Genomic DNA, 54868 nt, shown 5'->3' with positions numbered 1-54868 from the left:
TACCAAGAACACCGCGCCGATAATCCCGCCGCCTCGACCGCAAAGATGGTGACACACCATAGTGACGAGCTGTCGCCGAGCTCTGACGAAAGCCGCGCAGGCTTTACTCGACGGTCCGGATCTTCTCCTCGTACGTCCATTACAGCCGACGACCAACGTCACCCGCAGGTAGCGCCTCAATGGCCGAAATGACTGTAGCGCTTGATATAAGGCATGGGCTTACGATCATTTACAAAATCAGCACAGACGCCCTTCACCGGAGGAATACACCTTCCCCGCTCACGGCCAGCCGCGATCCGATGACGGATGTTCGTGCAAATCTCCTCGGAACCAGAGGCATTGTCTAGGCGATGCTGGAGCAAGGCGGTTCAATGATGTCGGCTCTGGCAGTTTATTCAGATATCCGGCTGGCGCAGGGACACCTGCGGTCCTCAACTGCTGACCGCTAAAAGGCTAGCTTCATCCCGAGCCGACCGGACGCCGCCATGGAATCGTCGCTGTAGAGAGTACCGTCGATTCCCGCGTAGACGGAAGCCCGCTTGGAGATCATCGCGTCAAGGCCAACGCCGAGGCTCGCGCCGATAACATTTCTATCGGCCGAACTCGACACGGTGAACTCGTTGTTCAGAAGACTGGCGTGGACTTTATCTGAGCCCAGATACTGTGTGTCGCTGAGCGATGTGGTAGCGGTGACTGCCATCGGCAGGCCGGACGGCAGAGTGGTCTTGTACTTCAGCTCGAACTGCAGGCGCCCGTCCAGCGAATGGCTCTGTTGCGCATCATAGCTGACATTCTGCGACGATCCGCTCTCAGTATAGCCATCGTAGAAGGCCCCCGTGTAACGGGCCTTGACGCTCGACGTCAGCTCCCATTGCGGTGCGATCTGGTAGGTACTGCTCACCGACATTTCGGGAGAAACATACCAGCCCATGAAGTCGCCGGATGCCTCATTGCTCCCATTGTTGATCAGGCGGCTAGCGTCATTGTCGATGCCGCCGCCGGTGATCGAGGCGTTCCATTGCAGGCCATTGAGTTTCATCGCCCCATAGAGGCCGAGGAAACCTGTTACGCCGGTCATCGTCGACGAACTGTCACCGGCGACACTGCGCACACTGCCGGCGCCACCGAAGAAGCCCAAACGATAGTTTTCGAACTGGTGATCGACGCCCGAAATCAGGCCGTAGTGCGAGGTGTGGCTGGAAGGGTCGCCATCGCCCGATGGCTGGTAGCGAAGCCCGCCAAAGGCACGCGCCCAGAATAGATTGCCATATCCGTCCACCGCGACGCCGTTGTCGAGCATCCGCAACGCCTTGGCTTCGGTGCTTTCCGGCTTCTCCTCGCCATATCGCAGGGCCGAAATGGTGGAGTCACCCACCACCACTTGGTCGGGCCTTGCCACATCGAGCGCGAGGATGCTGCCGACCACGTCCGACACCGACGCGGTGTATTGCGTCGCAGCATGGCTCGCCGCCGGAATGGCCACCACGTTGATGGTGCCGGTGCTATTGGCATCGTCGAGAACGACCATCTGCCTGGCATTGTTCAGCGTGATTGAGTTGAGAGCGTCGTTGTAATTCGCAGCGTCGATGCTGTAGCTGCCAGCGCCGAAGGTGGTCGTGTTGCCCGTCTGGTGGTTGTAGTTGACAACGCCGTCAAAGACGGCCGTCGGCAGGATGTTCAGCGTGTTGCCGCCATTGGCAAAGAACACTGAGGTCGTGCCACCCTTGATGGTGCCGCTGTTGGTCAGAGTCCCCCCATCGAGTATGACCGCCGTCGCCCCGCCGCCGAGCGAGCCGGTTATATTGAGCGCTCCGTCGGAAGCGATGGTCGTCGATCCAGTGAAAGCCGAGCTGTCGCCCGAGAATGTCGTCACGCCGGACAGAACCTTGATCGTGCCGGTCCCCGAGATGTCCGAGGCGAAGTCGTAGTCGGTGTCGGTATGGTTGAACACCAGGGTTCCCGTGCCGGCACCGAACACGACGGAAGCAGCCTCGATCCGGCCCGCAGCCGCGGCGCTAGCGGCCTCCGCGGCACCGATGTTCAGCGTACCCGTCGATCCGGCGTTTGAAGCAATGCTGACGGTACCACCATAGGCACCGTTCGTTGCCGCTCCTACCGTCACTACGCCACTATTCGAAACCGTCAGGTTGCCGTTACCCGATAGGCCGACCTCAAGGGTGTCGCTATTATTCCATGTCGAGCCCGGGCCGGAAACGGTCACGGTGCCAATACCGGTGCCTCTGCGTCCGATCGTGCCAATCGTGTTGCTGACGGACGCGCCATCCAAGATGGTCAGTGTGCCTGTGCCGTAGTTGCCCACCCGCAGAACGCCGTCGTTCGCCCAGGTCGAACCGACGCCGGTGACGCTCACCGTGCTCGTCGACCCAGTACTATAGGCGATGAAGCCATCGGTATCGCTGACCCGTCCGCCATTATTGATGGTCAGGTTGCCCGTGCTCCCCGTGTCGTTGGGGTCATAGCCGAGAAGAAGTTGCTCGCTGTTCGTCCAGGTGGATCCGGAGCCGCTAACGGTCACCGAACCGTTCCCGCCGGTGCGGGCGCCGATAAAGCCATTGGTGTTGCTGACCGATCCGCCGCCCGTGATCGTCAGCACGCCCGTGCCGCGCCAGCCGATGGCAAGCTCGCGGCCATTGGTCCATGACGATCCGGGACCGGAGACCGTCACCGCGCCATTGCCTGTGGCCTCGAACCCGACAGTCCCTTCGTCGACATTGGTGACCGTCCCGCCATTCTGGATGATCAGTGTGCCGGCGCCGCTTGAGCCGACAATGAGTTCGCCAGGATAGGTCGTCGGGGCGGTAATGGTGCGAGTTCCGCTGTCGACGACCTCGTCGGGCGGGTCCGCCATGGCCCCCTGTGAAAGCGTGACCATCAATGCCGTTGAGGCGAGCAAAAGGTGCTTGCGGGCGAAAAGTTGAACGGAACGCGAACAGGGAAAATAGGTTCGCGGAACAACGGCAGTCATCGACCGTGCCTTCTCGAAAGCGTTACTCACCGGCCGCATGTGCGCCGTTCAAAGGGTTCGACTCATGCGGAACCGATTGATATTGCTAATTAGAGCTCAGGCAAAAATGCGGTGTCAAGTACAACTAACGATATGGCCGCAAAGTCTTGTTCATTTCAAAACTTGCATCTGACGTTGGCGATATCTCAGCCAGATGGAGCTCGAACGAATGGTCGAAATAGCTTAGGACCGTGTCCATGAAACCGGCAGCAGCTCATTCCGTCTGACGTTTGCCTGTTGAGGGTGAGACTGCACCTCAGTTTCCGACATTTTGTTTATGTGCTGCACCACATGCAGCAAAAGTTTCGTGGACGTCCGAGTGCAACTCTCGGGATCGCGCTGGCACGCATGGGCATCCCGAGTGCTCGCAAATAGGCATATGTTCGAGCGAAAATTGATGCTTTTCCGTTCCGGCATCTTTCCCTAGCTCTTGAAAGGATCTTAAACCGACGGAGATGTGCCATGGCGAAGCGGTTTTACTGGAACGAATTGACCAGTCTCGAATTCGCCACGCTCGACCCCGAAAGCACGGTTGCGATCCTGCCGCTGGCCTCCACCGAACAGCATGGGCCGCATCTGCCGGTCGCCACGGATGTCGCCATAGCCAACGGCATGTTGGGTCTGGTGCGCGCATTGCTGCCGGCGGACCACAACGTCTTCGTGCTGCCAACGCAGGAAATCGGCAAGGCCAACGAGCATGTGTTCGGGCCGGGGACATTGTCGCTGCCGGCTGAACTGTTGATTCAGATGTGGACGGCCATCGGCCAGAAGGTTGCCGAGGCCGGTGTTCGCAAGCTGATCATGGTCAACTCCCACGGCGGCAATCTCGACCTGATGAGTATCGTCGCCCGCGAGATGCGCGTGCGCTTCGGAATGGCCGCTGTCGCCACCCAGTGGAGCCGGTTCGGCAGCCCGGAGGGCCTGTTCAGCGCTCATGAAATGGCATTCGGCATCCACGGCGGCGACGTCGAGACGTCGATGATGCTCTATTTCCGGCCGGATCTCGTTCATATGGATAAGGCGCAGAATTTTGCGTCCAGGGCCGAATGGATGAAGACGCAGAGCAAGTATCTGCAACCGCTACCCCCGCATGCGCTGGCCTGGGTCGCCCACGATCTCAACCCTCACGGCGTGGTTGGCAATGCCGCCAACGCCGATGCGAGCAAGGGTGAGGCCTATTGCCGGCACGTGGCGCAAGGCTTCATCGAACTGATCGGCGACGTCATCAGCTATCCGCTGGCCAATCTCTATACCGGCTGACCGACCGATCCCGCGGAAACCTCACGGATCATCTCGACGAGTTCGGCGATCAGAAATTCAACGAATATGCTGGTGGCCGCATCAAGCGTGGCTCTGGCGCGCGCCAGTAATTTCATCGGCTGCGGCCTTATGTGGGCGTCTGACAGGGGACGATAGACGAGGTCGCCGTTTCGGCAGTCGATGAGCACGTCCAGTGGATTGAGGATGCTGACGAAGGGGCCCTGCCGCAGCAGTGTCCGGATCATTTCCGTCGAATTGGTTTCCAGCAACGGCTCCACTGTCACGGTGAGCGGCGACAATGCGAGATTGATCGCATCGCGCAGGGAGGTGCCGGGTAGGGCGAGTACCAGTTTTTCCTCGACCAGATCGGCCAGACTCACTTCGCTTTTGCTAGCCAGCGGGTGCTCGGGTGAAAAGACGGCTCCCAAAGGCACGTCGAAATGGGCGAGGCTGCGAATGCCAGGCAGGGCGGGAATGTTGAAGCCCAGGCCAAGATCCACCTCGCCGGAAACCACCGGCATGGACGTGGTGATGCCGCCATCACCGCGCAGCAGAACGCGGATGCGCGGATATTGGGCGAAGAACTTGCCCATCAGGTGCGGTAGCGGACCGGCGGCGAGCCCGATGGTAGTCACGATGGACACCTTGCCCATCTGCGGCGTCTTGAGGTTCCGAATGCGGGCCTGCAGTTTCTCGTAATCCTTGAGAACCTCGCGTACGTGTTCGATGCAAAGCTCGCCGACCGCCGTCAGCCTCAGACCACGTGGCAATCGCTCGAAAATCTGCGCGCCCAATTCCTCTTCCAGCGCCAGTATCTGCCTGTTGATGGCCGAGGAGGCCACATTCATCCGCTCGGACGCTTTGCGGATCGAACCGCAGCGAGCGATTTCATTGATGTAAAGCAGCTTGCGTGAGTGCAACATGTTCACCTCCTGCGCAATGCTTAGGCAGGATGCCTATTGCAGCAACAGAAAACCGAACTGTGCAAAAAAGGCATCAAAGCGTGCGCAATTAGATGCTTTTCACGGCTCATTGCAAGTGGTGCAGTATCGTTCAATCCCCCTGATTTCCGGGGAGGAGCGATAAAGGGGACGACTCCGAATGCGCTGCAACACCAGCTTCATCACGCTATGTACCGTCGGCTTGATCGCCTCCGCATCCGGGGCGCTTGCCGCCGACAAGGTGAGTTTCGGCACCAACTGGCTGGCTGAGGCCGAGCATGGTGGGTTCTACCAGGCGGTTGCCGATGGCACATATGCCAAGCACGGCCTCGATGTAACCATCGTTCAGGGCGGGCCGAATGCTGCCAACAGCGCGTTGTTGGTCGCCGGCAAGATCGACTTCTACATGGGCAGCAGCATGGGTGAGCTATCCGCTGTCGAGCAGGGCATTCCCATCGTGGATGTGGCCTCCATGTTCCAGAAGGACCCCCAGATCCTCATGGCCCACCCTGGCGTCGGCATGGATACCTTCGCCGACCTTGCCAAGGCCGACACCATTTTCCTCGGCAAGGAGGGCTACACGACCTTCTTCGAGTGGATGAAGGCCAACTTCACCGGCTTCAAGGACGAGCAATACAAGCCCTATACCTTCAGCTCCGCCCCGTTCATCGCTGACCCGAAATCGGTTCAGCAAGGCTATCTCACGTCCGAGCCTTATGCGGTCGAAAGTCAGGCGGGCTTCAAACCCCAGGTCTACCTGCTGGCTGACCAGGGTTTCGCGCCCTATTCCACCACCATCGCCACGCAATCGAAGCTGGTGGAGACCAATCCCGATCTGGTGCAGCGCTTCGTCGATGCTTCGATCGAGGGCTGGTACAGCTATCTGTATGGCGACAACAGCGCCGCCAATGCGCTGATCAAAAAAGACAACCCCGAGATGACCGATGGTCAGATCGCCTATTCCATCGCCAAGATGAAGGAATACGGCATTGTGGAATCGGGCGAGGCGCTCGACAAGGGTATCGGCTGCATGACCGATGCCAAGTACAAGACGTTCTTCGACACCTTGGTGTCGATCAAGGTGTTCAAGTCCGACACCGACTACGCCAAGGCCTTCACGACCAAGTTCGTCTGCAAGGGCGTTGGCATGTCACTGAAGAAGTGAGCCAACAGCGGAAGATCCTGCACGGTCAGGCAGTCGTCAGCGTATGCGGATTATTGAACCGTGTCACTTCTGTTCCTCATGTCGTCTTGAAAGGTCCCGTATGTTCGCAACGCAGCGATTTCGGGCAGATGCACCCACCGAGAGAGCAACATTGACGCCTCCCCAACCGACACGGCCACTGATGACCATGGCCTCGGTCTCCAAGACCTTCTCGAACGGCACAGCGGCACTCGCGGACGTGTCGCTGACCGTTCGAGCCGGGGAGTTCGTCAGTCTGCTCGGACCATCCGGGTGCGGCAAATCGACCGCCTTGCGCCTCATGGCCGGGCTGGGTGGTATATCCTCGGGCAACATCGACTGGCCGGCGTCGCGCATTACAAGTCGCGGCCGGCCGGACGGCGACATTTCCTTCGTTTTCCAGGAGCCGACGCTGTTGCCCTGGCGCACCGTGGCCGAGAATGTCTATCTGCCGCTTCAGTTGCAGGGCATCTCGCGCAAGGAGGCGCAGTCCCGGATCGAGGAGGCTCTGTCTACCGTTTTCCTGGCCGACTTCGCCAAGTCCTATCCGCGTGAATTGTCCGGCGGCATGAAGATGCGCGTGTCGATCGCCCGCGCGCTGGTGACCCGCCCCAAGCTGCTTTTGATGGACGAACCCTTTGCGGCGCTCGATGAGATCACCCGGCAGAAGCTCAACGATGAAGTCCTGGAGCTCTGGAAGTCGAATGGCTTGGCGGTGGTCTTCGTCACCCATTCCGTCTTTGAGTCTGCCTACCTTTCCTCGCGCATCGTCGTGATGAAAGCCCGGCCTGGGCGTATCCACGAGGATTTCCCGGTCAACGTCGGCATAGAACGTGACGCCGATTTTCGAACCTCGGAATCCTATCGTCTCGCCTGCGAGAGAGTTTCTCATTCATTGGCAGCCGCCATGGGCAACGAAGGGGCGCACTGATGGAAAACGGCGAACGCAGCGCGCAGATGGATCGGCTGATCCGCATATGCATTCCGCTCGGTGTCATCCTGGCGCTGCTGCTGGTCTGGTATCTGATCGTCCACGTCGAGAATATTCCGCCTTACATACTGCCCGATCCGATTACCGTCGCCATCGCGCTCGTCAAGGACTGGCCAACCCTTTGGCCGGCCTTTCTGGTCACCACCAAGATCACTTTCATGTCGCTGGGGTTGGCGCTGCTTGGCGGAACGGTATTTGCCGTTCTCCTGGTACAGGCCCGCTGGCTCGAGCTGATCTTCTACCCGATTGCCGTCGTTTTGCAGGTAACGCCTATCGTCGCCATCGCGCCGCTGATCATCATCTACGCCCCAACGACACAAGCGGCGCTGTTGATCTGTGCCTACCTGGTGGCCTTCTTCCCGATCCTCTCGAACCTGGTGCAGGGACTGAAGAGCGTCGACCATAACCATCTCAATCTGTTCGAGCTTTATGGCGCCAATCGCTTTCAGACGCTCTGGCATCTGAAGCTGCCGACGGCGCTGCCCTATTTCATGACCGGTCTCAAGATCGGCGGTGGCCTGTCGCTGATCGCCGCCGTCGTCGCCGAGTTCTCCGCCGGTTCGAGCGGCGCGGGATCGGGGCTCGCCTTCCGTATTCTCGAAGCGCAATTCCGACTGAACATTCCCAGGCTTTTTGCGGCGCTCATCATGTTGTCGGTGCTTGGGATCGCGATCTTCGCGCTCACGTCCTTCCTGTCATGGCTTTTGCTTCACCGCTGGCACGAAAGCAGTTTGAAAAGAGAAAACTGATGTCCGCCGATTTTGTTGCACTGCCAGATGTTTCCCGGTTCGCCCTGACCAACGCGACGCTGCCGACGGCGCTGCTTTCCAAGCCGCTGTCCGGGCCGATGCGGGAAGGATTGATCTCGGCGCATGTCATCATCGACGCCGAGCGCATCGCCGCCATTCTGCCCGCCGAGACAGCGCTCCCCTACGACATCGAGAAAGTCGACCTCGACGGCGGGCTCGTCTGGCCCTGTTTCACCGACATGCACACCCATCTCGACAAGGGGCACATCTGGGAACGCCGGCCCAATCCGGACGGCAGCTTCGCCGGCGCGCTGGAAGCCGTGGGCTCCGACCGCATCGCCAACTGGTCGGCCGAGGATGTGACGGCACGCATGGATTTCTCGCTGCGCACCGCCTACGCCCACGGCACGCAGTTGATCCGCACCCATCTCGACAGCCTGGCACCCCAGCATCGCATTTCCTTCGACGTGTTCAAGGCCATGCGCGAGCGCTGGCGTGGCCGCATCGAACTGCAGGCCGTAGCGCTCTTTCCGCTGGAACTGATGGAGGACGCCACCTACCTGGCCGACCTCGTGCAGGTAGTTGGCGAAGCCGGGGGTGTTCTGGGTGGAGTCACCTTTCTGCACCCCAAGATCGAGACGCAACTCGATCTGCTGTTCGAGACCGCCGCCAAGGCAGGCTTGGACATCGACCTGCATGTCGACGAGACCGAAGACCGGCAGGTCCTGACGCTGGCCTCGATTGCCAGCGCCAAGTTGCACCATGGCTTCAAGGGGGCGGTGAACGTCGGCCATTGCTGCTCGCTCGCCCGTCAGGACGAAGACACAGTGAGCCGCGTGATCGATCTGGTCGCCAAGGCCGATCTGTCCGTCGTCTCGCTGCCCATGTGCAACATGTACCTTCAGGACCGCCATGCTGGCCGCACGCCCCGCTGGCGCGGTGTGACATTGCTGAAGGAGCTGACTGCTGCTGGCGTTCGCACGGCAGTGTCATCTGACAACACCCGCGATCCGTTCTATGCCTATGGCGATCTCGATCCGGTGGAGGTGTTCCGCGAAGCGGTGCGCATCCTGCATCTCGACCATCCGCTGGGCGATGCTCCAGCTGTGATCACCCGTTCCCCCGCAGAGATACTCGGCCGGCCGGAGCTGGGCTGCCTAGCCGAAGGCGGCCGCGCCGATCTCGTGCTGTTTTCCGCCCGGCGCTGGAGCGAATTCCTGTCGCGGCCGCAGTCCGACCGGGTGGTGCTGCGCAGCGGCCGGGCCATCGACCGCCACATGCCCGACTATCGTGAACTCGACAGCCTTCTGGGGGCCGATCATGCCTGATTATGATGCGATCAAGACCGCGCTCGAAGGGATCGCCATCGAGGACAATCCGCGTCTCGTGCAGATGAAGAGCCGGGATTTCTATTGGTACTCCCCCGTGCTGAAGAGCCAGCTCGACGGCGTCACTGGCGATCTCGTCGTCTCGCCGAAAAGCGAGGAAGAGGTCATCCGCGTTCTGAAGGTCGCCTATGCCCATGGCGTTCCGGTGACCGCGCGCGGTACCGGCACGGGCAACTATGGCCAGGCCATGCCGCTCTCCGGCGGCATCGTGCTCAGCATGGCCAACATGAACCGGGTCAAGGAAATTCACGTCGGCCGGGTCGTCTGCGAATCCGGCATCGTGATGGCCAAGCTCGATGAGGAATGCCGGGCTCAATCCGGGCAGGAACTGCGCTTTCACCCGTCCACCCACAAGACGGCGACCGTCGGCGGCTTCGTCGCCGGCGGCTCCGGTGGTGTCGGCTCCATCACCTGGGGCGGCCTGCGCGATTTCGGTAATATCCTGCGGCTGCGCATCGTCACCATGGAAGCCGAGCCAAGGGTGCTGGAACTGACCGGGCTCGACCTGCACAAGGTCGCCCATGCCTACGGCACCAACGGCATCATCACCGAGGTGGAGATGCCGCTCGCCCCTGCCTATGACTGGGTCGACGCCCTCGTCGGCTTCGATGACTTCCTCGAAGCCGCGAAATTCGCCGACCTCTTGGCGCGGCAGAACGGCATCCTGCTGAAGGAGCTGGCGGTCATTGCCGCACCGACGCCGCATCTCTATTTCAGCCGCCACAAGAAATGGCTGCGTGAGGGACAGTCGGTGGTCGCCTTGATGGTCGCGCCGATGTCGGTCGCCGCCTTCGCCGCCTTCTGCGCTATGCGCAAGGCCGAAGTGATGTTCCGCGCCGATCTCGAAGCCGACCTCAAGGGCGTGCCGGAAATCTACGAGCTCTGCTGGAACCACACGACGCTCCGGGCAATCAAGGTCGAACCGAGCTTCACCTACCTTCAGGTCCAGTACGCCAGTCCGGATCATCTCGCCAAGGTGGCGCGCACCGTGGAACTGTTCGGTGACGAGGTCATCGGACATCTCGAATTCATCAAGTTCGACGGTGAGATCCAGTGCGCCGGCTTGCCGCTGGTGCGCTACACGACCGAGGAAAGGCTCGAGGAAATCATCCGGCTCCACGAGGACAACGGCTGCCCGATCTTCAATCCGCATCGCTACACGCTGGAAGAAGGCGGCATGAAGCGGACGGACACGGTGCAGCTCGCCTTCAAGCACGAGACCGACCCCAAGGGGTTGCTCAATCCGGGCAAGATGATCGCCTGGGAAAACCCCGACTTCGACTTCAATTCCGGGCGCCCCTTCCTCTTTCCCGGTCTTGCCGAACTGGAAGCGGGCCAATGAAAGTCCTGCTCCTGTTCTCCCATCCGGTGGAGTCGAGCTTTGGCGCCGCCGTGCATGAGACGGCCCGCGCGGCGCTGATCGCTGCCGGCCACGACGTCGATGACTGCGATCTCTATGCCGAGGGGTTCGATCCGGTGATGTCGCGCCAGGACCGGCTGACCTATCACAACCACCCTGAGAACATGGAACTGGTCGCCGATTATTGCCGTCGGCTCGACAGGGCCGAGGCGCTGGTCATCGTCACGCCGATCTGGAACTACGGCTTTCCGGCCATCCTGAAAGGCTATTTCGATCGGGTCTGGCTGCCGGGCGTCTCCTTCGACCTCATCGACGGCAAGCTGAAGTCGAGGTTGCACCACATCCGAAAGGTGGCGGCCTGCCTCACTTACGGCGGCACGGCGCTACGCACCTTTCTCGCCGGCGATCCGCCGGGGAAGATCGTCAAGCGGGTCATCCGGGCGCAGATCCATCCACGCGGCAGCTGCCGTCTGCTGCCGCTTTACGACATGAACAATAACACGCAGGAGACCCGCGCCCGCTACCTCGAAACCGTGGCGCGAGCGATGGCAGCGCTTTGACCGCAATCCGGTCAATCCCAAGGGAGGGGAGCATCCGATGAAGACAGCGCACAACCCTCCGAGCGTGGCCCGGCCGTTCGGCGCCTACAGCCACGGTTTGTCGTTGCCCGCAACCGGGCGGTTGCTCGTGACGTCCGGTCAGCTCGCAATCACGCCCGATGGCGCCATTCCCGACGACATCGAAGGACAGGCGGTTCTCTGTTTCGAGGCAATCAAGGCCATCCTGGCCGACGCCGGCATGGATTTTGGCGATGTCATCCGCATCAACGGCTTCGTCACCCGGCGTGAAGATTTCCCGGCCTATATGGCGGTGCGCGACCGCTACACACGCGCGCCTTTCCCCGTGTCGACGCTGGTGATCGTCTCTGGCTTCACTCGCCCGGATTTTCGGGTCGAAGTCGAGGTGACGGCGCTCAAGTGTATCTAGCAGAAGAGTTTGCATGGGAGGAGATGCGCGGGTGAGCTAGGTCGGGTTCCTCTCTTTATGAAAATACGACATAGGGCAATTTGGGCTGATCCGGGGGGGCGCCACCAACGGATTGCTGCGCTAGCAGCGTTTCACTATTGTGCCGGACGCTCGAGCGTGGCCAGATGCTGCGCAAGGCGGGTTGAAGACCATCGCAAAGACGCGGAAAGGAGCCGGGGCAGTCTTGGTGCTGATCCCGGCTTTTCAGTACGCGGTTCGCCGTCACTTTCGGATCTGACTAAGCGAAAGAGTGGCAGAAGGGCAGGCCTACCTGCAATGCAGCCCCAGCGAGACGCATGAAAAGATGTCCGATCGACATGAGGTTTCCTTCCATTAAGAAAATTTTAGTGTGAAGCGGGTGTGGCCGATTCAGACGGGAAGGCCGTGAAGGCGATTACCACCGCCACGACGCCGCATCCTGCGATGACGAAAGCAAGTGGCAACGCTGTTCCGTTGGCCAGCGATCCGACCACGCCACTTGCAGCGGCGGCTCCCAAGAACTGGATAGCGCCAATCATGGCTGCTGCGGTGCCTGCGATAGCGCCGAACGAAGCCATGGCCCGCACGCTCAGCACGGGCATAACCATACCGGCCGGCGCCACCACGAAGAACAGTAGAATACTGTGCGACAGGAGGCTGGACTGCCCTTCCAGCTCCATCATCACCAGCGCGATGCCACTGATCATGAGAACGAGGGTTGCGGCGCGGGCAACAGTGTAGGGTCCAAACCGCCGTGTTGCCGGAGCGCTTAGTTGGTTTGCGATCACGAGACCGACAGCATTCAAGGCGAACAGGAGGCTGTATTGCGTCGGCGACAGACCGTCGATGGAGATGAAAACGAAAGCCGAACCGGAGATGTAGGCGAAGAATCCAGCCTGCGCGACAGCGGAGACCATGACGAATGGCACAAACTGGCGGCTACCGAGCAAGTTGACATAGTGGCGGACGGCGTGGCCGGGACGACTGGCCTTTCGAAGCTCGACCATTCGGGTCTCAGGCAGCGCAAATGCTACAAAAAGGATCAAGGCGAGGCCGATGACCGCAAGCACCATGAAGATCGCTCTCCAGCCCGCAATAGCGAGAATCGCACTCCCAGCAAGCGGTGCCAAGACGGGCGACACACCAAGCACCATCAGCACGAGGGCCATCATCCGCCCCGCTACGTGCCCAGTATAGAGATCCCTGATGACGGCCATTGCGATGACCATGCCGATTGACCCGCCGAGACCTTCCATCGCGCGAAACAGGATTAGGGTCTCGACAGAACCTGCGAGCGCGCAGCCCAAAGATCCCAAGGCAAAAAGACCAAGACCGACATAGGTCAAGGGCTTTCGTCCGAAGCGATCCGACAACGGACCATAGAAGAGTTGCCCGAATGTGAGGCCGGCGAAGAAAGCCATGAGGCTGTACTGAATGGTCCCTTCGCTTGTCCCGAGATGGGTAACCATTTCCGGCAATCCGGGGAGGTACATGTCGATAGCCAGCGGGCCGAGTGCGCTCAAGCAGCCCAGAGCCAGCGCGATGATCGGAGACGGTTTTTCAATTGTCATTGTTTGGATCTTGCCTTCGTCATGAAGCCGATGGATAAGGAACCATCGGGTTCCCTAATATTAGGAAACCCATTGGTTCCATTTTGTCAAGTTGCGAGACGGTGATGACGGTATGACCGAGGTGAAGCGGACGCCGGGAAGGCCAAAGACACTTTCTGATGACGAGCGGCGCAAGCGCATCCTGGATGCTGCCGGCGACCTGTTCATCGAAGAGGGCTATGAGGCGACCGACATGAAGCGCATCGCGGAACGCTGTGGCATGTCAAAAAAGACGCTGTATCTGGTCTTCCAGAACAAGGAGGATCTCTTTGCCACGCTGGTGTGTGATCCGCAGGCCAATTTCTACGCGCCCGTCGTCGATCAGACAGGAGAGTCGGAGGAAGCTAAGCTTGTGGAAATCCTTGTCCGCCTGGCCGCATGGGTGCTGGCTCCCCGCCAGATCGGTCTTACTAGGCTGATCATCGCGGAGGCGTTCAAGACCCCGGAATTGGCGGCACGCTTTCGAGAGCAGGCTATCGAAATTGGCCGGCGCTCGATAATCACCGGGCTAAAGTCTCTGAGCGATGCGACCCGGAATCAGGAACAGTTGGAGCGGCTTGCCTCAATTTTCTTCGGCGCCGCCGTTGCTGACTTGCAGCTACGGGCATTGGCAGGTGAAAACATCGACAACGCCCGGCAGGAGGATCGGCTCCGCCAGAATATCAAGCTTGTGGTCGAAAGAGTCTTGCGTCCAGAAAGCGCAAGTTAAGATCGCACCAAGTAAAAAGTGCAGCTCAACGACTGACGCCCTCTTCTGCACTGGTCACGCCACCGCCATCGGCCGGAAGCCCTGGGTGTACGGCTTGAAGCTGCCCGGCTGAAGCACAGGAACATAAAGCTCGTAGGTCGCAAGGCTCGTCCCGAAGCCGACGCGCATGCCAACCTCCGGATCGATCTCGAACGAGACCGTGGCGTTGCCGGTCAGACTGAGCCCGCCGACAGCCTTGACAGAGGATGTGATGTCTTTTCCGTCGGCACCCTTCCAGATGTTCGACTGCTTGCCTCGCTTCCTGATGTCCAGAACGTCGATCATCCGCTGCTCTGCGACCTCCATGGGCTTGGCGATCTCGGCGTCGGTGAAAGAGGGGCGCTTATTCCGCTCTTCGGCAACCAGGTCGATCTTTGGAATGTCCGATGCTTTGAGGTAGCCCAGCCGAACTGCGTGTTTGAACACCGACCGCATCGTGACGGCTTCTCGGCGCAGCGTGCTCAGCGTCGCTTCGATATGCTGGGCAGGGCGGATCACCCGGCGTCCCTTACGCTCGTAGGCGATATGCGCCTATTTTGCCCCAGGACCGCTCGTCCAGTAGCTTCTTCGCCATTCCATGTAGCTGTGAAGCGTCGGAACGCTGATGGCGGTTATGGGGCTTCTACCGAAGAAGGGGACCATATAGCGATCAAGCACGCCTCGATCGGCTGCGACCTTGGAAAGCTTTGACGGATTGCTCCCGGCTTCCAGTTGGGCGCTTTCGAGATATTGACGCGCGACCTTGTCGAAGGATGTCCTTCCCGGAAGCTCTCCTCGTTCCGCGCTCCAGAGGGCTCGTTGGTATTCGTACTCGGCGTTCCGCTTGGCTTCTTCCTCGTTGGAGGTCTTGAGGCAAATGCGTTTCTGCCCTTGTCCCGGTATGGAGAATCGAACCCAGAGGCTCGGGCTATCCACTCGGGAAAATACGACATAGGGCAGTTTGGGCTGATCCATGGGTCGCCACCAGCGAGTTACTGTGCTGCGTCGGTGTGCTAGGTCCGTGCTAATAGCACGCTGCACGCTACCGCTAACTTATTGAAAAATAATAAGCAGGAGAACCTCGTGCTAACAACGTGCTAGCCCGTTTTGACCGGGAAAGCCTTGGTTTTCTCTGGGAAACGTCAGCTATTTCAAGGGGATAATGGTGCTGTGAGAGAGGATTGAACTCTCGACCTCTCCCTTACCAATTACGGCGTCCCTAAAAAATCATCAGCAAAATCAGTGCATCAGACAGCCTGTGCTAGCCGCGTGCTAGTCTGGATTCCCATCGAAGGCAAAAGTATTGTTTGAGTAGATTGCGTTGTGCGTTCGACGGAAATATTCCGAAGTCGTGGCGAAATACGTTGCGGTAGGAAAGTTGTCGGCGTTGAAGTTGGCGTTGTTGGCGGTTTAGGTTGCGAGTTTGGAAAACGGCTGTAGATGGGACGGGAGTTGTCCACATGGAGGTCCCGACAAATGAGCATCCTGAAGAGCCTGAAGCTGACCAATGCCAAGCCCGTCCGCACGAGCGACAATCCCGTCGAACGTGCCCGTGACAAGGTGATTTCGGCACTCGTCGAGCAGAAGGCCATGGCTGAAGCCAAGATCGCCGGTCAGCATTTCGCACCGACGCATAAGGTCTGGCGAAAAGGAACCGATGGTCAGCGGGTTCAGGTCGAAGCGCCCAAGCGTCTGCGTGCTGGTTGGTTCACGGATGCCAGTGGTCAGTTCTTTTTCGGTCTCCGCTATGCGGGCAAGACCATCGAGTTCGCCAAGGACAAGAATGCGGTGACGATCGGCGAATTCGCGAACCTTCCCGGCATCATCGACAAGCTGATCGAGGCTGTTCGAACTGGTGAACTCGACGACCAACTCGCCCTTGCCTCGGCTGAACGTGGCCTGATGCTTCGCAAGGCTGGCTGAGCCCAAGCGTAGCCTCCTATGTAAAGAGCAGGGACAGCTTCTGTGCTGCTCCCAACTCTTTCCGGGCTCATCTCATTACATTGGTGCTAATCCGAGCTGCACGCTGAGTAGCGAATACAAGCACTCTACGCAGGCGTAGCCAAACTTCCCTCGAACGGTGTTTCTTCTGTAGACACCCCTATAATTTGCGCAAGTCGTTCGTGCCGAAGTCGTCGTTGCCGCAAATTATTAACTGCTTCCCGAGCCGCCAAAGCGTAGTCACCAGGAAGGTTGCGCCCGAAATCTTCCAATTTTTCACGAACAATATCAACGCCTAATCTCTCCAGAGCGTCAATATTCCAAACTATGACCACCATGAGTGTAAATGAATTTGATTTGCTCCACCAAGGAACATCAGAAAGATTCAGAGATTGAAAAAATCTTGCAGCTCTCTGAAGAACGATAAGCAGCCGATCTCGCGTGGGGACAATATCCTCAGACAAGTCGAGAAGTTCCTTTGTTTTGTCATTCCTTGCAAAATATCCAAATCGGATTGTAGACACCAGATTCAAAACCCACATCAAATGGACCATGCGAGAATTTTCGTAGCCGGTGAATATTCGTCCGCCTGAGACAAGTTCTGTAATCGCGGAGACATCATACGTTTTTGCCCAAGACAAAAATTCTGGTGGTAAGTTGGGGTCTTGTGAAAGGTTAGTGTCATCATCATCTGTGTCGACGGAGAAAAATCCGCAAATATATTTCGATATTAACATAAGATCGACGCTAGAATATTCGGTCGCCATTTTCTCAATAGTTGACAAAGAATAGAATGTCCTGTTCAGACGCTTGAATACGTCTATGACAGATGGGTCTGTAGCCTTCATTTCTAAATCGATGACTGGAATTTGGTATTTCAAGAATTCTTCTTTATCAACAAGGTCCATTTCCGAGAATTTTCGTCCTGATGCGGAAAATAAATCCGTCACGAATTCCATGATTGCATTCATGCGTTGCTGACCATCTACAACACACGACTGTGATGTCATGCTCTCAACGTCAATATCGCCGCGGGCAATGAAAATTTGAGGGAATGGGTATCCCTTTAGGATGGTATCTATAAAATCTCTCTTGTGGAGGTCTCTCCAGACAAGATTCCTCTGAAAATATGGACTTAGAATGAGCCTGCCTGAACGGACATCATTGACAAGATCAATTAGATCCCTCGATCGAACCTGGTATTTTATCATACCTTGCCTCCATTAAACTTCTCGGTCGGAGCGATCTGTTTAACGGTAAACGACGCTTCCGTATCATAGATAGCAAAGGTAATTTTGGAGAAATGGTCTCGAAACTGGTATGAAAGCGAATGAGAAAGAGAACTAAGTAAGGTTTTCAGTCTAGTTCTCGGCATCAGGTCTGGCCTGATGATGCCTTTCTTGTAAGCGTAATCCCGAAACGTTTCGTATGCGTTATGAGGAGAACTCGGAAATAGTGTGCGGTTATAAAAATTATGCGTCATCTGTCGAGCTTCAGATATAGCCCTAACGTACATTAATTGATCAATTAACGCCACGTCGAGGTCAGAATCCCCAGGTAAAAAATCCCGGTCGGCAGTGTAACTGCGTCCCCAATAGGCTGATCCACAGACGCGTATCATTGATAGGGGGAGACCAAGACTTTCTGCAATGCGATCCTTAACTTCCAAATACAATTCTTTTTTGTCCGAGAAATACTTCGCTTTATCCGTAAGGAATTCCTGTCTCGCGAGAAGATGGATGTCTTGGGGCATATGGCGATTACCAGACTGACGAATCGCGTCACGCGAAACGTTCGCGGGATACGGCGAGCGGTAGAGTGGCACGCCTCTCGTAGGTTGTGAAGTTTATTGCTCTCTTTTGCCCTAGCGTATCGAAATTTAGTGGCGTTAACCCGTAGTACCTTGAAATACGTAAAAACTCGGGGTTTGTTCGAGTGCATGAGTTTAAGGGCGTGCTTCGATCGCGGATTGGACTCATGTGTGATGCCTGGACAGCGGCGATTGTAATAGGTCGTGCTAACGGACGGAAAGCGACAGGCTACTTTCGCACGAGTAAGCCAAAGCGTCCCAATAGGCTGTCAGCCAGAAGGTTCCGTGTAGAGCCATTCCGATGGTTGCATTGATGACTAGCACCGTCGCCAAGGCCATGATGGCCTTCCAGAATAGGCCAGGGCTGAGCGCGTTATTTGCTGCTGCCGAGCGATCCTGATCGCCTGCTGACTCCGTTTGCACATGGTCGATCTTTCGTTCTCCAGCCATCCTTTGCGGCATGGCTGCTGTCACGCGCTGAGGTTTCGAAAGCGAAATGCTGGACATGCAATCCCTCCCCAAAAAGCTGCTGACCGGCTCTTCACGGGAATCAATCAGAGGCGTATAATCACCATATTAACGAGCTGTTAAGTGTGTGTATAGGCCTATGATTGACGAGGGCATGGAGCAGCAGCCCAGGAAGCTGAGCGGCGTAGCTGAGGTAGCGAGGGGGATTGCCCTATGGCGAGAGTGCAGAGGATTGACCATCGAGCAGTTGGCCCAGGAATCCGGTCTGCCATCTACCTTGATATCGGCCATCGAAGCGGGGCAACACGATCCGGACATTGACCTTCTAGATCGATTGGCGCGAGTCCTTCGAATCCGGTTGATCGATCTGTTGATACTGCCTAGTCAAAAATAATAGGTCCAGAGTCCGTGGATAAAAGCGCCGACCTATGATGCTTATACGCTCATGAATGGTCGTGAGCTCGTTGCCTGGAATATGCGCCGCCTGAGGGTCGCAAAAGATATCTCTCAAGAACGCCTAGCCAATGAAGCCGGCGTTGACCGAACTTATGTCAGCCGGCTTGAGCGCATGTTGGAAAACCCGTCGATCGGCATCCTTGAAAAGATCGCCAATGCTCTCGCCGCTCACGTATCAGAACTGCTGCGCGAGCCGGTTGCCGGTGAAAAGCTGACGCAGTTGAAGGCAGGCCGAAAACCGAAAGTTTAGGCCGGACATCCGATTGATCCCCTTAGGGGGAAACAAGAGTTCGTTCGTGAGAAAATACTGTATCGAAGCCTAGCCAACAGTACCTTGAGCTACGAGAGGCCCATCATAGTACTTAGGCGTACAGCTGCCTCGTCAGACGGGACGTGGGCAAGAATTTCTACCGAGCGAACTCCGCAGGCTCCTAAAATCTCGTAAAGATAATAACCACTTGGGTCAAAGTCGTCCTCGGTAACAAATTCCAACATCTTGTCGCTCAAAACAGATAGGCATAAGGATCGATCGGAATCTAGCTTCGCGCTGAAGTAGAGATGAGCCATAGTGCGACCTCGTTGCGGAGAGAATCATGGCTTCCGATAAGACGCATCGGTTGGTTAACACACCGAAAATGAATCTAGGCCAACTCGCTGAGTACATGTGCGCTTCAGATCGCAAGCGTCGAACGATAATTCGCGACTGTAAATATCGACCTTTGGCGCGTATCGTACAGCATAGCGACGCAAAAATAAGTATATCAAGTGCCTATGCAAATGGAATTGCTAACAAAGAGCACCTTCTTCAAGAGGCGTCGCGCATACGAGCAAAAATTGCGGATACAGATTTCGAAGCGGATGAAAATGAACATAACGCCGATTATATAGAGCGCTTTTCATCAGTGGTGGCATCTGTGGTTCTTCCCCCTGGAGAGCTGTTGGCTGCTGGACCCGCGTTAAAGCTCGGGACGCACGGCGTAGATATAACAGCTGATCTTGCGTTTCGGCTCCGGAGGGTAACCAGGACGAATAAGATTAAAGTTGGCGCTTCAATGCTTCGATATGCAAAGGGCAAGCCAACAAAGCCAGATGTTTGTATAATGCAAGCTTCTCTTTTGTTTGGAATCCTCAACCTGCCCGGATTCTTGCCGGAAAGCGCTGCCGAGTCAGATCGGGGCCTTTGCTTGGTGATCGACGCATTCGCTGGAATCGCCCACGTTGGCGCAGGCGATGCAGTCCGCAAATTCGCGAATGCTGAGGCCGCTTGCGAAATGATATCGAACGCTTGGGAATCGATCCAACCACCAACGGGTGCTGTTTTTTAGCGCGTACGAGTGAAGTCTGGGTCTCACAATTATCAAGAAATCTTTGCTTTTGCGCTCGTCCCGCTGGATGGAGTCCCGACAGGTCCTATCGAGTCGACTGCTGGATAAGAGCGGAGAAACGTATCTATCTCCGACAGAGCGCGGCGTAATGTGATCCTGTCTACAACCTCTTGGTCTTTTGGACGTGCGCGGATTTCCGCTCTTAGTGCGCCGTCTAGGGTCAAGAGGACGTCGCTTGAAACGTGCCGCTTCCTCGCCCGCATCGAGGTGAGATAGCTGCGGGATTTACCCATTAGCCGTTCGGAGAATTCCGCTTTCGTGCCGATCAAGCCAGCACCGTGTAGCTGTTGGTAGATTTGTTCGAGAAGGTCGAGGCCTGACATGATGCTGCTCCCGTTGCCGCAATGGTATTTAGCGCGGCAGGGCCGATTTCTGCCTAGGCAGCGAAACGTCACAAAATTCAGATTCTCTGACGTTTCCGGCTTTTCCAACTCTAACCCATTGGCCCTGCATAGCAATTCGGGACGGGCAGTTTTCGGTAGCGATGCCGAGCATATGGAAACATCATAAAAGCTGAGCAATTGCAGCATTTTATGAGGTTTCTATGCGCCAAGCTCGAGTGTTGACCGAACCCGAACTCAAGCGGCTCTTGGCCGTCGTTGCGCAGTCCCGACATGCCGAGCGCAACCGGTTGGCCTTCATGCTGTCCCATCTCGTCGGACTCCGCGTCGGTGAGATCGCCGGTCTATTGATCGGCGACATCCTGGAGGCCGATGGCACGATCAGGGAACGACTGGTTGTTCGATCCGATATCGCCAAGGGCGGTCACGAACGGGTGGTCTTCCTGAGCGATCGGCTGCGACATGAGATCGAGCGGTTTCGCCGATCAGGGGATGAAGCCAAGAAGCGGAAAACTAACTCGCCGCTGCTGGTGACGCAGAAGAAGACGGCGTTTTCGCCGAACACGCTCTGCCAGCTGATGAACCGGATGTATGTGGCTGCTGGCCTGGATGGCGCGACTTCTCACAGCGGCCGACGCTGGTTCATTACCAAGCTCGCCAACTCGGGTGTCGGCACGAAGGTCATCATGACCTTGGCCGGTCACAAGCACATGACCACGACACAGCGGTACATCGACGTGAGGGACGACATGCTGAAAGCGGCAGTCGAGCTTCTTTAGTGACGGCTGCTGGGACGCGAAAAGGCGATGGTCGCGCTATGCAACCACCGCCATTTTGGAACGTCTAGCCCTTGCCAGGGATCACTCTGCAGCAGTCTTGACCAGCTCTGAGAGCTCCTGTGCCATCTCTCCAGCCTTCTCGGTCATCTTGTCCAAGAAGGCGTTGTCCGTCGAGATGTAGGCGAGTACCACGCGAAGAGGATCGGCCGTCGGCTCGATTCCAACCTCTGGTGAAGCCATCATAGCAGCCGCTTGTGGCGACCAGAGCTGCAGGCGATGGTATCCCAGGATGATCAGGAAGTACTGGTCCGTCTCCAGACTCTGAAGAGGCTGACTGCCGAACTTTTCCGCGAGCTCAGCGCCAAGCGAATATAGAACGTCCAAGCAGTGATCGATTTCGTTAAAGAAATCTTCGAAATTATTCATTTTTAAAATCCATTCTCAATGCGAAGCGAAATTACTTCTGAAAACAAAAGCTCGCCCCCGTCGAATCGACGGCCAAGCAAAACGGCTATGTGGGGGTGGAATCTTTCGGGGTTGCTTTCGTTATCCCGACAATAGGTGCGGGCATTCTCTGGCGTCCATATCTTTTTGACTCGATCTGCATTTTTATTGAAATTTGTTCTTGGAACAGACCGGCTCTTGGACTGTTAACTGTAAAACGGTTGGTTTCGCCGGATTTCTTGCCGTTCTAAACTGGCGCGAACGTCGGGCTAAGCCATCAATCGAGACGCGACCGCTCATGTGGCAGGAGCATCGATCTTGTTAACTGGGTCCGTGACATGCTGGCCTGAAGGCAACCCAATGGGTAATTCTGCTGATGGGCTAGCCGCATAAATAGCTTGTCGATGGCGTTCATCCTCTGAGGCCGTCGACGGTAAGATCGGTAGGCTCCCCAGCGGAGCCTACCGGACATCGATATTCCCGCTGCAAACGGGCCGATGCCGGAAGCTCTCTTGCCGTTGCCTGAACTGGATTTTGTGTGTCGCCTGCTTCCGCACACATCGGTCCCGGATGTTTGCAGCATCCGGGGCCACCAATTGAGGAAGCGGAAATGACGAAAACGAACGAGCCCCCTGAGATCTGGTACTTTTGGGATCAGGAGGTAAAGGCTCGACCAGCCGAGATATCGAAGTTCCAAGCCGAGCTGATGAAGACGAGCTTCACTTGGGCGGAAAAGCAAAAAATCCCCGGACTGACCATTGGCTTTGCTCAACAGCGGGCAGCTCTGAAAATAGCTGGCGACACCAGCGTTCAAGCGCGGCTCAATATATGCGGCGACTTGGATGTCAACGGCAACATGCATGAGTGCGGCGTGGTTTTTTGCCCGCGCTGCCTGCTGCTGCGACGTAGGAGGCAAACGGCAGAAAATCTTAGGCTGTTTGCTTATCAGGGCAATGAGAAGCTGGCCTTTATGACTGTGCTGGTGAAGGTGCTTCCGGAACTCACGGACGCCGTAGAAATCCAAAAGAAATTTACCATGACGATCCGAAACGCCATCATGGCTAAGAGGAGCGCTGACCCCGCATGGAATGAGGTGAGCGTCAAAGGCTATTGGGAATTCGATCACCTGCTTGACACTGACGAACTCGGGCGAAACGCAAAAATCGCCTTGCCTCCACTGGGCTTCCCAGCGGTGCCCACAGGCAAGACATGTTGGCTGCTCCACTTCCACGCAATCGTCGGCCTCCGCGAGGTGTCCCGCGACGATTTCAAGGCGGTCATCCAAGGCAAAAACGCGCCGCATCCTTATCAGGTCGATGTTCAGCCTTTTGACACCAGCAAGGACGTGAAGTTGAATATTCGCAACATCACGCGCTACTCGATGAAATATCGCATTGAGGACGACTACAAGCGAACTGAGCCATTTGACCCGGAGTTTGAGTTTGATCGGCAGGCCAGAAGTCAGCGCAAGTGGTGGCCCAAGGAGGCCGTCGGCTCAGTGGCGAACTATCTGAGCCAACCCCGCCATGGATATCGATCGCAGCAGTTTTGGATCGGGCCAAAGAGCAAGTCGAAGAAGAAAACCGGCGTGAGAACCAAGGGGCGATGGGCATCGAGAACGAGCCAAGCCAAACCGGCTCCTTCGCCTGAGATCGCCGATATGATCGCAAAACTCAAAAAAATGGGGGCTGTCCATGTCGACGGGCAAGCCGAGAAAAAAGTGACTGATGAGCATCCTGTGAGTCTTCCTCAAACATGGGAGTTTGGAGAGGACTGACCAATGCTGTGATGTCTCGTGTTCTTTCTATGTTCTTGTTCCTGTCTATGTGTCTGTTTCTCTCTATGCCTAGGTCTTGTATTAAAAGTAATAAGAATACGCTACAAGATACTAACTAGCTCTAGGTGGGGGCGTCAAAGGAGCTGCCGGGTTGGTCGAGCGATTTCTCATGACGAAGAGCATCGGAGCGACGCGCACACACTGACGTTTGTTGAAAATCGTGCGGCATGCCCGTGTGGCCATCATGACCTCAAGAGCATAATCGCGGTGGTGGCTCTACAAAGTCGATCCGAAGCAGTGTGACTCACTGTTCGACGCTGGGGCGCTTTCGCCATCGCGCGCCACGGATTGTGCGTTGCTCTAGGTTGTAGCCTGCCCATTGGAGATCCTCTTCGACATAAGAGTCCTCGGCAATGAGATAGCGGACCGTCATGCTGTTGCCGTGCTGGACCAGATATTGCCGGTTTATAACGCGCGCCACCTCTAACGGTATGGTGTCATTGGTAAAATTAGCCGGTCCACCGGTTACAATGAAGACGCCGCAATGGCGGTCGAGCGTCAGCCACCAAGTCCTAAGCCCGTTGAAGAAAGAGCCGAAAACGGACTGCCTTCCTGGCTCGGAGATCAGGAGCGTCGGGTTAGTTGAGGTCCGTAGCGAGATAGGTGAACGGCAGACCATCACGTTGATCGCGTCAGCGTCCTCCGGGATTGCTGTGTCCATCGCTCCTGCGCGGAAGATTGCGTGAGCATGGTCGGTGGATGCGGCGATCCACTCGTGCATCTCGCGCTCTTCCTCGGAAAGGTCACCATCGAGCGCGCCATCGTTGAACCGGGTGGTTTGAGCCTCGATGAATCGCAACGTTTCAAGGTTCCTACGTTGGAGGTGGCGAGCAAAGCCGTGGATCGGTACCTTGTCGTGTTCGTTGAGTTTCGCGCCGTCTCGCCCAACGATTTTCTTCCAAGTCGGACTGTTGGAGAATGGCGTCTCAATCACGCGATTGATGGGACCCTCGATCGAGCCTGAGACACCTTCAGCGACGAAATCGTGCATTCCTTCTTCATACCCGATCCCATCGATTGATTTGCGATCGATGACCAAAATGTCGCCATGCCGTTCAAGGGTGCGAACCTTGTTCGGATCGTCCTGGCAGGCGAAGCGTCGCAGGTAAAATTGCGGGACATAGTGATGCCGCTTGGGCGTATCCGCTTTCATGGATGACCGTCTCACTCGATTTGTAACGCATCGCCTAGCAACGCGCTTCTGGCTAGGCAAAGCCCATCGTCTCCGCGTTTGCGACTATCTCGGCACATACCTCGTCGGGGTTCCGAGGCGAGAACATATGCTCGATAGCGTTTCGCCAAATAAGCGCATTGGTTGAGGCCGGGTCGTGACCGAGCCCATAAAATCTGGAATCTGGTTCGCTGTGGCGGTTATCCATGCACAGCACGCGAGTCGGGCTGAGCGGGAATGTCACCATCGCTTCGGGATGCATTAATCCGCGATGCGGGCCGATGGTATCGCCGACGAGGACTGGATTGTCCGAGGTGATGAAAACCGGCTGGTCACTGACAAGGACAGCCCACCGCATCTTCAGAAATATCTGAGCGATACCGCCCGCTTGCCCAATCCAAGAATTCCACGCTTGTTTCATGTCCTCCTCGGTGGCGTCGCGGTAACTGGGCCACGAGGTATGGTCCAATTCCACACGACGACCGCCGATAGTAACCGCGTCTGGAAGCGTGTCCTGTTCGGCAAAGAAGTCAGCAAATTGCTGGTGGGTAGATTTCCAAAACTCGAATTGTCGGGGCGTTCGTAACCATGACACTGCTGCAAGCAGGGCGACCATTTTGCGCAATGGTTCCCAGGAAAAATCGGGATAGTCGTTGCAGGCAGTCTTCCAAAGTGGGCTTCCGAAGAAATTTTCCAGATCCGCGAGCTTTTTTTCCTGCGTATCGTCGCGCAAGCCGTCAGCATCAAGCGGAGCGTAGAGGTGATGCTTAACTGCGACCTTATCGATGCGCTTCAGCTCTGGCTCGCCGTTATTTAGGCTCAACCGCCAAATGCGACGCCCGCTTTCGTCGGTCGCAAATGCCTTCAGATAGGACTGCGCTACCCAATGACAGCGCCTCGTAGTTTGCTTGGCCATAGACACACGGCAATTTGGTGTTCGGATCGCATCGGGCTCGCCCGGAAAAAGCGGCGCTTTGTGGCCAACAATGTTAAGGCCAAGTGAAGTCGCATCGTCCGATGTCGTCGAAGACAGCGTCGAAAGGACGGATCTTTTCAACCGCCATCGCGATGTCTCCATGCGGGTTAAATGCGCTTGTGAAAGCACACATCTCCACTTCCCATTTCCAACGATGAGCGCACCTAACTGTAGGCAGAAAATCGCGGTCACCTGACCCTAATACAAGAACTCCAGGCTCATCTTTATTGAGCAGAATGATCTCCGCAGCCTGAGTTGCGATCTCAGTATCGACTTCCTTTTCCTGACCCGAAAATGCCTTCTCGTAGGTCAGTACCTTGAAGCCTTGCTGTTCCGCTGATGTCCAAACGCTGTCGTTTTGAGGGGGCTTAGAGCCAACCAAGATGGCGTCCAGAATCTCGCGGCCATCTGCCATAAATGCGAGCAATGCCCCGAAATCCACGCGCCATGAAGGGTCTTGAGGGTCGCGCGAGTTGCCAGCTTCGCGCTGCACGCCCTTTCTCTTGGCAGAGAGTTTTTTGCCTTCGATAAACACGTTTGAATTATCAAGCATTATTAAGCACTTGGGCATTTTATGCTCCTGGCCTGACCTAACCTCTATCTCCTCAATATCGCTTGTTTGTTAAAACGCAAAGTGGTGGGAGCTCAGATTTTCGCGTGCTCGCCTGTGCCTTGCAGTTCCAACGGCGTGGACAAAGAAAAAGCCTGGGGTTGAACAGTTGATTGCGCCGGTTCTAGCTCCGCGTCGGAGGACGGCAATCACTTTGGGCCAACACGAGCTGAACGAACACGAAAGAACTCATCCTCGGTGTGTCCGCTTCGATCAGTCGAATGTGTCCTCAAGCTGTTTCCCGAGATCGTTCGGCTCGACACACGGGCAGGGCAGGTCGATCATTCGAACTGACGAACACCCTGCCAGTCTCTAAAAGCATGAGAGTTTGGAGGGGGCATGATCCATGCTATGAAGTCTCACGCTTTGTGTCTGTCTGTCTCTATGTGTTTGTGAATCAATGTTATTATGTGGGTTTATCTCTCTTGTGTAGGTCTTAAAAGTAATAAGAAAAGGCTACAAGATACTAACTAGCTCTGGGGTAGCCATTGGCCTTTGGGCTCCGCCACAAAGGGCGCTGACCGAGTGGGGTTCAGCACGGTGGCAAAAAACACCAACAACACGAGGCCGCCTCATGAGTTACTTGTGACGTCTATTTGCCACGCCGTTCGTCAATCAGCCGGTCGATCTCGGCCTCGGCACTTGCCGCAGAACTTTCGATCGCATCACGAAGCTCCGCAGTGACATCCATGAACGATTGATAGTTTGCCAACGCGACATGCGGGTTCGCTTTCGCCCGAAGACGCGCGACCTGCTTCCTCCATGAGGGAATGGGATCGACTTTGATGCGGAAAGGGTAGTTTGCCTTTAGCCACTCAATGTATCCCCAGACCGTTCCTCCCGACCATCCGTTGTCTTGAGCAAACGTCTTGCCGACATCCGTGAATGCGATAGTCCATGCTTGAGTGTCGATCACAGCCTGATCGCGGGAGACCTGAGCGCCAACGTAGACACCATTAGCGACAACCCCAAGGCAAGTGTCCTGGTAGTCGATCACACGATCCATATGGTCGGCGAGCACATGGACCATCTGTTTAGGATTGAAATCCAGCTCAGCGGCGAGTGCTCCGCAGCCCTTCTCAAAATCGCCGAAAGTCGCAGGCATATCGGGTCCGCGAGTGAAGTACTTCTTAGCTCGCTCCGGCAGCTTCTGAGCTGACCCCCAGTACAGCCCCCCAGGCGTGAAGCCCGCTAGAAAGCGACACGACGTGTCGAAGTACAATTCGGCTAATCCTTGTAGTATAGGTTCATGCTGAAGGCCTACATGATATAGATCATTTCGGTAGGTATGAAGAAAGTTAATCGTTCTGGCGAACTCATCGGACAAGAAGCCTTCGATCCTTGCGAATCTGACCTTTGAATCGAAAGACTTTCCGAGCGCCGCAGTGAGCTCCTCTTTACGGGTGTAGTCCCGTTCAACGTGACGAAAGGACTTGAGCCGCCCCGCCTGGTCCTTCGCGAATTGATGGAGGATCAGTTCGGTCGCGTTGTCCGTGAGCATCAGAGCAAAGCGGGCGTTGTGGACCTCGTTTTTTGAGAGGTGCTCAAGCGCGAGGTCCATCTGCTCTAGAACACCTGCCAGGAAGAGGATCATCGACGCTTTCCCTTAGCCGATCTCAAGCTAACCGTTAAGCTAACAGGTGTCATCTCGACAGGCATCCTTGTGATCTTCGAGGTTCGAATCTGTCGCGCCAGCTCAACTCTATGCCCTCGGCACGGTGTGTTGACCGCGCATGCTTGCCAACGAAGATCTACTTCAAGGCGCCTCTTGAAGGTAAGCTGTTTACGGGCGGACAAGATAATTGCTGTGCCGCCCGAAGCAATGACCACTTATAACGCGTTGCTGCCATTCATCGAACGAGTTCGCACGTCCGCTTCTGGCTGAATGCACATTTCGCGCAAACATCCGCGATGGGGCGCAAAGCGGCCGTCGATCTGGTGGCTGATACCGGGAAATCTGCGCAGTGACCTGATGGGAGAACAGAAACCGTCCGGCCAAACCCCATCCAACTCCTTTAGTCGAAGCTCCCCTCCAACTGCCTCGCCAAATCCTCCGGCACGACATCCGAATAGTACATCTCGATCATCCGAACGGACGTCCGCATGTTGATCGCCAACGTATAGACGTCCGTTCCCTTCCTGAGCTGCCGGGTCGCGTATGTGTGCCGGAAGCTGTACGCGGAACGAACCTGACCGAACACGTCGGTCTTGAGCTTGGCCGCTTCCAACAGGGCGTTGAGGCTTTTCTTGTAGGATTGCGCTCGTTCACCAGAGGCATTCATGAATACCGGCTCATCGTCTCTCGGCTCTCGTCCATGAACGGTTTTGAAGGCTTCCCAGAGATTGATGAAGCTCGCGAAGGCTTCGATATTCGGGACTAGCTGCTGCGGCTTTTTGCCCTTGCCATAGGCCAGGATGCGGATGCGTTGCTTGCTGATCGGCTTGGCACGCTCTTCCTTGAAGCCGACGATGTGACCCCAATCGAGATTGAACAGCTCGGTCGGTCGCATTCCGGTTTCGAGTGCGATGCCAATGAAGCAGTAGAGCACCATCCGCTCATAGCCGACGCGGCTGACGGAGGAGACGACGTCTTTGCCGTCAGCACCTTTCCAGGTGCTTGGTGATTGTTTGCCTCGTCCCTGGGGAACGAGAACGTCGGCCAGCCGCTGCTCCGCGACCTCCATCAGCTTGGCGATCTCGGCATCAGTGAAGGACGGACGTTTGTTTCGCTCTTCGGCAACCAGATCGATCTTGGGAATGTCGGATGCTTTGAGGTAGCCGAGCCGAACAGCGTGTTTGAACACCGACCGCATGGTGACGGCTTCTCGGCGCAGCGTGCTCAGCGTCGCCTCGATATGCTGAGCGGGGCGGATCACCCTGCGTCCCTTTCGCTCATAGGCGATATGCGCCTCTTTTGTCCCCGGACCGCTCGTCCAGTAGCTTCTTCGCCATTCCATGTAGCTGTGAAGCTTGGGAACGCTGATGGCTGTTATGGGGCTTCTACCGAAGAAGGGGACCATGTAGCGATCGAGCACGCCACGATCGGCCGTGACCTTGGACAGCTTGGACGGATTGCGTCCGGCCTCCAGTTGGGCACTTTCAAGATATTGGCGAGCGACCTTGTCGAAGGATGTCTTTCCGGGAAGCGTGCCTTGCTCGGCGCTCCAGAGGGCTCGTCGGTATTCGTACTCGGCGTTTCGCTTGGCTTCTTCCTCGTTGGAGGTCTTCAGGCAAACGCGTTTCTGCCCTTGTCCCGGTATGGAGAATCGAACCCAAAGGCTCGGGCTATCCACTCGGGAAAATACGACATAGGGCAGTTTGGGCTGATCCATGAGTCGCCACCAGCGAGTTACTGTGCTGCGTCGGTGTGCTAGGTCCGTGCTAACAGCACGCTGCACGCTACCGCTAACTTATTGAAAAATAATAAGCAGGACAACCTCGTGCTAACAGCGTGCTAGCCCGTTTTGACGGGGAAAGCCTTGGTTTTCTCTGGGAAAAGTCAGCTATTTCAAGGGATTAATGGTGCTGTGAGAGAGGATTGAACTCTCGACCTCTCCCTTACCAAGGGAGTGCTCTACCACTGAGCTACCACAGCGTCTTTTCCCGCCGAATGGCCTTGCGATCGATCGCCGGGGACGGGCGTTCTCCTGCCACAGTTCGTTTCACCGTGCAACCCCGTCGATGCGAAATTGAACGTCAAAAAAGCAGTGTGGCAAAGCCGCCCTTGCTCGAACCTGGAGAAAACCGGCTTTGTCGGCGAAATGCTCTGGAGGGAGAAATGGATAGGCGGACGGCGGGCAGAGGTCACTCGTCGCAGCTAGCCCGTGAGGTGTGATGTCGCCATCTTGCCGATCTTTGAGGCTGTGGTGCTTTTCGGCGGACCGACGTTAGAGCCGCTGGCCGTTGGCAGCGAAGAGGTGCACGTCGACAGGATCGAAGCCGAGGCGTGCCGGGGCTCCCAAAGCGACATCGCCCTGTCCGGTCAGCGCAGCCGTGATCTCGGTCGCCGCGTCGAGGCGAATACGGACAATCGTCTCGTTGCCTAGGCGCTCGACCAATGACACCTCGCCACCGATCGGACCGGCCTCGTCGAGTTTCAAATCGTGAGGCCGGATGCCCAGGGTGATTGTGTCTCCCGGCGCTATTCCTGGACGGTGGCCAACGGCGGTGGAGGCGAGCAGCGGGCTTGCGACACGCACAGCATCATCGCTCCCGGCTTCGGCTGTCACCTTGAGCAGGTTCATCTTCGGCGAACCGATGAAGCCGGCGACGAACAGGTTGGCCGGCCGATTGTAGAGTTCAAGCGGCGAGCCGACCTGCTGCACGATGCCGCCCTCCAGCACGACGATCTTGTCGGCCAGGGTCATTGCCTCGATCTGATCGTGCGTCACGTAGATCATCGTGGCGCCAAGGTCGTTATGCAGGCGCGCCAGTTCCATGCGCATGTCGACGCGCAGCGCCGCGTCGAGGTTGCTGAGCGGCTCGTCGAACAGGAATACGTCAGGCTCGCGCACGATGGCCCGGCCGATGGCGACGCGCTGCCGCTGACCGCCTGAGAGTTGGGCCGGCTTGCGCTCCAGCAGATGCTCCATCTGCAACACCCGCGCCGCCGCTCGGATCTTGGCGTCGCGTACCGCCTTCGGCGTGCCGGCGAGCTTCAGGCCGAAACCGACGTTGTCGTAGACGCTCATGTGCGGATAGAGCGCATAGGACTGGAAGACCATGGCAACGCCCCGGTCGCGCGGCTCGACGTCGTTGACGAGGCGTCCGCCGATTTCGAGGCGGCCGGATGTGGTCTCCTCAAGGCCGGCGATCATCCTGAGCAGCGTCGATTTGCCACAGCCGGACGGACCGACGAAAACAACGAATTCCCCATGCTCGACCTCAAGGTCCACCCCCTTGATCACTTCGAGGGCGCCGAAGGTCTTGCGCACGTCCTGGAGCTTCAGCCCGGCCATTGGTGTGTCTCCGATGCGGGGCGTCGCCGCCCACTTTGCGTGAAGGGGCTCTTTAGCCCTTCACCGAACCCTGCAGGAGCGCCGCGACGAAGTGGCGCTGGAAGGCAAGGAACAGCAGAACGGTTGGGGCGAGAATGAGCAGCGAGCCGGCGCACAGCAGTGGCACGTCGGTGCCCCATTGCCCCTGGAAGGCGCCGAGTGCGCCGGCCATCGTCCGCCGGCTTGGATCCTTCACCAGCACCACCGGCAGCAGGAACTGGTTCCAGGTCCACAGGAACAGCAAGATGGTCAGCGACATGATGGCCGGGCGGGCGAGCGGCACCTGCACGAGCCAGAATTCCTTCCAGCGCGTGGCGCCGTCAAGCTGCGCCGCCTCGGTGAGGTCGTTCGGCACGTTGAGGAAATGGGCGCGCATCCAGTAGACCGAGAATGGCATGTAGAGGCCGATCAGCGGCAGGATGATGGCAAAGCGGGTGTTGAGCAGGCCGAAGGCACGGACTTCGTAGTAGAGTGGCGTGATGACCGCCTCGAACGGCAGCGTCAGGCCGGCGACGAAGACGAGATAGATCCACTTGTTGCGGCCCTGCATGAGCTTGGCAAGGCCATAGCCAGCCATGGTGGCGGCCAGCACCGACGCGGGTACGACGCCGAGAACGATCAACGCGCTCGACATCAACAACTGGCCCATGTTGGCCGACTCGAAGGCTTTGGCGAAGTTGCCCCACTGCGGATCCGAGGGCCAGCTGAGGCCATTGGGATAGCTGCCGGACGGCGCGAGGGCCGCCGTGAACATGCTGAGGAACGGCAGCAGCGTCACCGCCATCAAGAGGGCGAGCAGGAAGCGCGCCAGCCAGGTTTTGGGTTTGGCAGCTGTCATTTCTTGTCTCGCGCGTACCACTGGATAGGCGTGATGGCGATCAGCACCAGCACCATCAGCACGATGGCGAGGGCCGAAGCGAGGCCGACCTGCCGGTGTGCGAAGGCGAGCCGGTAGATCTCAAGGCCTGGCACCATTGTCGTGATGCCCGGACCGCCGCTGGTGGCGATGTAGACGATGTCGAAGCTGGCCAGCGCGGAGATCACGGTCACCGTGACGCAGACCCCGATCTCCTGCCTTAGACCGGGCAGGGTAATGTATCGGAACTCATGCCAGGGTCTGGCGCCGTCGAGCCGCGCCGCCTCATAGAGGCTAGGATCGATCTTGGCGATGCCGGTGACCAGCAGCATGGTGCAAAGGCCGAGCAGAACCCAGGCGCCGATGATCCCGACGGCCGGCAGGGCAAAGTCGAAGTCGCCGAGCCAGCCGCGTGTCCAGTCGGTAAGACCGATGGCGGTCAGCGCCTGGTTGACGAGACCGGATGAGGCAAACATCCAGCTCCAGGCGATGCCGGCGGCGACCAGCGGGATCACCTGCGGCAGGAACAATACGGTGCGCGTCAGCGTGCCGAAGGTGCCTGACATATGACCGCGGATCGATGAGGCCACGGCAAGGCCGAGCAGCACCGGGATCACGGTAAAGTAGAGCACCAGTTCGAAGGCGTTGCCGATGATGCTGAGAAGATCGGGATCGGTCAGCACCGTGACATAGTTGGCAAGTCCGGTGAACCGGGCTTTGCCGATGCCATCCCAGCGCAGTGTCGAGTAGTAGACAGACATGACGAGCGGCGCCAGCACGAACACCGCATAGGCCGTGAAGGCTGGCAGCACGAACAACAGGGCGGTGTACTGGGCCTTGCGAGCCCGCCCGGATGGGAGGAGCCGCGCCGCCTGATGCCGGGCGTCCTTGAGAGGCGTTCCCTCGTTCATGTCTGGCTCCGCTCGTCTCCATTGCGTCTCGCCGCGTCAGCGGGAGAGCTCGGTCTCGTATTCCTTCTGGACGGCCTTGAGCAGCCCCTCCGCGGTCTGCTGGCCGCCGATCATCTTCTGGAGCTCTGGCGTCCAGCCGGCAGCGAAGATGGCGCCGGTGGCATTGGCGATGAAGTCCATGGCACCGTTGTCCTTGGCGAGCACCTGGCCAGCGGTCAGGGTCGCTTCGGTCACCGATCCTGGTGTCACCGCGGGGATCGGAAGGTCGGTCGGGCCGCCGGGGTTGGAGCCCCCGACTTCGACATTGATCTTGCGCGCGTCGGGATTGGTTGCCACCCAGTTGAGGAAGAAGGCGGCGCAGTCGGCGTGGGTTGCCTTGGCGCCAATGCCGAAGGTGAGTGGGGCCGACATGGTGGCGTGGCGGCCGCCGGCCTCCAGGGTAGGCATCAGGAAGAAGCCGAACTTGCCCGCCTGCTTGTCGAGATTGCCGGATTCCCAATCACCATTGAACATGAACAGGCCTTCTCCACCTGTGAACCGGCTCATCATCTGGAAATACTCGATGGCATTGGCGTCCTTGGGGAAGTAACCCGCCTTGACCCAGCCTTCGAGGTGCTGGGCCGCCTTAAGATTGTCGGCGGTATCGACGCTGGCGCCTTCCTTTTGGAAGATCCAGTCGTTGATCGGCTCCGGCGCGCCATAGGCGCCCATCAGGTTCTGCAGCGGAAAGGCTAGGCCGCCGGTTGCCTTGTTCCACTGCATGATCGGCTGGATGCCGCCTTCCTTGGCCTTGGCGAGCAGGGCGTCGAGCTCAGCGAGGGATTTCGGAGCGTCCGTCATCCCTATCTTGGCGGCCAGCTCCTTGTTGTAGAAGACGCCGGTCATCGAATAGTTGAGGCCCATGGCGTAAAGCGAACCGCTGCCGCGCGGCCGTCCGCCTTGCTCGACACGAAGCTGCACGAGTTGCGACGGCGGGAATTTGTCCCAGCCGAAGGCTGTGAAATAGGGGTCGAGGTTGGCCAAGAGATCGTTGGCCACGAGGTCGCTCATGGTCGGCAGTCGGATGAGATCCGGCGCGTCATCTTCCGATAGCGTGCGCGGGCTGTTCTCGAGCAGATTGGCGAACTGGTCCTCCTTGATGTTGAAGGTGACATTCGGAAACTGCCGGCTGAATTCCTGGGCAAGCTTGGTCGGTAGCGGAAAACCCGTTTCGAAATAAGAGTTCAGCACCACGGGATCTGCGCCGCAACTCGGAGCGGCGAGGGCGCTGCCGGTCAGGAGCGCCGCCGGAAGGGCGACGCCGAACATCAGCGTCGTGGAAAGACTGGCTTTCATGATCAACTCCTCCTTACATGCGGGCAAGCGGTAGCAGGCCGCCCTTCTCAGAACTCTGTCCCTGCGTCCGGCTCCTCGGCCACGGACGTGGACAGTTCTCTCACACCAGCGGGCGCAACGCGTCGATGATCGCCGTCGCCCGCTGATCCTCCGGCCCCATCATCCAGTTGGTGACGTAGCCAAATCCAATCCGGCGCTCCGGGTCGGCAAACCCAACCTGGCCACCGGCGCCGTCATGCCCGAAACACTTCGGCCCAGTGTAGCGACGAGCCTCTGAATCGAGCTGGAAGCCGGCTCCCCAGCGCGAATAGGGCGGCACCGCGCCGAATACCGGTTCGCCGCCCGAGCGTTCTTCGGTCGCAGCGGCGATCGTCGTGTCGTCAAGAAGCCGCACGCCATGGGTGGTCGCAATCGTGGCCGACCAGATCGCGGCCAGTGCCCGCGCCGACGCGATGCCGCCCGCTCCGGGAATCTCGGCCGCCCTGATATGGCGCGCATTGAAGCCGCCATCGGGGGTGACGAGATCGACGGGAAGAGCAGATCCCAGGGTCATCGCCCGGTAGGGCCAATTGGGAGCAGGCTTTGCCGCTTCAAGGCTCCAGAGTTCTGTGAGCGCCGGGCTGACCTGGAGATGAGCAGGACGATCCGCCTCGACCTCGGGCAGGCCGATCCACGCGTCGACGCCGAGCGGGCCGGCGATCGCCTCTCGGAAGAGCTGGCCGACGCTCCGGCCGGTCACCCGGCGGATCACTTCGCCATTCAGCCATCCGTGGGTGATGGCGTGATAGGCATAACCGGTTCCTGGCGTCCACAAGGGCTCCTGCGCGGCCAGCACCGCCGCCATGCGGTCCCAGTTGAGAATGTCGGCCTCGACAAGATCGGCGCGGGTCGCCGACAGGCCGGCTCTATGGGAAAGGGCCTCGCCGATCGTGACGCTTGCCTTGCCGGCGGCTGCGAACTCGGGCCAGTAGCGGCTCACTGGGTCGTCGTAAGTAATGCACCCTTCCTGCACGAGCCGCGCCGTCAGGATCGACAGCAGACCCTTGGTGCAGGAGAAAATCACCGATGGCGTGTCACCGGTCCAGGCCCGCCCATTGCGCTCGTCGGCAATGCCGCCCCAGAGGTCGACAACCGTGTCGCCGCCGATCCGCACCGAGAGTGCCGCGCCCATGGTCGGCCGGTCGGCAAAGCCGGCGGCGAAGGCGTCTGCCAGCGGTTCGAAGCCGGGGGTGACGGTGCCGGAAATGAGCCGTGTCATCGTATGCTCTCCACGGCAAGGTAGCCGTCAGCGTCGATGGTCAGGGGCATTGGGTTGGAAAGCCCCCGGATGTCGCCACCACCTTGCAGGCAGGCGAGGAGCACGGGTTTCTTCTGCCGGTCGAACACGACACGGCCGGAATAGTGACTCTCGGGCAGCAGAAGCTGCGCCTCGGCCGGATCGATGTGATCGAGCGACGCCAGCGGCATCGTCCAGATGCCGCCAATGCCACCGGCGCGATGTCCGGCGAGCTTGCTGCTGTCGCAGCTGAAGACCAGATGGGCGCGGCCCGCGATGTCGACGATCTGTATGACCTCGATGTGGGCAAAGCCGCTGCCCGGCAGCGACAGCGGCGCCGCCGCCGACCAATGATCGAGATCCGGAGACGTGGCGTGGCCGACGACACCACGGTCGAGGGGCGCACCGTCCCAGGATCGTGCCGTTATCAGCATGTGCCAGCAGCCGTCGTCGCCTCGGAACACCCAAGGATCGCGCCAAGCCTCTTCCGGCCAAGCCGATGAACCGAGCGTCTCGTACCAGCGGCTATCGGCGGATAGGAGCGGGCCAGGGCGCTTTTGCCAAGTGTCGAGGTCGGCCGAGACCGCGAGGCCTACCGTCTCGATATTGGCAGGTCCCGTCGCCTCTAGAAACCTCGCGCCAGTGTAGAACATGCGCCAGAGCCCGTCGTCATCCCGCACCACGCAGCCCGTCCAGACGGCGGTCGCGTCGAACGCCTCTTTGCCGCCACGCTCGAGCACGGGGCCGCAATCGGTCCAGTTCCGGAGATCCGACGAAACGGCATGGCCGATGCAGGCGTTTCGGTGCCGGGCATCGGGGTGGCCGAGCGATCGCGGCGCATTCAGGAAATAGAGATGATAGGTCGCCCCATCGTCGGCGATCCAGAAATCCCAAACCCAGCTTTGTGGCGGACAAAAAACCATGATGTGTCCGATAGTCGCTTGCTAAAACCATTTAGCAGATGCAATAGCAGACGAAAGTTGTCAAGTGGCCATAGGTCCGGCTATCCCAACCTCGGTTGGGTGGTCTGAAAATCCGGCCATAATGGAGTTGCCAAGGCGTGCAGAAAAAGCGGGTTACCCTGGCCGACGTCGCCCGCCTTGCCGGGCTGTCGCCGACAGCCGCGTCGATGATCCTCACCGGGCGTCCGGATACTCGTCTTTCCGCCGAGGCGCACGCCAAGGTTCATGCCGCCGCGGCGGAGCTCGGTTATCGGCCCAACGTGGCGGCTCGCGCTCTCAGGACCGATCAGTCGCGGTCGATTGCCTTCATTTCCGACTACGTCGCGACCACGCGTTTTGCGAGCGGCCTCATCCGTGGGGCGCTCTCCGCTGCTGACGCTGCCAGGAACGTCATGCTGGTGTTGGAAACCGGCGGCGAACCGGCTCGGGCGCTTCGGGCCATCGAGGCGGCTCTCGACCGTCAGGTCGATGGCGTGATTCTGGCGGCCATGCGAGCCCGCGAAGTTTTCGTACCCGAGATCTCGATTCCAGTACCGACCATCATGCTGAACGGCACCAACGCCCGCTTTCCGACCTGTGTGCTGCCGGACGAGTTCGAGGGCGGGCGCATCGCGGTCAGTCTTCTTGTCGAGGCCGGCGTCACCGATCGCCTCGTGTTGCTCGGACACAATCCCGACGAGGAGCGTGGGCAATTCCGCTCCGAACTCATCTCAAGACGCATTGCCGGTGTTCGCGCCGAGATGGCCGCCCATGGGCTGGCCTTCACCGCCGAGTTGAGTTCCTGGGATTGGGAGGTATCGAACGGCTACGATCTGGTGCGTCGGCTGCTGCGAAAGGAGCGACCTAGAGGGTTGTTGTGCCTCAACGACCGCCTGGCATTTGGCGCTTATCAGGCATTGGGCGAGGCCGGCTTGGCGATACCGGGCGACGTAGCGCTGGTCTCCTTCGACAACGACGAACTGGCGTCCTATCTGCGCCCTGGCCTCACCACCATTGGCCTGCCGCACCCCCGGATGGGGCAGCTCGCCGTCGAGCTGCTGCTGAACGCGCCGCTCGTCGCCGGCGAACATCTGGTCCCGATGTCGGCCGTTCTTCGCGGATCTCTTCCGGGCGTAGCGTCGTGACGGCACAGGCGCTGTTTACGGTGCGAGCGCGAGACATCAGCTGGGAACGGCACCTCCGCCATAGTTCCGCCCCTCACGCCCCCTCATAGAAGAGAAAATCGACCGCTAAAGACCTTCCGCCGGCTCGCGGTGTGCCGCGGTTGCGGGGAAAAGCCGGCTTTGCCGACGAAATCCCTTGAAAGGCGGTGAAAAGGATCGCAAGGAAGGCCGGAAAAGGACGCGCGGCATCATGGCGAGCGACGATGGTACGGCAAAGGGTGGCGCGGAGCGCGCCGCCAAGGCGGAACGGGAGCGGCGACTCGCTGAGGCGTTGCGCGGGAACCTCCTGAAGCGCAAGGCGCAGGCGCGTGGTCGCCGCGCCGGGGAAGCCGATCAGCGCGCCGGGCTTGCCGCGGCCCGGTCGGACGACATAAAGCCGGACGATTCCGGCAACGAGTGACGCGACCGGCGCGACAGAACACGAGATTGCCGGCGTCGCCGGCCCGAGGTGAAGATGGACAAGATCAGGATCGTCGGCGGTAATCCGCTCAACGGCATCATTCCGATTTCCGGCGCCAAGAACGCGGCCCTGCCGTTGATGATCGCCTGTCTTTTGACTGACGAAACGCTGACGCTGGAGAACGTGCCTCGGCTTGCCGATGTGCGACAGCTGACCAATATCCTCGTCAATCACGGCGTCGACTACGGCGTCAACGGCAAGCGACAGGGCGAAGGGTTGCTCACCGGCCAGACCGTGTCGCTCACCGCCCGTTCGATCACCGACACCACCGCCCCCTATGAGCTGGTCTCCACCATGCGGGCGAGCTTCTGGGTGATAGGTCCGCTTCTCGCCCGTATGCACCAGGCGCGGGTGTCATTGCCCGGCGGCTGCGCCATCGGCACCAGGCCAGTCGATCTGTTTCTGATGGGCCTTGAGAGACTGGGCGCCAAGATCGACGTCGAGGGCGGCTACGTGGTGGCTAAGGCGCCTGGCGGCCTCGTCGGCAACCGCGTCGTCTTCCCCAAGGTGTCGGTTGGCGCCACCCACGTCATCATGATGGCCGCGTCGCTCGCCAAGGGTGAAACGGTGATCGAGAACGCGGCTCGCGAGCCGGAAATCGTCGATCTCGCCCGTTGCCTCTCCGCCATGGGCGCGCGTATTTCCGGCGCCGGCACGTCGACCATCGTTGTCGAAGGCGTCGATCGCCTGCGCGGCGCTCGCCACCGCGTTGTCGCCGACCGCATCGAGACTGGGACCTATGCCATGGCTGTGGCGATGACCGGCGGCGATGTGCTGCTGGAGGGCGCCGATGCCTCGTTGCTTGAAGCGCCAATCGAGGTGTTGCGCCGGATCGGTACCGACATCGAGGAGACGAACTCCGGTCTGCGCGTCCGGCGCAATGGCGCCGGCATCATTGCCGCCGACATCGTCACCGATCCCTTCCCGGGCTTTCCCACCGACTTGCAGGCGCAGTTCATGGCGCTGATGACGCGGGCACGCGGCACCGCCCGGATCACCGAGACCATTTTCGAGAACCGCTTCATGCACGTGGCCGAACTCGCCCGCTTCGGCGCACGCATCAGCCTGGAGGGGCAGGTTGCCACCGTCGAAGGCGTCGAGCGCCTTAAAGGTGCGCCGGTGATGGCCACTGACCTCCGCGCTTCGGTGTCGCTGGTGATCGCCGGCCTTGCCGCCGAGGGCGAGACGATAATCAACCGCGTCTATCATCTCGACCGGGGTTTCGAGCGGCTGGAAGACAAGATCGGCCGCTGCGGCGCGGTGATCGAACGGGTGAGCAACTGACCGCCATGCGCGTCGTGATCCGCGAGGCTGAAGCGAGCGATGAGGCGGCGTGGCGCCGCCTCTGGGCGGGTTACCTCGCCCACCTCGACTCCACTGTGCCCGACGAGATCACCGCTCACACCTGGGCGCGCATCCTCAACCCTGCGAGCCCGGTGTTCTGTCGCCTTGCCGTGGCCGAGGGCACAGTCGTCGGCTTCGCGGTCTGCCTGTTGCACGAGGGAAGCTGGGCGCTTACGCCGCATTGCTACCTCGAAGATCTCTTCGTCGATCCCCAAAGCCGTGGGCGCGGCGCCGGCCGGGCATTGATCGAGGACATCCGGGCCCTCGCCAAGGCGAAGGGCTGGAACCGGCTCTACTGGCATACCCGCGAGGACAACCCCGCCCGCCGCCTCTACGACGGCTTTGCCCCGGCGAGCGGCATGGTCGTCTACAAGCTGACGCCATGAGGACCATCATCGTCGTCAGCGGGCCGATCAACGCCGGCAAGACGACGATTGGCCGAGCCCTCGCCAAGGCAATTGACGGCGCGGTCTTCATCGACGGCGACGACCACGACGCGCCCGAGGATGCTCCGCTCGCCCTGCGCATCGAGGCTGGCCTCCAACGGTTGTCCGACGAGATTGCCGGCAACACCGCACGATGGCTCGTCATCGCTTACCCCTTGCGGAACGAGGATCATGAGCGTCTTCTGGATGTTGCTCAGACCCGCGACGCTAGGCTTTTGACGGTAACGTTGGCGCCGCCGCTGGAAGTGTGCCTAAGTGACCGGGGCAGCCGCGTTCTTGACGATGGGGAGCGCGCTCGCATCTGTGAGATGTATACCGAGGGCTATCATCAACGCGCCTTTAGCGACCTCGTTGTCTCCGCTGCGCCGAGTGTCGACGTAGCCGTCAATGAAATTACGGCTTGGCTCAATGATGTGCTGACCGAGCTTTGATATGCTGATCTTCTCACGCAAGAGCGGGCACTGTGGGCGATACCCCCGCCGGCCAAGTTAGGTGACCCTGCCCCTATCGGAGCGAACCGGCCTGTTTCATCCCCTGTGGGCGGCCGCAGAGCCTTGCTTCACCGGCTCATCCGCCCTATCTCAAGGCAACCTCGGCGGGGTGAGTTTTTCCTTGCGTCCCGCCGCCCAGACAGGAGCGGACAACCCTCCATGGAAATGCTGAAACTTGCGGCCCTCGATGCCGAAGACCTCAAGGTGATCGCCGCCCACGCGCAGGATGCCGTCGGCAAGGTCGGCGACATCGTCTGGCGGCCGGGCGAACATCGCCTGACTCTCGAGCTCAATCGCTTTGCCTGGGAGAAGGCCGGCGGCCACAGCAAGGAACGCCGACGCAGCCTTCTGCACTTCGCCCGCGTCGAGACGGTCAAATCGGCGCATATCCGCCGCGACTTTCCCGACGCCATCGTCAGCCTGCTGACCATCCGCTTCGAAGGCCAGGCCGACGATCCGTCCGGTCATGTCTTTCTTGAGTTCGCCGGTGGCGGCTCGATGCGGCTCGATGTCGAATGTATCGAGGCGAGCCTCACCGATCTCGGTGCTGCCTGGACCACCGAGCATCAGCCCACCCACGACCTCCGCTGATCCGTCCCGCCCCCTTCGATTTTCCGCTGGAGAGACCCGTGGCCATTCGCCTCGACGACCGCGCGCCCGATTTCGAGGCCCGCTTTTCCACCTTTCTGACCACCAAACGCGAGGTGTCGGCTGATGTTGACGCCATCGTTGCCGATATCATCGCCGATGTCAGGGCGCGCGGCGACGTTGCTCTCCATGACTGGACGGAGAAGCTCGATCGCTTCGATAGCCGAGCGCGCGGCCTCCGCGTCTCCGAAGCGGAGATCGACGCGGCTGTGGCGGCGGTGAGGCCGGAGGTGATGGGTGCGCTGAGGCTCGCCCGTGACCGCATCGAAAGTCATCACGCCCGTCAGAAGCCCGAGGACGACCGTTATACCGACGCCATCGGCGTCGAGTTGGGCTCGCGATGGACGGCGATCGAGGCGGTTGGCCTTTACGTGCCGGGGGGGACGGCGAGCTATCCCTCGTCGGTGCTTATGAATGCCGTGCCGGCCAAAGTGGCTGGCGTTGATCGCCTCGTCATGGTCGTGCCGACGCCCGGCGGCGAGATCAATCCGTTGGTGTTGGCCGCCGCCCGCCTGGCCGGTGTCGATGAGGTCTATCGCATTGGCGGAGCGCAGGCGGTAGCGGCGCTCGCCTATGGCACCGAGACCATCCGGCCGGTAGCCAAGATCGTCGGCCCTGGCAATGCCTATGTCGCCGCTGCGAAACGGCGTGTATTCGGCACGGTTGGCATCGACATGATAGCCGGCCCGTCGGAAGTGCTGATCATCGCCGACCGCGATAATGACCCCAACTGGCTGGCCGCCGATCTTCTCGCCCAGGCCGAGCATGACAAGGCGGCGCAGTCGATCCTGATCACTGATGACGCGGCGCTGGCCGACGCGGTGGAGCAGGCCGTGGAACGGCAACTCGCCGAGCTGCCGCGCGGCGGTATCGCCGGCGACTCCTGGCGCGACTATGGCGCCGTCATTCTGGTGGAAAGTCTCGATCGGGCGGTGCCGCTCAGCGACCGCGTGGCGCCGGAACATCTGGAGCTCGCCGTTGCCGACCCTGAGGCCATGCTGGCGCGCATTCGCAATGCCGGCGCCGTCTTCGTCGGCCATCACACGCCGGAGGCGGTCGGCGACTATGTTGGCGGCTCCAACCACGTGTTGCCAACCGCCCGCTCGGCCCGCTTCTCGTCGGGGCTTGGCGTGCTGGATTTCATGAAGCGCACATCGATCCTGAAGGTGCCGTCCGCCGCGCTGAGGCGTATCGGCCCAGCCGCCATGACCCTTGCCGAGGTCGAAGGTCTGAGTGGACACGCGCGGAGCGTGGCGATCCGCCTCGAGTGACCGGCGTCAGTGGATGGTCTTGCAGGTATTGATGCCGAGGAGCTTGTAGGCCCCGCAGAAGTTGAGCAACCCGGTTGCCAGAAGGGCAACGCCAACGAGGCCGATGAGCCATGCCCAGCCGCCGAGGCCGACGAAGGCCATGCCGGCGAGTGAGGGCACGGCGATAATGAGAAGGATGGCGCCGGCGATGAGCCGGATGAGGCGATCGGTCGAGCCGACATTCTTGATCATGGCACTCTCCCTGACGCGGATCTTGCATCCGTAGCGAAAGGGTAGTCCTGGCCGGGATATCAGGCAACGCGCCAAAGTGCGAGAATACAAAGCAAAAGGCGCGGCCGAAACCGCGCCTTGGGACAGCCTTGGCGATCAATTCTCAGGCGGCGCGGAGACCTTTCACGAAGCTTGTGACTTCGCCTTTCAGGCTGGCTGCCTGCGTCTCCAGGGCGCCCGAGAGCGACATCAGTTGCGTCGCCGCCGAGCCGGTCATTTCGGCAGCGGTGCCGACCCCGGAAATATTCTCGGTCACGTCGCGCGCGCCACTGGCTGCCCTGTGGGTGTTGCCGGCGATCTCGGACGTCGCGGCGCCTTGCTCCTCGACGGCGCCGGCGATCGACTGTGTCACCTCCTGGATGGTGCCGATGGTCGCGACGATCAGAGAGATGCTGTCGACGGTAACGGACGTCGCCGCCTGCATCTCCTGAATCTTGCGAGCGATTTCCTCGGTTGCCTTGGCTGTCTGGCCGGCAAGGTTCTTCACTTCTGAGGCGACGACTGCGAAGCCCTTGCCCATCTCACCGGCCCGTGCCGCCTCGATGGTGGCGTTGAGTGCCAGGAGGTTGGTCTGCTCGGCGATGGCGCGGATCAGTTCCACGACTTCGCCAATGCTCTGGGCCGAGGCGGATAGCGTTTTGACGTTCTCACTCGAGCGCTGTGCCTCTCCGGCAGCGGTGCGGGCGATGTCGGCGGACCGCGTTACCTGTGTGGTGATCTCGCGGACCGAGGCCGACAGCTCCTCTGTACCGGCGGCCACTGTCTGCACATTCTCGGAGGCGGTCTCGGCGGCGCCGGCGACGGCCTGTGCCTGCCGGCTGGTTTCCTCGGCGGTAGAGGCAAGGTTACGGGCCGAGTCAGCGACATCGCCCGATGAATGGACAAAGCCCTCGGCGAGTGCGCCCATCGCGGTCTCGAAACGGTCGGCAATGGCAACGCGCTCGGCAACGAGCCGCTCACGGTTGCGTGTTTCGGCCTCTGCTCCGGCAAGCCGCAGCCGCTCCGTCTCCATCAGGCCATCGCGGAAAACCTTCAACGTCGTGGCCATCTCCCCGATCTCATTCTTGGCGTTGGCGTAGGGGATGGATGTAGAGAGATCGCCACCGGCGACGCCGCCCATGGCGGCTGTAATGCGGTGCAGCGGCCTGACCACGCCGTAGAAGACAAAGGCCAACGCGCCAAGAGCCAGGGCTATGCCCGCGGTGACGGTACTGGCGGTCACCACGAAGGCTTGATTGTAGTCGGCGATGGCCTCGGCCTGAGCGGTGGCGGTGTCGGCGTTGATCTGATCGATACCCGACTGCAAAGCGGTGATAACGGCATTGAAGGGCGGCTGCGACGTCTTGTTGAGGAGTGTCGAGGCTTCGTCGGCCTTCCCGTCCACCATCTTCTGGTAAATGTCATTGTGCATCTGGACGTAGGTCGGCCAGTTAGCCTTGAAGGCCGCCAGCACCTCTTGCTGCTTCGGGAGGTCGGCAATCAGGCCCGAGTACTCGACCACCGCCTTATCGACATCGCTGATCGATTGGTCGGCGAGGCCCTTCGCCTTCTGGCGCTCCGTGGCGTCGGTGATTTGGGCGAGGCGGGCGGAGCGGACACGCAGGCGGGTCGCCGCGTAGCGAATCTCACCAAGACTTCTGACGAGCGGCAGCTTGTGATCGGCGAATTCACTAATCCGTTCGTTAGCGGCCGAGAGCTGCGATACGGCGACCCATCCAAGCCCGCACGTCATCAGCAGAAGGACAATGATGGTGGCCACCAATGAAGACTTGAGAGAAAAAGTCATGAATGCCCCCGAAGAAAAAGTGCCGTGGGGGATTAGAGTCCTTGAACGTTAAGGAAGGATTTCTAGATCTATGCTGTCAAAAATACTGAGTATGAAATGGAGGATAGGCGAATAAACAGAATTTCTATGAAAACATGCAAGAAAATGAAGATGACATGCGAAAAAGAACAGATGTTTCTTGCTTTGGTTGTAAGGCGGAGGTGCGCACCTCCGCCCTATTTGCTTTTATGCGAGGCTCTTTTCAAGGAGCGTTGCGACTGAGGCTGCGAAGGCCGCCGGATCGTTCGGCGCTTCGCCATCGAGAATGCGCGCCTGGCCCACCAGAAGCGGGGCGGCGGCCATCACGGCGGCCGTATCGCCAGCTGCCGCCTTTGCTGCCAAGGCCTTGATCAGGCTGTGCCCGGCATTGAGTTCCAGCACCGGCTTGCCCAGGGCTGTCTTGCCTTCCTGGCGGGCGACCAGCTTCTCGGTCATGCGATCGAGGCCGAAGTCGGAGGCGACGAGGCAGACGGGACTGGTGGCAAGACGGGCCGAGGTGCGGACGTCGGCGACGTCGTCCTTCAGCGCCTCTTTCAGCGTGGCGACGAGGCCGGCTACGTCGGCGCCCGGCTTTTCACTCTTGTCCTCTTCAATCGGCTTGACGGCGTCGAGATCGGCTTCGCCTTGCGTCACCGACTTGAAGGGTTTGCCCTCGAAACCGAGCGCGGTCCGCACCCAGAAGGCGTCGACCGGGTCGGTGAGAAGCAGCACTTCCAGACCACGCGCCGCATATCCTTCGAGATGCGGCGACGCCAACACCTGCTTTTCGTCCTCGCCGAGGGCATAGTAGATCGCCGTCTGGTTTTCCTTGAAGTCCTTGACGACGTCGGCAAGCGACCGCCAGCTGTCGCCCGAGGTTGTGGTCTTGAAGCGGACGACCTTGAACAGCTCGTCGCGGCGGTCCGGTGCTTCGTAGAGACCTTCCTTGATCACCGCGCCGAACGACGACCAGACCTTCTGGAACAGGTCGGTGTCGGTTTCGGCCAGCTTCGACAGCTCGCTGAGCACGCGGCCGGTGACGCCCTTGGCGATGGTCTCGATCACCGGGTTCTTCTGCAGCATTTCGCGCGACATGTTGAGCGGCAGGTCTTCGCTGTCGATCACGCCGCGCACGAAGCGCAACCAGGCCGGCAGGATGTCCGCTTCGTCGGTGATGAACACGCGCCGCACGTAGAGTTTCACCCGACCCTTGCGGCTGGGATCGAACAGGTCGAACGGCTTCTCGCGCGGCACGAACAGCAGCACGTTATATTCCTGCCGCCCCTCGGCGCGGTAGTGCAGCGTCAGCGCCGGCTCGTCCCAGGCGGTGGCGACGTGATGATAGAACTCCTTGTATTCTTCGGCCGTCACGGCGGACTTGGGCTTCACCCAGAGCGCCGAGCCGTCGGTCAGCTCGCGGGCTTCCTCGCCCTTGCCGAACCGGATCGGCACCGGCACATGCGCCGAATATTCGTGAACGATGCGCTCGAGCGTGTGCTCCTCGGCGTAGGTCAGCGCTTCGTCGTTGAGGAACAGCTCGACCACCGTGCCGCGCGTCGGCGCGTCGGCGATGTCGACCGGCGTCAGCTCGAAGGTGCCGGCGCCATCCGATTCCCAGGCCCATGCCTCATCGCTGCCAGCCTTGCGCGAGACGACGCGGACGCGGTTCGCCACCATGAAGGCCGAATAGAAGCCGACGCCGAACTGGCCGATCAGCGCTTGTCCCTCGGCCTTGTCGGCAAGGCCGTCGAGGAAGGCGCGCGTGCCCGAGCGGGCGATGGTGCCGAGATTGTCCTTGAGCTCATCGTGGCTCATGCCGATGCCGTTGTCGGCGACGACAAGCGTCTTGTTGTCCTTGTCGGCCGATAGCGTGATGGCAAAGCCGCCTTCACCGGCCAGCTCCGGCTCGGCCACCGACAGATAGCGCAGCTTCTCGCAGGCATCGGCGGCGTTGGAGATCAGCTCGCGCAGGAAGATATCTTTGTTGGAATAGACCGCATGCACCATGAGGTGCAGGAGGCGGGAAACCTCGGCCTCGAAGCTGTGACGTTCCGTTTGCGTCATGGTCTCGCTCTTATGGATGATAGGGCCGGAAAGCCGGCGCGCGTCCGCTATGTGTTGCCGGACAAGGCTGGTGTCAAGCGCTGCCGGATCTGTCCGGGGCGATGAATGACCGGCGTTTCGAGGCATGCGTAAAACTCCTGTCCGGGTCGACCTTTGCTGGCTTCGTGAGGCGGAACGGTCGTGCTATGCCTCGGCGACCATTTTGCGGAGGACAGTCGTGACCGACACCGCCATTATTTCCGGGCGCCTCATATCGGTGACCCTTGACGCGGCATCGCTCGGCCAGATTTCTCGCGAGGTCGACCACGAACGGCAGGTGGCGATCTTCGATCTTCTGGAGCAGAACTCCTTCGAGCCGATCGGCACGCCGGGCGGCGAATTCATCCTCCGCCTGTCGCTGGTCTCCAATCGCCTGGTGCTGCAGATTTTCCGGGCGGACGGCGAGCCGGTCACCACCCACATTCTGTCGCTGACCCCATTTCGCCGCATCATTCGCGACTATTACCTCGTGTGCGACAGCTATTACGAGGCGATCAAGGTGTCGACGCCGAGCCAGATCGAGGCGATCGATATGGGCCGGCGGGCGCTTCACGACGAGGGCGCCCAGATTCTCAGCGACAAGCTGGCGGACAAGATCCTCATCGACAAACTCACGGCGCGGCGCCTGTTCACGCTGATCGCCGTATTGCATTGGAAAGGCTGAGAGCCTGACTCGAAACTCGCTGGGGTCAGGCAGATAGCGAGAGGCACGAGAACCGGAGCGGAGCGAACTTGAGGTTCGTGAGCACCGGAAGCGCAGAACTCGAAGCTAGATGCCCACCCTAGTAGAGTTTCGGGTCGGGCTCTGAAGCGGAAGCCGGGGCTCGGGCTATCTGACGGGAGGCTCATGACGGACGACGTTGAAACAACGATGGAGGACAAGCAGCCCGGCGCGGTGCTGTTTGCCTGTTCGTTCAACGCGGTGCGCTCGCCGATGGCGGCGGCCATCGCCCGTCATCTGTTTCCGGGCAAGATCTTCGTCGACTCCGCCGGCGCCCGTCGTGGCGAACTTGATCCCTTCGCCGTGACGGTGATGGATGAGATCGGCCTCGACATATCCCGCCACCGTCCGCAGACCTTCGAAGATCTTGAGGACAGCAACTTCGACCTGATCATATCGCTCGCCCCGGAAGCCCACCACAAGGCGCTCGAATACACGCGCTATAATTCGGTCGAGGCCGAATACTGGCCAACCGCCGACCCGACGCTGGCCACCGGCTCGCGCGAGCGCATTCTCGACGAATATCGCGCCGTTCGCGACCAGCTGACGGCCCGCATCAAGGCGCGACTCGGCTGGAAACCCTCCTTCGAACCGCGCCGCGAGGGCATGTGGGAAGAGGGGGCGGCGGCGGAGAACGGCTGATCGAGACGCAGCTAACCATCGTGGCCGTGCATCCGCTCGCTTTTCTGGGCGTTTTTCGGCCTGGGTGGTTTATTTCGCGGCGCATTTCGGATAGTTATCCGCCACCAATTCCCGAAAACGGATCTATGCCCGCATGACCAAGGAAGAAGTCCTGGAGTTTCCAGGCGTCGTTTCGGAACTTCTGCCCAACGCGACTTTCCGCGTTCGTCTCGAGAACGACCATGAAATCATCGCTCACACCGCTGGCCGTATGCGCAAGAACCGCATTCGCGTGCTGGCAGGCGACAAGGTTCTGGTTGAGATGACGCCCTACGATCTGACCAAGGGCCGCATCACCTATCGCTTCAAGTGAGCGGCGAAAGGAGGCGGCGAACCGCCCCGGTCCGATCCGGGATGCGAGCGGCTGTCTCCATGCCGAGCCGCCGAGAGCAATTTCAGCAAAAGTGCGAACCGGTTTTGCGTCCGAAATTGCGGTGAAAAGACAGTTGGAGAATTTCTGGCGAACCAGAGTTCGCCGGAAATGCTCTGGGGTGAGCCCGATGACCGATCGTCCCGTCCTGGTCCTGGCATCTGCGAGCCCGCGCCGCGTGGCGCTGCTCAATCAGCTCGGCATCGCGCCCGACCTGATGCTGCCGGCCGACATCGACGAGACCCCCGGCCGCGCCGAATTGCCGCGCCGTCTCGCCCGTCGTCTTGCGCGCGCCAAAGCCGAGGTGGCCGCCCACCGCGTACCGCTGCAGGATTATCCTGGCCGCGAAGTGCTGGTGTTGGCTGCCGACACGGTGGTCGCCGTCGGCCGCCGCATCCTGCCGAAGGCGGAAACCTTTGCCGACGCCGAAGGCTGCATCGCCCTTCTGTCCGGTCGGACGCATCGCGTCTTCACCGGCCTCGCGCTCGCCACGCCCTCCGGTCTGCGTGAAAAGCTGGTCGAGACGCGCATCCGCTTCAAGCGCCTGTCGTCGCACGAAATGGCCGACTATCTCGCCTCGGGCGAATGGCAGGGCAAGGCCGGCGGCTATGCAGTCCAGGGCTTTGCCGGCGCCTTCGTGGCGTCCGTGTCCGGCTCCTATTCGTCGGTGGTCGGCCTGCCGCTGCATGAGACCGCCAGCTTGCTCGAGTCCGCCCGCTATCCGGTGCGGGCGCGCTGGGCCGACGGAGCAATCGCCTGATGGTCGCGCCCAAGGCCAACCGCTGCCCCAACTGCGGTGCACCAACCGATCCGGGCTCCAGCCCCTTCTGCAGCAAGCGCTGCAAGGACGTCGACCTCAACAGGTGGCTGAAGGGGGTTTACTCGATCCCCGCCGTCGAAGACGATGATCTTCCCCCGCCCGACGAGAGCGGCGACCGCAACTGAGCACGCGAGGTCGAAAAGCGCGTTCGGCTGGGGTGGGCTTTGCCATTGAAATGGCTCGTCTTTCCCTATCTCGCCGGCGTAATTGATTTTTCCCGTCAAACCCACTGGACAGGCCCGCGTGGACTATCTATAAGGCCGGTGCCTCGCCGTTGGAACGCACCAAACGCCCAGTGGAACGCGGCTAGTGCCTGAGTAGCTCAGTTGGTAGAGCATGCGACTGAAAATCGTAGTGTCGGTGGTTCAATTCCGCCCTCAGGCACCATTTTCCAACACCAATATTTTATAAGACAAGGGCTTAGGTGCCTTTGGGCCTAACCACTCCCCTATTTGCTCCACCTTTCGCGAGATGCTTAGGCTGCACAGGAAAGCGCTTCGTTCACACCGAAGTGCGCTATAGACTCAGCTTTTGGTCTCCAGAATCGTCTTCTCAATCACCTCCCTCGCATCCCTTCCGCCGCGCCAAGGGACACGATCCACGATCTTGGCGAGGCGGGCAAATTACTGAACGTGCCAGTGATCTGCCATGCGCTTTCCGCTAGGGTTGCACAGCGAGTCTGGGGAGGGATACGCATGTTCGGGTTCGGCAATGAACGCCTTGTTCGCGAGGTCTCATCGGGGACATTCAATCTCGTGTCGCTCCTGGATATTGCCGGAGTGGGGCAGCCTCCTCGATTTTGGCGAGATCCTTATGTTCTAGGTTACCTGTTCGGAACGGCTTCGATGCTGCTCGCTATCGGAAGTAAATTCAAAAGTCATGGTGACAAAATAGGCCCCCTAATAGAAAAAATATTCAGAGAATTCTCCGGGCCAAGAGGTAATCAGGTTACTTCAGACTTATCTCATCTTCTGCTTTCACGGAACGGTCAGTTCCTTGATGCAGCTCGTATTTCGTCGCAAATTGCAGCGTATGTATATGGTCTGAAGCAAGACGATCTAGACGCAAGAGTGTATGTCGCTATTGCTAAGGGTGGCGAAAGAGCATTGGCATTAGGCTCCGATTTGAGCGAGCGGGCTATAAAGCAGCACGTGTATGATGTTTTCGTGGAGGAAAACTGGATAAGTGTAATTCGTGGCTGTCATGACGCATGGGCGGGAGGGCCCCTTTCGGAAAAGGATCGCGTTGCTCAAGAATCTATACACGCGGCGAAAGCAGTCGGCGCGAAGACGCCACGTGATGCGGCAGAGATTACAATGGGACGCCCCTTTTCGGATGCAGAGTGGGACAAATGGCGAGAGCCTTGGGAGCGGAATTGGCCGCTCGTGCCTCCCCCTCCACCGTCAATGTTCAATGACGGTGAAGACGACTAATGAGGCGCAGAGCGATACATCGCGTCACCGCCTCCCTGCCTCCGGATCTAGCGCCGGGTCGGCGACGTGCGCGAACAGCGGACGCACGAACCATAGACCGATGAACGGTGCCAGCCGCTTGGCGAGCACATAATCGGAGTGCGTGGCCGGGTTCCCCTTCAGGATATTGGCAATCGTCGCCGGCACCGTGGCGAGGTCCCACGGCCCGGTCATCTCGCCGAATGTCCGGTCGTCACCGAAGGGCGGAACATGGCCGGCGGGTCGGGATGCATCGAGAAATCCTTCGGCCCGGCGCTGGCTTAGAAATCGGCAGGCATGCACCGGACGATAGGTCGGATCCCCCAGGCAATGAGCACGGAACGCGGGAAGGGCGGCGAGGGCCTGCGACCGCTCATCAGTGGTGATGCGCTTCCAGGCCTTGAAGGTTTCCCTTTTCGACATGTTCGGGTCTGTTGGGTAACCGGCCCAGAATTCCAGGAAGTCGGTCGGGTAGTCGTTCTTCGATCGCTTCGATGTGAGTCCCGATGTCGAGGTGGCCGCTTGTGTCGGTTCTGCCGAACCGACGACCTCCGAACGAAGTGAGGAGGCTATAGGTTCTGGATTGACAGGTTCCATGACAGGTTCGGGTGCGGGATATGCACCACCCTCCCGCATGGTCTGCACCACCCCTGGCGCAGGGCGTGCACCACCCCCCGCACGTCCTCCGTCCCTTTTCCGGCTGGGAGCCGTGTCCTTCCTCAGTGACGGCGAGGCGTGACGCGCGGTGATGGCGTTAAGGTCCAGGCGATAGATATTGGTGAGGCTCATCCCTTCGACGGACCGGCGCCGAATGGTGATCAGCCCCATGTCCGCGAGCTTTTTCAGGCTCTGCTGTATGGCGCGCTCGCTAAGCTCCGTCTTGGCGGAGAGGCTTCGGATGGCAGGCCAGCATTGGCCGTCCTCGTCGCTGGCATAATCGGCCAGACAGAGCAGGACGAGCTTTTCCCTTGAGGGCCTCATCCTGGCGGCCATGACCGAGGCGATGTGCCTAAATCCCACTCGTCCCACTCCCTGAGTACCGGTTGGCCGCAAGGGCCGGGAGAAAGTGGGTGCCTTCCGGCGAACCGGTCCGCCTGGGTGAACCGGATCAGGAAAGAACCCATTCGAGCATGTCTGCCACCAATGGGGTTTCTTTCCTGGTCAGTCCTGCGACCCGGAAGGCCGGGCGCATCACGGCCACGATATGCTTGAAGCTCCGGGCGTCACGCCTTTCCCGCAGCGGGAATCCGCGCGATCACCTTGATCTCGAAATCGAAGCCGGCGAGCCAGTTCACGCCAACCGCTGTCCAGTTGGGATAGGGAGGTTCGCTGAAAACCTGCTGTTTGACGGCCATGATCACCCCGAACTGGTTTTCCGGATCGGTGTGAAAGGTCGTGACATCAACGATATCGTCGAAGGTGCAGCCGGCCGCCTTCAATGTCGCGCCGAGGTTCTCGAAGGCCAGTTCCACCTGGCGCCGGAAATCCGACTCGGGCGATCCATCCGGGCGACTGCCGACCTGTCCGGAAACGAACAGAAGGTCGCTCGATCTGATGGCGGCGGAATAGCCGTGCTCTTCATAAAGGGCATGTCTATTGGCTGGGAAGACGGCGTCGCGTTGGGCCATGTCGGTCTCTCTCGTTGGATGTCTGGGTGGGGCAGGCGAGCGCCGCGACAAGCCCTGGGCTTCCGGCGGCGCTCCAATTGATATACGGTGCGTATATGAAACTAACTCGCATACGCAGCGTATGTCAATCTCACATACTGAGTGTATGTGAAATAAGGATCCGACGAGATGGTGAAGCGGCGTTTGGAGACGATGGAAGAAAACCGCGCCAAGTTGATCGCCGCGGCGCGCAAGGCTTTCGCTGAAAAGGGGTATTCGGCCGCCTCGATGGATGAGCTGACGGCCAGCGTTGGCCTGACGCGGGGGGCGCTCTACCACAACTTCGGCGACAAACGCGGCCTTCTGGCCGCTGTCGTCGATCAGATCGACTCGGAGATGGCATTACGCGCGCAAGAGATTGGTTCGCAGGCGGGCAATGATTGGCAGGGCATGTTGGCCGAGGGCGTCGCCTACATTGAGATGGCACTCAACCCCGAGGTACAGCGCATCGTTCTTCTCGATGGGCCGGCGGTACTCGGCGATCCCTCGAAATGGCCCAGCCAGAGTCGCTGTCTGCAGGTGACAGAGCAAGCTATGGAGCGTCTCATTGGTGAGGGCCTTTTGAAGCCGCTCGACGCGGAGGCCTCTGCAAGGCTGCTGAGTGGGGCCGCTCTGAATGCTGCGCTTTGGATTGCCGCCAGCGACGATCCACAAGGCGTACTGCCGAAAGCCATCGATGCCTTCCTTGCCCTGGCCTCAGGCCTTCTCACGACATCGGAATAGGCTCTTGCTGCCTTCGTGCGTGGCATGATCCCGCATCACCGGGAGGCGGCGGGGGCGGCGCCCCGCGCAACCACGTCATCTTCACACTCTTCCTTGTCCGGCTCGGGAAGAGTGGCGCAAATCTCCTGCAGCGTGTCTTCGTCGAGCCGTTCGATGCCAACGAATTTGTTCCGCGCTTTTGAGCTGAGGATCAGTTCGTCGATCTTCGCTTGCAGAGCTTTGCCGTCGCGGTTCTGAGAACTCTGGAGAAGGAAGACCAGCAGCAGGGTGACGATACTCGTCAGGGTGTTGATGATCAGCTGCCAGATCGCGGAGAACCCGAAGAAGGGGCCGGAGATCGCCCAGAAAACAATGAGCGCCAGAGCGAGGGCGAAAGTCACCGGTCGTCCCGACCATTCGGAAAGAGCCGACGCGAACCGGGCGAACAGTCCTGAAGGGGTAGGGCGGCTCATTCTGTCCTCGTGCTTATAGGAAACGATGGCGCTTTGCCGTCTCGTCGCAGGGCATGCGCCAGTAACCGGAGGTTTGCACCTTCCGCCGGGGCAGCATCGCTTCGAAGTGTTCGCGCAATTCCAGCGCGGTGGCGCGTTCCGCCGCGACCCAGACGGCCGTGGCCCGCGATACCCGTGCCTCGCGCATCGCCTGGGTCAAGAGGCGACCGGGCGGTGCCGTCTTGCGGGGCAAAAAGCCTACGGCGATGGCCGGTGGTGCCTCGATCGGCTGGATATCGCTTTCGTCGGGAACTTCGAGACAGACGGATCCGCGCGTGTGGCGTGGCAGGTTTGCGAGGATGCAGGCCACGGCGGGAAGGCCGGTTTCGTCGGCCCCAAGCAACACCTCGTCCGATGGCCAGGTCAGCTTGAGCCCTTTACGAGGCCCGGAAATTTCCGCTTGATCGCCGGGGCGGGCTCGCCGTGCCCAACTGGCGCAAAGACCGCCATGGAGGGCCATGTCGATAACCAGCTTTCCGCCTGAGCGTTCGCGTACGGTATAGGCGCGGCCATGCTTTGTGCCATCACCCAAAACCGGGACATGCAGCTTGATCCAGTCGGCTGGCTTCTCCTGTTCACTGGGGGCGGGCTCCAGGTCTTCAAATATCATCCGCCGCATGTGCGGGGTGAGATCGAAGGCCTCTACGACTGACACGCGCCGCCGGCAGTTGGCGCGACGAATGGCGTCGAGACGATTGGCGTTGGCGAAGAAATCTGGGCGCATGAGATGCTCTCGATCTGGAAATTGGAGAGCTGAAGGATGGGATTCCAAAAGAGCCAGGTATCGCGCTTTCAACGCTCTATGCTGTCTTTGGTTCCCAACGCGCGCGAAGCCAGGCGCTCTTTGATGAAAATAAAGAGCCGGCTAAATAATGATATCCACGCATTTGCCTAAATGGCCTTGAGCTATGCCGCCCCTCTAGCTCGGTGAGAGGATAGAGAGGCGGCAGACGCTCGTTTTTTCCAGAGAGCTACGAAGGACCGCTTCGTGCTATCCGGAACATCAGAGCAGCGGCGGACGCCGCGTCACGTCATCGACCGGCGGCGTCAGGGTGGGGTCGTAGCCCGTCCAGCCGCTCTCGCGATAAGCCCGTTTACGCTCTTCGATGTCGACGGGCGGCGTCTCATCGAGAAGGCGAGCGACCAGGGC

At 59.6% G+C, this 54868-nt stretch carries 58 protein-coding genes and 2 tRNA genes (1 of these 60 cut by a window edge); 30 read left to right on the top strand and 30 right to left on the bottom strand.

Features of this window, described 5'->3' with window-relative positions; all coding sequences use genetic code 11:
* Nucleotides 1–445: 445 nt before the first annotated feature.
* The gene (locus tag AB6N07_RS24145) at nt 446–2869 is read right to left on the bottom strand and encodes an autotransporter domain-containing protein (RefSeq protein WP_370675580.1); all 2424 of its coding nucleotides are present in this window, start codon (nt 2867–2869) and stop codon (nt 446–448) included.
* Nucleotides 2870–3487: 618 nt separating this feature from the next.
* Here AB6N07_RS24145 and AB6N07_RS24140 point away from each other — a divergent pair.
* Entirely contained in the window at nt 3488–4285 is a 798-nt protein-coding gene (locus AB6N07_RS24140; RefSeq protein WP_370675579.1) for a creatininase family protein, read from the top strand.
* Here AB6N07_RS24140 and AB6N07_RS24135 read toward each other — a convergent pair.
* Nucleotides 4273–5208: a LysR family transcriptional regulator gene (locus tag AB6N07_RS24135; protein ID WP_370675578.1), complete on the bottom strand. Its 936-nt coding sequence runs from the start codon at nt 5206–5208 to the stop codon at nt 4273–4275. The two genes, AB6N07_RS24140 and AB6N07_RS24135, sit on opposite strands and share 13 nt — an antisense overlap.
* A 178-nt stretch (nt 5209–5386) precedes the next feature.
* On the opposite strand from AB6N07_RS24135, the gene AB6N07_RS24130 reads away from it, so the two are divergent.
* The 7 genes from AB6N07_RS24130 (at nt 5387) to AB6N07_RS24100 (ending at nt 11884) form a co-directional block, all read left to right on the top strand.
* On the top strand, nt 5387–6391 hold the full coding sequence (locus AB6N07_RS24130) for an ABC transporter substrate-binding protein (protein ID WP_370675577.1): 1005 nt from the start codon (nt 5387–5389) through the stop codon (nt 6389–6391).
* A gap of 181 nt (nt 6392–6572) precedes the next feature.
* On the top strand, nt 6573–7340 hold the full coding sequence (locus AB6N07_RS24125) for an ABC transporter ATP-binding protein (RefSeq protein ID WP_370675576.1): 768 nt from the start codon (nt 6573–6575) through the stop codon (nt 7338–7340).
* Entirely contained in the window at nt 7340–8149 is an 810-nt protein-coding gene (locus tag AB6N07_RS24120; RefSeq protein WP_370675575.1) for an ABC transporter permease, read from the top strand. The genes AB6N07_RS24125 and AB6N07_RS24120 overlap by 1 nt, the downstream gene beginning before the upstream one ends.
* A complete protein-coding gene (locus AB6N07_RS24115; RefSeq protein WP_370675574.1) occupies nt 8149–9477 on the top strand; it encodes a cytosine deaminase in 1329 nt (442 codons plus the stop codon). Before AB6N07_RS24120 ends, AB6N07_RS24115 begins: the two co-directional genes overlap by 1 nt.
* The gene (locus AB6N07_RS24110; protein ID WP_370675573.1) at nt 9470–10879 is read left to right on the top strand and encodes an FAD-binding oxidoreductase; all 1410 of its coding nucleotides are present in this window, start codon (nt 9470–9472) and stop codon (nt 10877–10879) included. The genes AB6N07_RS24115 and AB6N07_RS24110 overlap by 8 nt, the downstream gene beginning before the upstream one ends.
* Nucleotides 10876–11457: an NAD(P)H-dependent oxidoreductase gene (locus AB6N07_RS24105; protein ID WP_370675572.1), complete on the top strand. Its 582-nt coding sequence runs from the start codon at nt 10876–10878 to the stop codon at nt 11455–11457. The genes AB6N07_RS24110 and AB6N07_RS24105 overlap by 4 nt, the downstream gene beginning before the upstream one ends.
* A 37-nt stretch (nt 11458–11494) precedes the next feature.
* The gene (locus AB6N07_RS24100; protein WP_370675571.1) at nt 11495–11884 is read left to right on the top strand and encodes a RidA family protein; all 390 of its coding nucleotides are present in this window, start codon (nt 11495–11497) and stop codon (nt 11882–11884) included.
* Nucleotides 11885–12267: 383 nt separating this feature from the next.
* Here the strand turns inward: AB6N07_RS24100 and AB6N07_RS24095 are convergent, their stop codons facing one another.
* Complete coding sequence (locus AB6N07_RS24095) at nt 12268–13473, bottom strand: multidrug effflux MFS transporter (RefSeq protein ID WP_370675570.1); 1206 nt, start codon at nt 13471–13473, stop codon at nt 12268–12270.
* Between the two features lie 112 nt (nt 13474–13585).
* On the opposite strand from AB6N07_RS24095, the gene AB6N07_RS24090 reads away from it, so the two are divergent.
* Nucleotides 13586–14221 carry a TetR/AcrR family transcriptional regulator gene (locus tag AB6N07_RS24090; RefSeq protein ID WP_370675569.1) on the top strand — a complete coding sequence of 212 codons (636 nt, stop codon included), beginning with the start codon at nt 13586–13588 and terminating at the stop codon, nt 14219–14221.
* 54 nt (nt 14222–14275) lie between these two features.
* On the opposite strand, the gene AB6N07_RS24085 is transcribed toward AB6N07_RS24090, so the two are convergent.
* Together AB6N07_RS24085 and AB6N07_RS24080 are read right to left on the bottom strand one after the other, a co-directional pair.
* On the bottom strand, nt 14276–14758 hold the full coding sequence (locus AB6N07_RS24085) for a hypothetical protein (RefSeq protein ID WP_370675568.1): 483 nt from the start codon (nt 14756–14758) through the stop codon (nt 14276–14278).
* Nucleotides 14759–14791: 33 nt separating this feature from the next.
* Entirely contained in the window at nt 14792–15214 is a 423-nt protein-coding gene (locus tag AB6N07_RS24080) for a hypothetical protein (protein ID WP_370675567.1), read from the bottom strand.
* 501 nt (nt 15215–15715) lie between these two features.
* Between AB6N07_RS24080 and AB6N07_RS24075 the strand changes: the two genes are divergently transcribed.
* A complete protein-coding gene (locus tag AB6N07_RS24075; RefSeq protein ID WP_370675566.1) occupies nt 15716–16162 on the top strand; it encodes a DUF6641 family protein in 447 nt (148 codons plus the stop codon).
* A gap of 125 nt (nt 16163–16287) precedes the next feature.
* Here the strand turns inward: AB6N07_RS24075 and AB6N07_RS24070 are convergent, their stop codons facing one another.
* The 3 genes from AB6N07_RS24070 to AB6N07_RS24060 all read right to left on the bottom strand — a co-directional run bounded on the left by AB6N07_RS24070 (nt 16288) and on the right by AB6N07_RS24060 (nt 18497).
* Nucleotides 16288–17391 (bottom strand): DUF262 domain-containing protein, encoded by a 1104-nt coding sequence (locus tag AB6N07_RS24070; protein WP_370675565.1) that lies wholly within the window; start codon nt 17389–17391, stop codon nt 16288–16290.
* Nucleotides 17388–18005 carry a hypothetical protein gene (locus AB6N07_RS24065; RefSeq protein WP_370675564.1) on the bottom strand — a complete coding sequence of 206 codons (618 nt, stop codon included), beginning with the start codon at nt 18003–18005 and terminating at the stop codon, nt 17388–17390. Before AB6N07_RS24065 ends, AB6N07_RS24070 begins: the two co-directional genes overlap by 4 nt.
* Before the next feature lie 192 nt (nt 18006–18197).
* Complete coding sequence (locus tag AB6N07_RS24060) at nt 18198–18497, bottom strand: hypothetical protein (RefSeq protein ID WP_370675563.1); 300 nt, start codon at nt 18495–18497, stop codon at nt 18198–18200.
* A gap of 100 nt (nt 18498–18597) precedes the next feature.
* Here AB6N07_RS24060 and AB6N07_RS24055 point away from each other — a divergent pair, with 100 nt between their 5' ends.
* The 3 genes from AB6N07_RS24055 (at nt 18598) to AB6N07_RS24045 (ending at nt 20239) form a co-directional block, all read left to right on the top strand.
* A complete protein-coding gene (locus AB6N07_RS24055) occupies nt 18598–18852 on the top strand; it encodes a helix-turn-helix domain-containing protein (protein ID WP_370675562.1) in 255 nt (84 codons plus the stop codon).
* Between the two features lie 51 nt (nt 18853–18903).
* A complete protein-coding gene (locus AB6N07_RS24050; RefSeq protein WP_370675561.1) occupies nt 18904–19164 on the top strand; it encodes a helix-turn-helix domain-containing protein in 261 nt (86 codons plus the stop codon).
* Between the two features lie 343 nt (nt 19165–19507).
* Nucleotides 19508–20239, top strand: a complete 732-nt coding sequence (locus tag AB6N07_RS24045; RefSeq protein ID WP_370675560.1) for a hypothetical protein — start codon at nt 19508–19510, stop codon at nt 20237–20239.
* A 32-nt stretch (nt 20240–20271) separates the two neighbouring features.
* Here the strand turns inward: AB6N07_RS24045 and AB6N07_RS24040 are convergent, their stop codons facing one another.
* Nucleotides 20272–20622 (bottom strand): DUF6626 family protein, encoded by a 351-nt coding sequence (locus tag AB6N07_RS24040; RefSeq protein ID WP_370675559.1) that lies wholly within the window; start codon nt 20620–20622, stop codon nt 20272–20274.
* A gap of 221 nt (nt 20623–20843) precedes the next feature.
* Here AB6N07_RS24040 and AB6N07_RS24035 point away from each other — a divergent pair, with 221 nt between their 5' ends.
* Entirely contained in the window at nt 20844–21419 is a 576-nt protein-coding gene (locus AB6N07_RS24035) for a tyrosine-type recombinase/integrase (RefSeq protein ID WP_370675558.1), read from the top strand.
* Between the two features lie 81 nt (nt 21420–21500).
* Here the strand turns inward: AB6N07_RS24035 and AB6N07_RS24030 are convergent, their stop codons facing one another.
* Entirely contained in the window at nt 21501–21845 is a 345-nt protein-coding gene (locus tag AB6N07_RS24030) for a hypothetical protein (protein ID WP_370675557.1), read from the bottom strand.
* A 628-nt stretch (nt 21846–22473) separates the two neighbouring features.
* Here AB6N07_RS24030 and AB6N07_RS24025 point away from each other — a divergent pair.
* Nucleotides 22474–23640: a hypothetical protein gene (locus tag AB6N07_RS24025; protein ID WP_370675556.1), complete on the top strand. Its 1167-nt coding sequence runs from the start codon at nt 22474–22476 to the stop codon at nt 23638–23640.
* A gap of 304 nt (nt 23641–23944) precedes the next feature.
* Here the strand turns inward: AB6N07_RS24025 and AB6N07_RS24020 are convergent, their stop codons facing one another.
* The 12 genes from AB6N07_RS24020 to AB6N07_RS23965 form a co-directional block, all read right to left on the bottom strand.
* Nucleotides 23945–24853: a DUF4238 domain-containing protein gene (locus AB6N07_RS24020; protein ID WP_370675555.1), complete on the bottom strand. Its 909-nt coding sequence runs from the start codon at nt 24851–24853 to the stop codon at nt 23945–23947.
* A 52-nt stretch (nt 24854–24905) separates the two neighbouring features.
* On the bottom strand, nt 24906–25787 hold the full coding sequence (locus AB6N07_RS24015) for a DUF4238 domain-containing protein (protein WP_370675554.1): 882 nt from the start codon (nt 25785–25787) through the stop codon (nt 24906–24908).
* Nucleotides 25788–25860: 73 nt separating this feature from the next.
* Nucleotides 25861–26418 carry an NYN domain-containing protein gene (locus AB6N07_RS24010; protein WP_370675553.1) on the bottom strand — a complete coding sequence of 186 codons (558 nt, stop codon included), beginning with the start codon at nt 26416–26418 and terminating at the stop codon, nt 25861–25863.
* Between the two features lie 631 nt (nt 26419–27049).
* Nucleotides 27050–28051, bottom strand: coding sequence for a hypothetical protein (locus tag AB6N07_RS24005; RefSeq protein ID WP_370675552.1), 1002 nt, complete (start codon nt 28049–28051; stop codon nt 27050–27052).
* A gap of 421 nt (nt 28052–28472) precedes the next feature.
* Nucleotides 28473–29789, bottom strand: a complete 1317-nt coding sequence (locus AB6N07_RS24000; protein ID WP_370675551.1) for a tyrosine-type recombinase/integrase — start codon at nt 29787–29789, stop codon at nt 28473–28475.
* 188 nt (nt 29790–29977) lie between these two features.
* Nucleotides 29978–30052, bottom strand: a tRNA-Thr gene (locus tag AB6N07_RS23995).
* 292 nt (nt 30053–30344) lie between these two features.
* The gene (locus AB6N07_RS23990) at nt 30345–31415 is read right to left on the bottom strand and encodes an ABC transporter ATP-binding protein (protein WP_370675550.1); all 1071 of its coding nucleotides are present in this window, start codon (nt 31413–31415) and stop codon (nt 30345–30347) included.
* A gap of 52 nt (nt 31416–31467) precedes the next feature.
* On the bottom strand, nt 31468–32292 hold the full coding sequence (locus AB6N07_RS23985; RefSeq protein ID WP_370675549.1) for a carbohydrate ABC transporter permease: 825 nt from the start codon (nt 32290–32292) through the stop codon (nt 31468–31470).
* Nucleotides 32289–33221: a carbohydrate ABC transporter permease gene (locus tag AB6N07_RS23980; protein ID WP_370675548.1), complete on the bottom strand. Its 933-nt coding sequence runs from the start codon at nt 33219–33221 to the stop codon at nt 32289–32291. Before AB6N07_RS23980 ends, AB6N07_RS23985 begins: the two co-directional genes overlap by 4 nt.
* Before the next feature lie 36 nt (nt 33222–33257).
* Nucleotides 33258–34556 carry an ABC transporter substrate-binding protein gene (locus AB6N07_RS23975; protein ID WP_370675547.1) on the bottom strand — a complete coding sequence of 433 codons (1299 nt, stop codon included), beginning with the start codon at nt 34554–34556 and terminating at the stop codon, nt 33258–33260.
* Between the two features lie 100 nt (nt 34557–34656).
* On the bottom strand, nt 34657–35814 hold the full coding sequence (locus AB6N07_RS23970; RefSeq protein ID WP_370675546.1) for a serine hydrolase domain-containing protein: 1158 nt from the start codon (nt 35812–35814) through the stop codon (nt 34657–34659).
* A complete protein-coding gene (locus tag AB6N07_RS23965) occupies nt 35811–36755 on the bottom strand; it encodes a hypothetical protein (protein ID WP_370675545.1) in 945 nt (314 codons plus the stop codon). Before AB6N07_RS23965 ends, AB6N07_RS23970 begins: the two co-directional genes overlap by 4 nt.
* A gap of 137 nt (nt 36756–36892) precedes the next feature.
* Between AB6N07_RS23965 and AB6N07_RS23960 the strand changes: the two genes are divergently transcribed.
* The 7 genes from AB6N07_RS23960 (at nt 36893) to hisD (ending at nt 42617) form a co-directional block, all read left to right on the top strand.
* A complete protein-coding gene (locus AB6N07_RS23960; RefSeq protein ID WP_370675544.1) occupies nt 36893–37918 on the top strand; it encodes a LacI family DNA-binding transcriptional regulator in 1026 nt (341 codons plus the stop codon).
* 229 nt (nt 37919–38147) lie between these two features.
* Nucleotides 38148–38357 carry a hypothetical protein gene (locus AB6N07_RS23955; protein WP_370675543.1) on the top strand — a complete coding sequence of 70 codons (210 nt, stop codon included), beginning with the start codon at nt 38148–38150 and terminating at the stop codon, nt 38355–38357.
* Nucleotides 38358–38411: 54 nt separating this feature from the next.
* Nucleotides 38412–39701, top strand: coding sequence for a UDP-N-acetylglucosamine 1-carboxyvinyltransferase (gene murA, locus AB6N07_RS23950; RefSeq protein ID WP_370675542.1), 1290 nt, complete (start codon nt 38412–38414; stop codon nt 39699–39701).
* A 5-nt stretch (nt 39702–39706) separates the two neighbouring features.
* Complete coding sequence (locus AB6N07_RS23945; protein ID WP_370675541.1) at nt 39707–40147, top strand: N-acetyltransferase family protein; 441 nt, start codon at nt 39707–39709, stop codon at nt 40145–40147.
* The gene (locus AB6N07_RS23940) at nt 40144–40638 is read left to right on the top strand and encodes a shikimate kinase (RefSeq protein ID WP_370675540.1); all 495 of its coding nucleotides are present in this window, start codon (nt 40144–40146) and stop codon (nt 40636–40638) included. The genes AB6N07_RS23945 and AB6N07_RS23940 overlap by 4 nt, the downstream gene beginning before the upstream one ends.
* A gap of 219 nt (nt 40639–40857) precedes the next feature.
* Entirely contained in the window at nt 40858–41289 is a 432-nt protein-coding gene (locus AB6N07_RS23935; RefSeq protein WP_370675539.1) for a DUF2948 family protein, read from the top strand.
* 38 nt (nt 41290–41327) lie between these two features.
* Nucleotides 41328–42617: a histidinol dehydrogenase gene (hisD, locus tag AB6N07_RS23930; RefSeq protein WP_370675538.1), complete on the top strand. Its 1290-nt coding sequence runs from the start codon at nt 41328–41330 to the stop codon at nt 42615–42617.
* Between the two features lie 6 nt (nt 42618–42623).
* On the opposite strand, the gene AB6N07_RS23925 is transcribed toward hisD, so the two are convergent.
* The 3 genes from AB6N07_RS23925 to htpG all read right to left on the bottom strand — a co-directional run bounded on the left by AB6N07_RS23925 (nt 42624) and on the right by htpG (nt 46755).
* Nucleotides 42624–42848, bottom strand: a complete 225-nt coding sequence (locus AB6N07_RS23925) for a DUF2892 domain-containing protein (protein WP_370675537.1) — start codon at nt 42846–42848, stop codon at nt 42624–42626.
* Nucleotides 42849–42990: 142 nt separating this feature from the next.
* On the bottom strand, nt 42991–44673 hold the full coding sequence (locus tag AB6N07_RS23920; RefSeq protein WP_370675536.1) for a methyl-accepting chemotaxis protein: 1683 nt from the start codon (nt 44671–44673) through the stop codon (nt 42991–42993).
* A 225-nt stretch (nt 44674–44898) separates the two neighbouring features.
* Entirely contained in the window at nt 44899–46755 is a 1857-nt protein-coding gene (gene htpG / locus AB6N07_RS23915) for a molecular chaperone HtpG (protein WP_370675535.1), read from the bottom strand.
* Between the two features lie 217 nt (nt 46756–46972).
* On the opposite strand from htpG, the gene AB6N07_RS23910 reads away from it, so the two are divergent.
* The 7 genes from AB6N07_RS23910 to AB6N07_RS23880 all read left to right on the top strand — a co-directional run bounded on the left by AB6N07_RS23910 (nt 46973) and on the right by AB6N07_RS23880 (nt 50819).
* Nucleotides 46973–47458: a UPF0262 family protein gene (locus AB6N07_RS23910; protein WP_370675534.1), complete on the top strand. Its 486-nt coding sequence runs from the start codon at nt 46973–46975 to the stop codon at nt 47456–47458.
* 183 nt (nt 47459–47641) lie between these two features.
* Nucleotides 47642–48157, top strand: coding sequence for an arsenate reductase ArsC (locus AB6N07_RS23905; protein ID WP_370675533.1), 516 nt, complete (start codon nt 47642–47644; stop codon nt 48155–48157).
* A gap of 133 nt (nt 48158–48290) precedes the next feature.
* Entirely contained in the window at nt 48291–48509 is a 219-nt protein-coding gene (gene infA / locus AB6N07_RS23900) for a translation initiation factor IF-1 (protein WP_026784394.1), read from the top strand.
* Between the two features lie 187 nt (nt 48510–48696).
* Complete coding sequence (locus AB6N07_RS23895; protein ID WP_370675532.1) at nt 48697–49326, top strand: Maf family nucleotide pyrophosphatase; 630 nt, start codon at nt 48697–48699, stop codon at nt 49324–49326.
* Nucleotides 49326–49511, top strand: coding sequence for a DNA gyrase inhibitor YacG (locus AB6N07_RS23890; RefSeq protein ID WP_370675531.1), 186 nt, complete (start codon nt 49326–49328; stop codon nt 49509–49511). The genes AB6N07_RS23895 and AB6N07_RS23890 overlap by 1 nt, the downstream gene beginning before the upstream one ends.
* 186 nt (nt 49512–49697) lie before the next feature.
* A tRNA-Phe gene (locus AB6N07_RS23885) sits at nt 49698–49773 on the top strand.
* Nucleotides 49774–50081: 308 nt separating this feature from the next.
* On the top strand, nt 50082–50819 hold the full coding sequence (locus AB6N07_RS23880; protein WP_370675530.1) for a hypothetical protein: 738 nt from the start codon (nt 50082–50084) through the stop codon (nt 50817–50819).
* 24 nt (nt 50820–50843) lie between these two features.
* Here AB6N07_RS23880 and AB6N07_RS23875 read toward each other — a convergent pair whose 3' ends face one another.
* Together AB6N07_RS23875 and AB6N07_RS23870 are read right to left on the bottom strand one after the other, a co-directional pair.
* Complete coding sequence (locus AB6N07_RS23875) at nt 50844–51857, bottom strand: helix-turn-helix domain-containing protein (RefSeq protein WP_370675529.1); 1014 nt, start codon at nt 51855–51857, stop codon at nt 50844–50846.
* 203 nt (nt 51858–52060) lie between these two features.
* Nucleotides 52061–52465, bottom strand: a complete 405-nt coding sequence (locus tag AB6N07_RS23870; RefSeq protein ID WP_370675528.1) for a RidA family protein — start codon at nt 52463–52465, stop codon at nt 52061–52063.
* A gap of 168 nt (nt 52466–52633) precedes the next feature.
* Here AB6N07_RS23870 and AB6N07_RS23865 point away from each other — a divergent pair, with 168 nt between their 5' ends.
* Nucleotides 52634–53227: a TetR/AcrR family transcriptional regulator gene (locus tag AB6N07_RS23865; protein WP_370675527.1), complete on the top strand. Its 594-nt coding sequence runs from the start codon at nt 52634–52636 to the stop codon at nt 53225–53227.
* A 35-nt stretch (nt 53228–53262) separates the two neighbouring features.
* On the opposite strand, the gene AB6N07_RS23860 is transcribed toward AB6N07_RS23865, so the two are convergent.
* The 3 genes from AB6N07_RS23860 to AB6N07_RS23850 form a co-directional block, all read right to left on the bottom strand.
* Entirely contained in the window at nt 53263–53679 is a 417-nt protein-coding gene (locus AB6N07_RS23860; RefSeq protein ID WP_370675526.1) for a low affinity iron permease family protein, read from the bottom strand.
* 13 nt (nt 53680–53692) lie between these two features.
* A complete protein-coding gene (locus AB6N07_RS23855) occupies nt 53693–54442 on the bottom strand; it encodes a siderophore-interacting protein (protein WP_370675525.1) in 750 nt (249 codons plus the stop codon).
* 279 nt (nt 54443–54721) lie between these two features.
* Nucleotides 54722–54868, bottom strand: partial view of a hypothetical protein gene (locus AB6N07_RS23850; protein ID WP_370675524.1) — the final stretch only. The gene runs 432 nt beyond the window's last position; the window shows 147 of its 579 coding nt (coding positions 433–579); its start codon lies off the right edge, out of view — the gene reads right to left on this strand; its stop codon occupies nt 54722–54724.

Source organism: Pleomorphomonas sp. PLEO (assembly GCF_041320595.1).
GTDB lineage: Bacteria > Pseudomonadota > Alphaproteobacteria > Rhizobiales > Pleomorphomonadaceae > Pleomorphomonas.
Note: the sequence above shows the minus strand (reverse complement) of the source record. Positions and strands in the feature narration are given on the sequence as shown.

What these genes read in the sequence shown, in the direction of transcription:
- AB6N07_RS23865 (WP_370675527.1), top strand. Translation starts at nt 52,634, where the DNA reads ATGGTGAAGCGGCGTTTGGAGACGATGGAAGAAAACCGCGCCAAGTTG.
- AB6N07_RS23975 (WP_370675547.1), bottom strand. Translation starts at nt 34,556, where the DNA reads ATGAAAGCCAGTCTTTCCACGACGCTGATGTTCGGCGTCGCCCTTCCG.
- AB6N07_RS23985 (WP_370675549.1), bottom strand. Translation starts at nt 32,292, where the DNA reads ATGACAGCTGCCAAACCCAAAACCTGGCTGGCGCGCTTCCTGCTCGCC.
- AB6N07_RS24015 (WP_370675554.1), bottom strand. Translation starts at nt 25,787, where the DNA reads ATGGCCAAGCAAACTACGAGGCGCTGTCATTGGGTAGCGCAGTCCTAT.
- AB6N07_RS23870 (WP_370675528.1), bottom strand. Translation starts at nt 52,465, where the DNA reads ATGGCCCAACGCGACGCCGTCTTCCCAGCCAATAGACATGCCCTTTAT.
- AB6N07_RS24055 (WP_370675562.1), top strand. Translation starts at nt 18,598, where the DNA reads ATGATTGACGAGGGCATGGAGCAGCAGCCCAGGAAGCTGAGCGGCGTA.
- AB6N07_RS23980 (WP_370675548.1), bottom strand. Translation starts at nt 33,221, where the DNA reads ATGAACGAGGGAACGCCTCTCAAGGACGCCCGGCATCAGGCGGCGCGG.
- AB6N07_RS24020 (WP_370675555.1), bottom strand. Translation starts at nt 24,853, where the DNA reads ATGAAAGCGGATACGCCCAAGCGGCATCACTATGTCCCGCAATTTTAC.
- AB6N07_RS23945 (WP_370675541.1), top strand. Translation starts at nt 39,707, where the DNA reads ATGCGCGTCGTGATCCGCGAGGCTGAAGCGAGCGATGAGGCGGCGTGG.
- AB6N07_RS24100 (WP_370675571.1), top strand. Translation starts at nt 11,495, where the DNA reads ATGAAGACAGCGCACAACCCTCCGAGCGTGGCCCGGCCGTTCGGCGCC.
- AB6N07_RS24120 (WP_370675575.1), top strand. Translation starts at nt 7,340, where the DNA reads ATGGAAAACGGCGAACGCAGCGCGCAGATGGATCGGCTGATCCGCATA.
- AB6N07_RS23925 (WP_370675537.1), bottom strand. Translation starts at nt 42,848, where the DNA reads ATGATCAAGAATGTCGGCTCGACCGATCGCCTCATCCGGCTCATCGCC.
- AB6N07_RS24035 (WP_370675558.1), top strand. Translation starts at nt 20,844, where the DNA reads ATGCGCCAAGCTCGAGTGTTGACCGAACCCGAACTCAAGCGGCTCTTG.
- AB6N07_RS24040 (WP_370675559.1), bottom strand. Translation starts at nt 20,622, where the DNA reads ATGTCAGGCCTCGACCTTCTCGAACAAATCTACCAACAGCTACACGGT.
- AB6N07_RS24005 (WP_370675552.1), bottom strand. Translation starts at nt 28,051, where the DNA reads ATGATCCTCTTCCTGGCAGGTGTTCTAGAGCAGATGGACCTCGCGCTT.
- AB6N07_RS24000 (WP_370675551.1), bottom strand. Translation starts at nt 29,789, where the DNA reads ATGGATCAGCCCAAACTGCCCTATGTCGTATTTTCCCGAGTGGATAGC.
- AB6N07_RS24125 (WP_370675576.1), top strand. Translation starts at nt 6,573, where the DNA reads ATGACCATGGCCTCGGTCTCCAAGACCTTCTCGAACGGCACAGCGGCA.
- AB6N07_RS24060 (WP_370675563.1), bottom strand. Translation starts at nt 18,497, where the DNA reads ATGTCCAGCATTTCGCTTTCGAAACCTCAGCGCGTGACAGCAGCCATG.
- AB6N07_RS23890 (WP_370675531.1), top strand. Translation starts at nt 49,326, where the DNA reads ATGGTCGCGCCCAAGGCCAACCGCTGCCCCAACTGCGGTGCACCAACC.
- htpG (WP_370675535.1), bottom strand. Translation starts at nt 46,755, where the DNA reads ATGACGCAAACGGAACGTCACAGCTTCGAGGCCGAGGTTTCCCGCCTC.
- AB6N07_RS24045 (WP_370675560.1), top strand. Translation starts at nt 19,508, where the DNA reads ATGGCTTCCGATAAGACGCATCGGTTGGTTAACACACCGAAAATGAAT.
- infA (WP_026784394.1), top strand. Translation starts at nt 48,291, where the DNA reads ATGACCAAGGAAGAAGTCCTGGAGTTTCCAGGCGTCGTTTCGGAACTT.
- AB6N07_RS23855 (WP_370675525.1), bottom strand. Translation starts at nt 54,442, where the DNA reads ATGCGCCCAGATTTCTTCGCCAACGCCAATCGTCTCGACGCCATTCGT.
- AB6N07_RS24010 (WP_370675553.1), bottom strand. Translation starts at nt 26,418, where the DNA reads ATGCCCAAGTGCTTAATAATGCTTGATAATTCAAACGTGTTTATCGAA.
- AB6N07_RS24095 (WP_370675570.1), bottom strand. Translation starts at nt 13,473, where the DNA reads ATGACAATTGAAAAACCGTCTCCGATCATCGCGCTGGCTCTGGGCTGC.
- AB6N07_RS23895 (WP_370675532.1), top strand. Translation starts at nt 48,697, where the DNA reads ATGACCGATCGTCCCGTCCTGGTCCTGGCATCTGCGAGCCCGCGCCGC.
- AB6N07_RS24075 (WP_370675566.1), top strand. Translation starts at nt 15,716, where the DNA reads ATGAGCATCCTGAAGAGCCTGAAGCTGACCAATGCCAAGCCCGTCCGC.
- AB6N07_RS23970 (WP_370675546.1), bottom strand. Translation starts at nt 35,814, where the DNA reads ATGACACGGCTCATTTCCGGCACCGTCACCCCCGGCTTCGAACCGCTG.
- AB6N07_RS24130 (WP_370675577.1), top strand. Translation starts at nt 5,387, where the DNA reads ATGCGCTGCAACACCAGCTTCATCACGCTATGTACCGTCGGCTTGATC.
- AB6N07_RS24050 (WP_370675561.1), top strand. Translation starts at nt 18,904, where the DNA reads ATGAATGGTCGTGAGCTCGTTGCCTGGAATATGCGCCGCCTGAGGGTC.
- AB6N07_RS24140 (WP_370675579.1), top strand. Translation starts at nt 3,488, where the DNA reads ATGGCGAAGCGGTTTTACTGGAACGAATTGACCAGTCTCGAATTCGCC.
- AB6N07_RS23940 (WP_370675540.1), top strand. Translation starts at nt 40,144, where the DNA reads ATGAGGACCATCATCGTCGTCAGCGGGCCGATCAACGCCGGCAAGACG.
- AB6N07_RS24135 (WP_370675578.1), bottom strand. Translation starts at nt 5,208, where the DNA reads ATGTTGCACTCACGCAAGCTGCTTTACATCAATGAAATCGCTCGCTGC.
- AB6N07_RS24090 (WP_370675569.1), top strand. Translation starts at nt 13,586, where the DNA reads ATGACCGAGGTGAAGCGGACGCCGGGAAGGCCAAAGACACTTTCTGAT.
- AB6N07_RS23935 (WP_370675539.1), top strand. Translation starts at nt 40,858, where the DNA reads ATGGAAATGCTGAAACTTGCGGCCCTCGATGCCGAAGACCTCAAGGTG.
- AB6N07_RS24110 (WP_370675573.1), top strand. Translation starts at nt 9,470, where the DNA reads ATGCCTGATTATGATGCGATCAAGACCGCGCTCGAAGGGATCGCCATC.
- AB6N07_RS24070 (WP_370675565.1), bottom strand. Translation starts at nt 17,391, where the DNA reads ATGATAAAATACCAGGTTCGATCGAGGGATCTAATTGATCTTGTCAAT.
- AB6N07_RS23920 (WP_370675536.1), bottom strand. Translation starts at nt 44,673, where the DNA reads ATGACTTTTTCTCTCAAGTCTTCATTGGTGGCCACCATCATTGTCCTT.
- AB6N07_RS24105 (WP_370675572.1), top strand. Translation starts at nt 10,876, where the DNA reads ATGAAAGTCCTGCTCCTGTTCTCCCATCCGGTGGAGTCGAGCTTTGGC.
- AB6N07_RS24025 (WP_370675556.1), top strand. Translation starts at nt 22,474, where the DNA reads ATGACGAAAACGAACGAGCCCCCTGAGATCTGGTACTTTTGGGATCAG.
- AB6N07_RS24080 (WP_370675567.1), bottom strand. Translation starts at nt 15,214, where the DNA reads ATGGATCAGCCCAAACTGCCCTATGTCGTATTTTCCCGAGTGGATAGC.
- AB6N07_RS23860 (WP_370675526.1), bottom strand. Translation starts at nt 53,679, where the DNA reads ATGAGCCGCCCTACCCCTTCAGGACTGTTCGCCCGGTTCGCGTCGGCT.
- murA (WP_370675542.1), top strand. Translation starts at nt 38,412, where the DNA reads ATGGACAAGATCAGGATCGTCGGCGGTAATCCGCTCAACGGCATCATT.
- AB6N07_RS23905 (WP_370675533.1), top strand. Translation starts at nt 47,642, where the DNA reads ATGACGGACGACGTTGAAACAACGATGGAGGACAAGCAGCCCGGCGCG.
- AB6N07_RS24030 (WP_370675557.1), bottom strand. Translation starts at nt 21,845, where the DNA reads ATGAATAATTTCGAAGATTTCTTTAACGAAATCGATCACTGCTTGGAC.
- AB6N07_RS23990 (WP_370675550.1), bottom strand. Translation starts at nt 31,415, where the DNA reads ATGGCCGGGCTGAAGCTCCAGGACGTGCGCAAGACCTTCGGCGCCCTC.
- AB6N07_RS24145 (WP_370675580.1), bottom strand. Translation starts at nt 2,869, where the DNA reads ATGGCGGACCCGCCCGACGAGGTCGTCGACAGCGGAACTCGCACCATT.
- AB6N07_RS24115 (WP_370675574.1), top strand. Translation starts at nt 8,149, where the DNA reads ATGTCCGCCGATTTTGTTGCACTGCCAGATGTTTCCCGGTTCGCCCTG.
- AB6N07_RS23955 (WP_370675543.1), top strand. Translation starts at nt 38,148, where the DNA reads ATGGCGAGCGACGATGGTACGGCAAAGGGTGGCGCGGAGCGCGCCGCC.
- AB6N07_RS23965 (WP_370675545.1), bottom strand. Translation starts at nt 36,755, where the DNA reads ATGGTTTTTTGTCCGCCACAAAGCTGGGTTTGGGATTTCTGGATCGCC.
- AB6N07_RS23880 (WP_370675530.1), top strand. Translation starts at nt 50,082, where the DNA reads ATGTTCGGGTTCGGCAATGAACGCCTTGTTCGCGAGGTCTCATCGGGG.